Below are 43,096 nucleotides of genomic sequence, written 5' to 3'. Positions count from 1 at the left end.
TATTCCAGTATGAAAAAAAGCCATGCATGACAACTGTCATACATGGCACAAAGAATTTTGTTTATTTGCCTGTCTACTTGACAGGGGGCAGTTCATTTTTTTGCCAAGTCTTTTTTGTTTTCATACTTCAACACATCGTCCCTCCTTTTTAGCACTTGTAAAATAGGTAAGTCAAAGCGAATTATCTTCATTGTAACATCTATTCCAATTTTCGTGTGAAAATAAAAATGTTCAAGCACAATTTTTTTAACCATCAAATATAGAAATAGCATACTAAGAAAGAAAAAATAACGGATTGAATATTAGAAGGAGTAATGATCTTTTTCAAGTAATTGAAAATAGGAACATTAATTATGATTATTAGGAAGTTAGGGGGGCTAATGTATTGCATTTATCTTTATCTGCGGTAATATAAAAGTGTATTCCATTGTATAGATTTTACAGTCTGGCAAACAATTTGAATCGACAAACGTTCCAAAACTAGTGAATAAATCATGGGATTCGAAATTTATCCGGAATTTAATCAATCAATTTTTGAATACCGTTGTAGTTTGACCAAGTTTCTTGTAAAATAAGAAGTGTAGTTAACAGAAATTGAGGTGTAAAAGATGGGCACAAAAGATGAAACAGTCCGCTTCAATGTTCCGGAGAACAATGAAAAGGATGTCAAAGAAACCTTGTCTATTGTATATAAAGCGCTTAAGGAAAAAGGGTACAGTCCGATCAACCAGATTGTTGGGTATCTTTTATCTGGAGATCCAGCATATATTCCACGTCACAACGATGCTAGAAATCTTATCAAACGACATGAACGCGATGAAATTGTCGAAGAATTGGTAAAGAATTATATGGATAAGAGCTTAAGCGAAAATTGATGAGAATAATGGGATTAGACGTAGGCTCTAAAACTGTAGGGGTCGCTGTAAGCGATCCTTTTGGTTGGACAGCACAAGGCGTTGAGATCATCAAGATCAATGAAGCCGTTGAAGAATTTGGCATAGAACGTGTAGGAGAGCTGATCAAACAATACGAAGTATCGAAGATTGTGATTGGTTTGCCTAAAAATATGAATAATTCTATTGGTCCTAGAGCAGAGGCTTCTTTGGCTTATGGAGAACTCATAAAAAAGGCGTTCAATCTTCCGGTTGAATATCAAGATGAACGTTTGACGACTGTTCAAGCGGAACGCATGCTGATCGAAGAGGGCAATACTTCTCGTAAAAAGAGAAAAAAAGTTATTGATAAAGTAGCTGCAGTAATGATTTTGCAAAATTATTTAGATGGACATCAAACCTAGCAATTTTGTCCGTCATAGGTTAAACTAGTAAAGTCAATTTGTTAAATAGAGAGGAGCCTGTTATTATGGCACACGACCACAACCACGATCACGATCATGAACATCATGACCATGAACACATTACTATTATTGATGAACAAGGTAACGAAGAATTATACGAAATTTTATTCACTTTCGATTCAGACGATTTTGAAAAATCATACGTATTAGTTTACCCAGCTGGTGCTTCTGAGGGAGAAGATGTTGAATTATCTGCATTTTCATTTATTCAACAAGAAGACGGCAAACAAGGGCAATTAAGCTCTATTGAAACAGAAGAAGAATGGGATATGATTGAAGAAGTTTTGAACACTTTCATGGAAGATGAAGAAGAAGCTTAATTAATCTATTAGAATTCACTTTAAAAGCTAACAATTTTGTTAGCTTTTTTTGTTCTCTTTAATAGGGATATCATGTATAATAGTAAAAGTTAGGCTAGCAGAGTACATATTTAATTGTTTTGCATCTAAAAAACTGAATCAAGCATTAAAAATGCAAAGGTTCATATAGAATGGTTAAAAAATGATTTATAAAGCTTAATGAAAGTTTAGGAGGGAATTTGTTGAGTGAAAAGAACAAGAAAGAGATCAATCAGCAAAGTTATCCAAATGGAAAACTAGACACTGATCAAAAAGAAAAGAGTGTAGTGGCCAAGATAGTCTGGAGCATTATTGCTATTTTACTAGTCTTAATAGTTGTTTTCGGAGTATCGGCTTATAACTTCTACACATCTTCTATTGAACCTCTTGATCCAAAGAGCACAGAAGAAATCCAAGTGGAGATTCCAAGTGGTTCTTCCTCAGCAGATATTGCTCGCATACTAGAAGAAAACAACGTTATCAAGAGCGCGTCTGTCTTCAATTTGTATACTCGTTTCAATAACGAAAGCAACTTTAGAGCAGGGTACTATGTTTTCACTCCAGCAATGGATGTGGATGAAGTTATCGACTCGCTGCAAGCTGGCGGGACTGATCTGCCCGTAGACGCTCTCGAGAGAGTCACGATACCGGAAGGTTCTACTATGACACAAATCGCTGCTATCGTAGAGGCAAAAACGGCCTATACATCAGATGAGTTTATGTCGTTGATTGAAGACGAAGCATTCCAGAAACAACTAGTGGAGAAATACCCGCAATTGTTAACCGATGTTTCTCAAATGGAAGATGTCCGTTTTATGCTTGAAGGCTATCTGTTTCCAGCTACTTATGAAGTTCACGAAGAGATGTCTTTAGAAGAAATCGTTGACGCAATGGTTGGTAAAATGGATACAGTGCTGCAAAAATATTATGCTCAAATAGAGGAAAGTTCTCAATCTGTGCATGAAATTTTGACAATCGCTTCCTTAGTAGAAAAAGAAGGCTCTGATTATGAAGACAGAAGAAAAATAGCGGACGTCTTTTATAACCGTATTGAATTAGGAATGCCGCTGCAAACAGATATTTCTGTCTTGTATTCATTGGACACTCATAAAGAAAGAGTCTCTCATGATGACTTAGAAGTTGTCTCACCATATAACTTGTATCAAAATACTGGAATTGGACCTGGTCCTTTCAACAGTCCCAGCGAAGAAAGTATCTCAGCAACTATTGATCCTGCAGAAACGGATTATTTATACTTCCTTGCCGATATTGATACACAAATCGTCTATTTTGCGGAAACTTATCAGCAACACCTAGAATACAAACGTGAATATGTAGACACTAAATAAAAAAGAATCTCATAGATTTAAGAACTAAATTGATAAAAAGATAAGAGCTGGGAGCTTTTCCAGCTTTTTTAAATGAAAAGGGGCAAATGCAATGAGTAAATTAGTAAAACCGATCGTTATAGGGGTTACAGGAGGTTCCGGAAGCGGAAAGACAAGCGTTAGTCGCGCAATTTTTGATCATTTCTCTGGTCATTCTATCTTGCTGTTAGAACAAGATTTTTATTATAAAGATCAAAGTCATTTGTCTTTCGAAGAACGTCTTAAAACGAACTATGACCATCCATTTGCATTTGACACAGATTTGCTGATCAAACATGTAGAAGATTTGATTGATTTCAAAGCAATTGATAAACCTGTATACGATTATGCAAAACACACTCGAAGCGATCAAATCATTCACCAAGAACCAAAAGAAGTTATCATTATTGAAGGGATCTTGATTTTAGATGACCCTAGATTGCGTGAATTGATGGACATAAAAGTCTATGTAGATACAGATGATGACATTCGCATTATTCGTCGAATTAAGCGTGATATTGAAGAACGCGGACGTACATTGGATTCAGTTATCGAACAATACTTAAATGTCGTAAAACCGATGCACAATCAATTTGTAGAGCCGACTAAACGTTATGCAGATATTGTTATCCCTGAAGGCGGCCGCAACCAAGTTGCGATCGATTTGATGACGACTAAGATTCATAGTATTATTGACGTGCGTGAATAGTCGACTGATTACTAAAAATTAAAAAGCGAACGATACTTTGAAACTCTATTAGGAGTTCTTGAGGTGTCGTTCATTTTTCATATTTACCCTATAATAGGTCTTTTGGTAAAATAAATATGGTAAATAAATGAGAAGTAAGAATGAATAAAGTAAATCACTATACATTATTTAAGGATAGTGATAGTATGTGTAAGTGATTTAAGAAGATAGACTATTCAGTAAATAGAATATGCAATATACCAACGAAGACCCGCAATATTTGCGAGCTTTTTTCTTTGTCTGTCTGAAAACAATAGTGTATTTATTTTCAGATAAGAAGAAATACACTCGAAGCAAATAAAGTAATTGAGACAGAAATGCTAAATAAATGAGTAAAAAAACGAATTATATTTTATTTCTTGTTTACAATTGCGGAATGTCGTGGTATCTTGTCTGTATTATATTTATACAAGCAATGAGGACGCTACCATTTGTAGTGGTCTAATTAAGAGGAGAGAAATTGAAAATGATTGAACGCGTATACCCAATGACTTTAGAAGGAAAAGAAAAATTAGAAGAAGAATTAGATTTATTAAAAACAGAAAAACGTAAAGAAATCGTAGAAAGAATCAAAATTGCTCGCAGTTTTGGAGATCTATCTGAAAACTCAGAATACGAATCAGCTAAAGATGAGCAAGCTTTTGTGGAAGGAAGAATCACAAAATTAGAAAATATGCTTCGTTTTGCAGAAATTATCGACAGCTCAGAAACAGCTGCTGATGAAGTGTCTTTAGGTAAAACAGTAACGTTTATCGAGTTGCCTGATGGCGATGAAGAAGAATACATCATTGTCGGAAGTGCAGAAGCTGACCCATTTGAAGGGAAAATTTCAAATGATTCTCCGATCGCTAAATCGTTGATCGGGAAAAAAGTTGGAGAAGAAGTCGTGATTGAAACTCCAGGCGGAGATATGAAAATCAAAATCACTAACGTTCAAGTGTCATAAAATCTGATTATACAAAATAAACGTAGAACTGCTCTCTAAAAAAGAGCAGTTTTTTCATGCAAAAATAAGACTTTAGTCGTAGAGCAGTTCCTGCTTAAGAACGCTACCGGTTCTACGTGAAAAAAGGTATACTAGAGAAAGGAAAATTGCTGCTTTAATATGGCGCAATAAAAAGGAGTTAGAGTCTAATGAGCAATCACTGGAAATTTTTCTTTGCTGTGGAAGCTGTATTGGTGGTATGGTTTCTTTATCAATTATCCACTAACGTATTTGTAGCTTTACTGACGATCGCTGGTATATGGATCCTCATCAGAAGCCACCAGTCAAAGAAAGAAAATAAAACCCCTTCATACTTGTTGGGTGTATTTTTACTATTGTTTTCCGCGGTATCTACAAGTGCTTTTTGGTTTATCCTGCTGGTTGCTGTATTCTTCATCAGTATAAAAGGCCAAGGCGTATTGAAAGGCATGAATACCAATGTTTTTAAACGAGCGCCGTGGAACGAAAAAGAAATCAAGATTGTTGAAACTACAGAATCTACACCAAAAAGTGGCAAACGAATCAAGCAACGGTGGGTTGGAACAGAAAAAATAGGCAATACTATTTTTGAATGGGATGACATCAATTTTACATTGTTGATGGGAGATACGATCATTGACTTAGGCAACACGGTCTTACCTAAATCAGAAAGTTACATTGTGATCCGAAAAGGGATCGGCAAAACGCGTATATTAGTTCCTAAAGGTGTAGGAGTAATGATCGAACACAATGCTTTAATGGGCGATGTATTGTTCGAAGGCGAAGATTATTCTTTGACCAATGAATCGCTCAAAATATACAGCAAAGATTATGACGTCTCCAATCGCAAGTTAAAAGTCATTACGTCTGTATTAGTAGGAGATTTAGAGGTGATCACAATATGAGCAAAAAAACAATGGGGAAGCTGTTTGTAGCCACTTTTGTGATCATGTTCTTCATCTTGTTTTTTGTGACAGCTTCTTTTAGTTATCTTGTTTATCCTGATACGTGGTATTTAGAACTGCTGACAAAACAATTTTATTACTTGCCGATTTTGTTTTATTTGTTCATCATTGCCGGGATAGTAGCTGCAATGGTTGCGGTATACGGGTATTTGTTCATTCAAAAGCGTTCAAAAAGATTATTGAAAGTGCTGGAAGAAATCTCCAGCGGCAATTATTCGGTAGATATCTATCACGCTCTGCTGGAAAATGAATCGTATTCTACGGCGACGATTCAAGCAGTGGAAAAAAATCTAGAGCATATTCAACAAAAATTGCAAGATTTGTCCAGAGAAGTTCAAAAAAGCAGTAACTTGCCCAAATATGTAGATGGGCAAACAAAAGAAGAGATTCTTGAGCAAGAACGTCACCGATTAGCTCGTGAGCTGCACGATTCAGTTAGTCAGCAGTTATTTGCTGCAATGATGATGTTGTCAGCGTTGAATCAGCAATTAACGAATGCAGATGAAGTGACTCGCAAACAAATGGATATGATTGAAAAAATCATTAATGAAGCCCAATCTGAAATGAGGGCATTGCTGCTCCATTTAAGACCGGTGAATTTAGAAGGAAAAACTTTGAAACAAGGAATTGAACAGTTGTTAAAAGAATTGAGCACTAAGATCCAAATCGAATTAACTTGGTCAATTGCGGATATCAAGTTGGCTAAAGGCATTGAAGATCATTTGTTTCGAATTGTTCAAGAGCTGCTGTCTAACACGTTGAGGCATGCAAAAGCCAATGAATTGGAAGTGTATTTAAATGAAGTAGACCAAACACTATCTCTAAGAGTGGTCGATGATGGTGTAGGGTTTGATCCGGATAAAAAGACTGCTGGAAGCTATGGATTACAGAATATTCGCGAGCGTGTCATAGGAATGGGCGGAACATGCAAAATCATTAGTTTTGCTGGCAAAGGAGCCAGTATAGATATTAAGATTCCAGTCATTAAGGAGAGTGAAATCAATGATGATTAAAGTACTTTTAGTAGATGATCACGAAATGGTTCGGCTAGGTTTGTCTTCGTATCTTACGATCCAGCCAGACATCGAAGTTATTGGAGAAGCGGAAAATGGGAAAATAGGGTATGAAAAAGCCTTGTCTTTAAGACCGGATATTATTTTGATGGATTTAGTTATGGATGAAATGAACGGGATTGAATCTACTCAAAAAATTCTCAAAGACTGGCCAGAAGCTAAAATCATTATTTTGACCAGCTTTATTGATGATGAGAAAGTCTACCCTGCATTAAAAGCAGGAGCATCGAGTTATTTGTTAAAGACTTCGACTGCACATGACATTGCTGCTGCCATTCGTAGTACATATAAAGGCGAATCGGTATTGGAACCTGAAGTGACTGGGAAGATGATGGAACGTTTTTCCAAAAAGGAAGAGCATAAATTACACGATGATTTAACAAGCCGCGAGAGTGAGATCTTGTTGCTGATCGCCCAAGGGAAATCCAATCAAGATATAGCTGATGAATTATTTATCACGTTGAAAACCGTTAAAACTCATGTATCAAATATTTTATCTAAATTGCAAGTGGAAGATCGTACCCAAGCGACTATATATGCTTTCAAAAATCAATTGATCAAATGAAAGCGTCATTTCGTGTGAGAGGCAGTAATTATTTCTTCAGAGTGTAAAATCGTATTTTCTGTGATACACTTGTGATAAGTATTTAGTTGAGAGGGGGATCACAGGCTTGCCTGTGCGAACAAATGATGAAAATTGACATTACAAAAGAAGCCCAAGAATGGTTTAATACAGAATTAGGATTAACTGAAGGGTCAGGGATTCGTTTTTCTGGAAAAGTGTATGGAAAGACTGAAGTACATGAAGGTTTCTCAGTAGGGATGGCAGTGGCTCAACCTGGCGATAATGTGATGGCTTCAACGAGCATCGATGGTGTAACTTATTATGTCAATGAGTCAGACGATTGGTTTTTTAATGGATATGACTTGGAAGTAGATTACGATGCAAAAAGAGATGAACCAGTTTATCATTTTATAGAACAATAAAAATGACGCAAAAAAAAGGAATCGATTTCTCGATTCCTTTTTTTATTTGGTTTTAAACCGGCATGATGATCGGTAAGATCATCGGATTTCTTTCTGTACGTTCGTACAAGAAAGGTTTCAAACTCTGAATGATTTCATTTTTTACAGAGTGTTCTGTAACAGAATCTTTCTTCAATTCTTTAACGATGCTGCGAGATACAACACTTTGCGCATCATGAATCAATTTACCTGATTCACGCATGTAGATGAACCCACGTGAAAGGATATCTGGACCGGCTAATACTTGTTGAGATTTAAAGTCGATCGTTACGACTACAACTAGTAAACCTTCTTCAGACAATAATTTACGGTCTCGTAAGACGACGTTTCCGATATCTCCGATACCTTTACCATCCACATAGACATCACCAGCTTCAAAATGACCCGCTAATCGTGCAGAATCTGGAGTCAAAGCAATAACATCTCCGTTTTCTACGATAAAACAGTTTTCTTTAGGAATACCTGTTTCTTCAGCTAGACCGGCATGGATTTTTTGCATACGATATTCCCCGTGAATAGGGATGAAGTATTTTGGTTTCATCAAGCGAAGCATCAGTTTTTGCTCTTGTTGACCACCGTGACCAGAAGTGTGAATGTTATTTAGTTTACCATGGATAACATTTGCTCCAGCTTCTGACAATAAGTTGATCAAGCGATTGATGCTTGTAGTATTTCCTGGAATAGGAGAACTTGAAAAAATAACAGTGTCTCCTGGCTGGATCTGAATCTGGCGGTGAGTACCATTGGCAATTCTGCTCAAAGCAGCCATCGGTTCACCTTGAGAACCAGTACAAAGAATAATCGTTTCATTAGCCGGGTAACGGTTGATTTCTCGTTGATCCACGAATATTTCTTCAGGAGCGGTAATGTAGCCCAACTCACGACCGGTTACAACAGAAGATTCCATACTACGACCAAAAACAGCTATTTTACGTCCTGTTTTGATTGCAGCATTGGCTACTTGTTGCAAACGAGAAATATTTGAAGCGAAAGTCGCAAATATGATTCGACCTTCAACTTTTTGCATAATGCTGGTAATCGAATCACCGACCACGTTTTCAGATTTCGTAAAGTTTGGTATTTCTGCATTAGTACTATCAGAAAGGAGAGCCAGTACTCCTTCGTCACCGATTTTTGCCATACGGTGTAAATCAGCAGGTTCGCCAACAGGAGTAAAGTCAAACTTATAATCTCCCGTATGAACGATATTGCCTGATGGAGTCTTGACAATAATTCCATACGCTTCTGGAATACTGTGAGTAGTGCGGTAGAAACTCACGCTTGTCTTACGAAACTTGATTACATCATGCTCGTCGATTTTGTGCAACTCAGCATCACGCAGTAAACCGCGTTCGTTCAATTTATTTTGGATCAATGCATAAGCTAAAGGTCCAGCATAAATCGGTATATTTACTTGTTGTAATAAGAAAGGAATTCCACCGATATGATCTTCGTGACCATGAGTGATAAACAACCCTTTTATTTTATTGATATTTTGAACGATATAACTATAGTCCGGAATAACATAATCGATTCCTAACAAATCATCTTCAGGAAATTTAACTCCGGCATCAATCAAAATAATCTCATCTTGGAATTGAACACCATAAGTGTTTTTTCCGATTTCACCTAATCCCCCAATGGCAAATACAGCCGTTTCATTATTTTTAATGTTTGGTTTCATTAGTTGAACTCCGTCAGTGCAAAATCTGGATTTTTTTGTTCGTAAGCTAAATGTGCTGAATCTAATGGTTGAACAAATTCAATATTGTAGGGGGTATTTTTTTCAACCAAAGCTCGAGCATCTACATCAGATTCTGCCTCAATATATAAAGATCTTGTATCTTCTCTTTTTGGGTTTGTTGCTTTACTTTGTTGGTAAGTGACTTTAAAAATCATGTTTTTTTCTCTCCTTTAAACTTTCTTCTTTTTAATATAAATTAATAAAGCGATCTAAAAAATCTGAAAATGAAACGTATAAAATTTGGGTACAAAAAATAAACGATTTTTGATAAAAAAGGTTGATTTATCTGTTAAATGCACATTTTTTCTCCCGAACTGGTTGTTGTGGTATACCACAACGGCTATGAATAGTTTAACACAGTTTATGAATTAAGTATAGAATGGAAGGTTTGATACGATGACATTTAACCGATTGCATGAGCAGGTTAAATATACAAAAGGTTTCTGTGGAAAAAGAGTCAATGACTAAACAATAATTACCAAGAGTTATAGAAGAATATCTCTGTTGTATTCAAAAAGTAAAAGGTTTTCAAAAACAACTTTTCTTTTTAGTGATTATTCGATAGAATGGTATAGAAAAGTGTTCAAGAAAGCAGGTAACAGATAATTATGGAGAAAAAAATTCTTTTTTTTGATATCGATGGTACTTTACTGACAGATGAGAAAAAAGTGCTGCCCAGTACTAAAGCAGCATTGAAACAGTTGCAAGCTAATGGACATGAAGTTGCGATCGCGACAGGCAGAAATTATACGATGGCGAAAACAGTGATCGATGAATTAGAATTGCAAAATTACATCGTCTGTAATGGAGCCGCTGGATTTTTCCATAATGAATTAGTTTATGAGAATGTCTTAGATCCGACGGAATTTGAGCGAATGCTGCAATTGGCTGATAAAGAAGGTCATCAAGTGGTTTACGAAACACCTTTTAAATTAAGAAGACGCAGCGAGGCGATCAGTATTCGCATCAAAACGGCTATGGAGGCAGTCGGATTCGGCGTACCGAAATGGGACGATGAGTTCTATAAAGAACATAAAATGTCGCAGGCGTTGATTTTTTATCGCGAAGAAGAAAAAGATATTTATGAAAATGGGCAATTTTCTAAATTGAAGTTTGTTCGTTGGCATGACACGGGAGTAGACGTATTACCTCGTGACGGTTCAAAAGCTGCTACTATTTTAGCGTTTTCTGAAGATCAAGGATTCAAACGTGAAGATATCATAGCTTTTGGAGACGGTTTGAACGATTTAGAGATGATCTCGCAAGTAGGTGTAGGAGTCGCAATGGGGAATGCCCTGGAATCCATCAAGTTAAGAGCAGATAAAGTCACTGCCGATAACAATGAAGATGGGATTGCAATAGCTTTGAAAGAAATGGGATTGATTTAACTTACTTTTCCGATTGGTAAGGAAGGTTGGGTAAAATGAAGTATATCGCATTGTTTAGAGGAATAAACGTTGGCGGGAAAAATCGAGTACCGATGAAAGAGTTGCAGAAGTGTTTTCTTGATGCTGGATTTACTGGTGTTCAAACGTACATCAATAGTGGTAATGTGTTGTTCGAGGCTAAAAAAGAGTCAGACGAGAAAGTTCTCCAAGAAGATTGTCAAAATATCATTCAAACTTCTTTTGGATTTTCTGTATCGGTGGCCATTATTTCTATCCAAATTTTATCACAAGCTTTACGTCAGGTTCCGAAATGGTGGGGAAAAGATCCTCAAGAAAAACACAATGCTTTATTTACTATACTCCCTGTAACGGCAGATGAAATCATGTCTGAAATAGGTGAAGTCAATTCTGAAGTAGAAAAAGTTTATTGTTTTGAAAACATCATTTTCTGGAGTTCTTCTATTAGGCATTATAGTAAAACTAAGTTCTCAAAAATAGTTGGAACCAAATCATATCAAAAAGTAACGATTCGAAATGCGAATACGACTAAGAAATTATGTCTCTTAGGGACACAATAAAGTTATCAGCTGTTGATTGAATAGTATTATTATTGAATCAACAGATTTTCCGGGGGTATAGCTCAGTTGGGAGAGCGCTACGCTGGCAGCGTAGAGGTCAGGGGTTCGAGCCCCCTTATCTCCATATGTATATTTAAAAAATCTTTAAACCGTCTTTTACGATGGTTTAAAGATTTTTTTGTTGCGATTTCTTGCTCCTTTTTTATTTGCTACAAAACTTCGAGTAATTCACACTCTATTATGATACAATAGAACGTGCGTTCGCCGCCGCGGGATGAAGTGTCTCGTGGTGGGAAGGCGTATTTTGTGTTGGAAGGTTTTTTTTGATTCAGATTCCTAAAATGCAAAGATTATTTTGAACACCTTTATTTGGTATCAGCGGCGAGAGTCGTGTGAAAAAGAGTGGGGTGTTTATCATTTGAAAGGAGAAAAAATGCGTTACAAAACACATTTAGCTGTCACTTACGCTGTTACATTACCTATGCTGGCTTCTTCGGATGCTTTGACGTTAGGTAACTTAGCAGCGTTGGGAGTGGGTTCGTTATTTCCGGATATCGACCATCCAGGGTCGTTTATTGGAACGCGTATGCCGATCATCAGTGATGGGATGAGAAAATTATTTGGGCATAGAGGGATCGTGCATTCTTTGGCAGGCGCTGTTTTTTTCACAGTACTAGTTAGAATGCTGCTCACTGGTTTAAATTTGCCGATGGATTGGGCGACGTGGTTTTTGATGGGGTTTCTGGCTCATTTAGTAGAAGATTCTTTTTCAAAATACGGCATAGCTTGGCTTCAGCCTATTTACAATAAGAATATTCAGTTTGGTTTTAAACGCATTTATTATACGACTGGTGGAGTAAGCGAACTGATTATATTTGCTGTTGCATCTGCAATTATTCTGTATCAAATTGTTCAACTCGATCTGTTTGCGCAACTCGCTTTTCCTTTTTTGGAATTTCAAAATGTTGTAGAGCAAATCAAAAATACTTATTTTACCTAAAGAAAAAAGGAGCCGGGTTTTACCCGACTCCTTTTTTCTTATGAAATAATATTGACACCTTCATCTAATTGATAAGGGTTTTCTTCGTTGATGCGGTCGTAGAACATTACACCGTTCAAATGATCGATCTCGTGTTGAACGACCATTGCTGCATAATTTTTCAACCGAACTTTTTGTTTTTCACCATTTAAATCATGGTAAGTTACGGTGATTCTGCTGTGACGAGGCACATAACCTGGAACATCACGATCCACTGACAAACATCCTTCTCCTTCAGCTAAACAAGAAGATTGAACAGAGTGGCTGACGATTTTAGGGTTCACCATCACGTCGCTTAAAATATAGTCTTCACTGTCTTCTTCGATCCCAGGGATATGAACGGCTACCATACGAATAGATTGATCGATTTGCGGAGCGGCTAATCCAACACCGGCTCTTAGTTCATATTTTTCTGCTAATTCGGGATCTTGGCTATTCACTAAGAATTCCATCATTTCGTGTCCTAAATCAATTACTTCTTTAGATAATGGTAATTCTACTTCTTTAGCGACTAAACGAAGAGTAGGATGGCCTTCTCGAATAATGTCTTTCATTGTAATCATTGATCATTCACTCCTACTTAATATTAATAGTACTATTTTAATAGTTGTCAAACTAACTTTCAACCTATCTATTCTAACAGCATTATGTAAAGAATGCACGAGGATTTCTTCTTTTTATCTGTATAAAAATGTGCGATAATAAAAAAGTTATTATTGTATCATCATTTTTTAATGAAACAAGGAGGACTATTATGTCAGAGGCTAAACAATATATTGAGCAGATTTACCAAGAAGTAAAGGAAAGAGATTCTCATCAACCGGAGTTTTTACAGGCTGTTTATGAATTTTTCTATTCTATTGAGCCTGTGTTGTCAGCACATCCCGAATTCATTAAAGAGAATATTCTTGGGCGTATAGTAGAACCTGAAAGAATTATCCAATTCAGAGTACCGTGGGTGACAGATCAAGGAGAAGTAAAAATCAACAGAGCTTTTCGTGTGCAATTCAATTCTGCCATCGGACCTTATAAAGGCGGATTGAGATTCCACCCAACCGTTGATCAAAGTATCGTAAAATTCTTAGGATTTGAGCAAATCTTTAAAAATAGTTTGACTGGACTTCCAATTGGTGGAGGAAAAGGCGGAAGCGATTTTGATCCTAAAGGAAAATCGGATGCTGAAGTAATGCGTTTTTGTCAAAGTTTGATGACAGAGTTGCAAAAATACATTGGTCCAGATATGGATGTCCCAGCTGGAGACATTGGTGTAGGGGCTAGAGAAATCGGATACTTATATGGACAGTACAAAAAACTGAACGGTTCATTGAACGGTGTGTTGACTGGAAAACCTCTATTATATGGAGGAAGCATCGGGAGAACAGAAGCAACTGGTTATGGACTGGTTTATTTTACAAAAGCTATGTTAGAAGACGCGAAAAAAAGTTTCAAACAGCAGAGAGTGATCGTTTCAGGAAGTGGAAATGTAGCAACTTACGCCATGGAAAAAGTTCACGAGTATGAGGGAATAGTAATTGCTTGTTCTGATTCTGACGGGTACATCATTGATGAAGAAGGAATCGATATTGAATTAGTAAAAGATATCAAAGAAAATAGACGTGGCCGTATTTCTGAATACGTAAGCGACCATCCAAACGCTGCTTACTATGAAGGAAATGTGTGGAATCATAAAATCAGCTATGACATAGCATTGCCGTGTGCTACACAAAATGAAATCACTAAGGACGCTGCAAGTACCATCCTTGAAAATGGCGTGTACGCTGTTGCTGAAGGCGCGAATATGCCGACAGACTTAGAAAGTACAACATTATTCCAAGAAGCTGGTGTGCTGTTTGGACCGGCTAAAGCCGCAAATGCCGGAGGAGTAGCAGTTTCGGCACTAGAAATGTCTCAAAACAGTCAGCGTCTAAGTTGGACTTTAGAAGATGTAGACCATCGATTAAAAAGTATTATGGAAAATATCTACAAGCAAGTCAGTGAAACGGCTAAGGAATATGGAGTAGAAGGCGATTTTGCAGCCGGCGCGAATATAGCTGGTTTTTATAAAGTAGCTAATGCAATGGTAAGTCAAGGGATTGTTTAATCAAAAAAGAAGCGCGAATTGTTGCGCTTCTTTTTTGATTTTTTAAAACAAGTACAGTCGTGTGAAAAATAGTACAGAGTTAATCTGTTTGTGTAACAGATTTTAATTTAAAAAAACAGCGAAAAGATGGTGGAGTTATCAGTATCTGCTTAAAAAAGCAAACGCTTCATTATGGTTAAATTGTGAATACGTTCATTTGGTCGAAATAGAAGAGGGCTTTATAAAGGAATAGAAAGCGTTCTTACTCCATTTTAAATGAATAATTTCAAACCATAGATTAAGTGCTTGCAAAATAACAAAAAGAATGATAGATTTGTATAGTAAACGAAATTAATTGATACAGTTTCAAAAAGCTGTATTAATTTCTAAAAAATCATACTGCTTAAAAGAGAGGAATGGGTAATAAATGGCTAACAATAAACAACCTGTAGATTATGAAGCGTTGTTAAGTGCAATTGATGCTGCTTATCCAATGGTACAAATCTTAGACAAGGATGGAAATGTCGTAAACGAAGACATTATGCCTGAGTTAACTGATGATCAGTTAGTAGAATTAATGGAGAAAATGGTGTGGTCACGTACATTGCATAATCGTTCAATGGCTCTAGCTCGTCAAGGACGTTTAGGTTTCTACGCACCGACTGCAGGTCAAGAAGCTTCTCAACTTGCAAGTCATTATGCATTTACTAAAGAAGACTGGTTATTCCCTGGTTACCGTGATATTCCACAATTGATCCAACACGGATTACCTGTAAGCCAAGCTTTCTTATGGTCTAGAGGACACGTTGAAGGAAACAACTATCCTGAAACTTTGAAAGCGATGCCTCCTCAAATTATTATCGGAGCTCAAATTATCCAAGCAATGGGTAGCGCAGTAGGACAAAAATTAAATGGCGATAATGCTGTTTCATTCACTTATACTGGTGATGGCGGTTCTTCACAAGGAGACTTCTATGAAGGTTTGAACTATGCAAGTCGTTACAAAGCTCCAATCGTGTTTTATATCCAAAACAACGGTTACGCTATTTCGACTCCACGTGAAAAACAAACTGGCGCTACAACTTTAGCTCAAAAAGCAGCTGCAGTTGGAATCCCAGGTATCCAAGTAGACGGTATGGACCCGCTAGCAGTATACGCTGTATCTAAACAGGCTAGAGAATGGGCATTAGCAGGAAATGGTCCTGTTTTAATCGAAACAGTTACTTCCCGTTTCGGCCCTCACTCAACTTCTGGAGATGACCCATCAATCTACCGTGACCAAGAAGGTATTGATTACTGGGCACAACGCGATCCATTGATCCGTTTCCGTAATTTCTTAACTGAAAAAGGTCTATGGACAGAAGAAAAAGAAACTGCTTTTATTGAAAAAACACAAGAAGAAATCAAAGAAGCTGCTAAAGAAGCAGATAAAGCACCTAAACAAAAAATCTCTAGTTTCTTGAAAAACATGTATGAAGTACCTGGTCAAGTAACTCAAGAGCAAATTGCGAAGTATGAAGCAAAGGAGAGTAAATAATCATGGCACAAAAAACAATGATTCAAGCGATCACTGAAGCGCTAGATCAAGAAATGGCACAAGACAATAAAGTGATGATTTTTGGTGAAGACGTTGGTAAAAACGGTGGAGTTTTCCGTGCTACTACAGGTCTTAGCGAAAAATATGGTGAAGATCGCGTAAGTGATACTCCACTATCTGAATCTGCGATTGGTGGAATGGCTATTGGTTTAGCTCTTCAAGGATTCCGTCCAGTACCAGAAATCCAATTTATTGGTTTCATTTTTGAAGTAATGGATTCTATTGTAGCTCAAGCAGCTCGTACTCGTTACCGTATGGGTGGTACCCGTACTATGCCGATCACTTTCCGTATGCCATTTGGTGGGGGAGTTCATACACCGGAATTACATGCTGATAACTTAGAAGGTTTGTTCACGCAATCTCCAGGTTTGAAAGTGGTTGTTCCATCAAACCCTTATGATGCAAAAGGATTGTTGACAGCATCTATTCGTGACAACGACCCAGTTGTCTTCTTAGAGCATATGAGACTTTACCGTTCATTCCGTGATGAAGTTCCTGAAGAGCAATACACTGTTCCTCTAGGTAAAGCAGCAGTTACTCGTGAAGGAAAAGATGTTTCCATCATCACTTACGGAGCTATGGTTCGTGAATCACTAAAAGCTGCAGATGAATTAGAAAAAGAAGGCATCTCAGCAGAAATTATCGATTTGAGAACAATTTCTCCATTAGATATCGAAACCATCATTGCATCAGTTGAAAAAACTGGACGTGTAGTAGTTGTTCAAGAAGCTCAACGCCAAGCTGGTGTAGGTCCAACAGTTATTTCTGAAATCTCGCAACGTGCTGTGTTATCTCTTGAAGCTCCAGTTGGATTTGTAGCAGCTCCTGATACGATCTTCCCATTCGGTTTAGCTGAAGATGACTGGAACGTTAACTCAAAAGATATTTTTGAACAAGTTAAAGAAACTGTAAACTTCTAATTTTAAAAGTGTCATTGCTTTTCTAAACGGAAGATTTTTAATAGAATATGAATGAATGACTTTAACATTGAAGTGGAAGGAGGCATTCATTCATATTATTCATCTTACAAAAAGTTTAAAACTACAGTGATAGAGAGAAAGGAAGAAATAAACATGGCTTTCAAATTTAAAATGCCAGACGTTGGCGAAGGAATGGCAGAAGGCGAAATCGTAAAATGGTTAGTCGCTGAAGGAGATACAGTACAAGAAGAAGATTCAGTTGCTGAAATCCAAAACGACAAATCAGTTGAAGAGATTGCTACTCCAGTTTCTGGAACAATCAAAAAAATCTTAGTACCTGAGGGAACAGTAGCAACTGTTGGAGATGTATTGATCGAAATCGATGCACCAGGACATGAAGACGAAGAAGATGCAGCAGCATCTACTCCATCTTCACCTGCAAACGAAGAAAAAGCTGTTGATCCAGCAACTTCTGGTTCAACAGGATCTTCAATCTATAAATTCAAAATGCCAGACGTTGGTGAAGGAATGGCAGAAGGCGAAATCGTAAAATGGTTGATCGCTGAAGGAGATACAATTGAAGAAGAAGATTCAATTGCTGAAATCCAAAACGACAAATCTGTTGAAGAAATTGCTTCTCCAGTTTCTGGAACAGTTAAAAGCATCCTAGTTTCTGAAGGAACAGTAGCTACAGTTGGCGACGTTCTTGTAGAAATCGATGTTCCAGGATACGTTGACGAGTCAGCTCCTGCAGCTGAAACTTCTTCTGCAGCTGCAACTGAAAGCAAACCTGCTGCATCAACACCTCAAACTGGTGAACGTAACGAACGCGTACTAGCTATGCCTTCAGTTCGTCAATTTGCTCGTGAAAATGACGTAGATATCGCTTTAGTTACTCCATCTGGTAAAGGCGGACGTACAACTAAAGAAGACGTACAAAGCTTTATGTCAGGCGAAACTGCTGCTCCAGCTCCAGCTAAAGAAGAAAAAGCTGAAACTACTGCAACTCCAGCAGCAAAAGAAAGCAAAAAAGAAGAAGCACCAGCTGCACAACCATTTACTTCTTCTATGGGCGAAGCAGAAACTCGCGAAAAAATGACACCAACAAGAAAAGCTATTGCTAAAGCAATGGTAAACAGCAAACATACTGCTCCTCATGTTACATTGCATGACGAAGTAGAAGTTTCTAAATTATGGGATCACCGTAAGAAATTCAAATCAATTGCTGCTGAAAAAGGCACAAAACTTACTTTCTTACCATATGTAGTTAAAGCATTGGCAGCTACAGTAAAAGCATTCCCTGTAATGAATGCTTCTATTGATGATGCATCTCAAGAAATTGTATACAAAAACTACATCAACATTGGTATCGCAACAGATACTGACAATGGTTTATATGTACCAAACGTTAAAAATGCTGATGCAAAAGGGATGTTTACAATTGCAGACGAAATCAATGACAAAGCAGCTCAAGCTCATGAAGGTAAATTAGCTGCAGCAGACATGAGAAACGGTTCAATCTCAATCAGTAACATTGGTTCAGTTGGCGGCGGCTGGTTTACTCCGGTTATCAACTACCCTGAAGTAGCGATCTTAGGTGTAGGTACAATCACGCAACAACCAATCATTAATGCTGAAGGTGAAATTGCTGTTGGACGTGTCATGAAACTTTCATTAAGTTTTGACCACCGTATTGTCGATGGAGCAACTGCTCAAAAAGCAATGAACAACATTAAGAGATTGTTAGCAGATCCAGAATTGTTATTAATGGAAGGTTAAGGTGAAAACTAAATGGTAGTAGGAGATTTCGCATTAGAATTAGACACAGTTGTTGTAGGTTCAGGACCAGGCGGATATGTTGCGGCTATCCGTGCTGCACAATTAGGACAAAAAGTAGCGATCGTTGAAAGAGAATACATCGGCGGAGTTTGTTTAAACGTTGGTTGTATTCCTTCTAAAGCATTGATCAGTGCTGGACATCGTTACCAAGAAGCTTTAGATTCATCAGTATTTGGTGTTACTACGGAGAATGTCACTCTTGATTTTACTAAAACTCAAGAATGGAAAGACAACAAAGTAGTGAACACATTGACTAGCGGTATCGAAATGTTGCTTAAAAAGAACAAAGTAGAAATTTTACGTGGAGAAGCTTATTTCAACAATGATCATACCATGCGTGTGATGACTGAAATGAGTGCACAAACATACACGTTCAAAAACGCTATTATTGCAACAGGTAGTCGCCCGATCGAAATCAAAGGATTTAAATTCGGCGGACGAGTAATCGATTCAACTGGTGGGTTGAACCTTAAAGAAGTTCCTAAGAAATTAGTTGTTGTAGGTGGAGGTTATATCGGTAGTGAATTAGCCGGTGCTTACGCTAACTTAGGTGCTGAAGTAACGATTCTTGAAGGTATGAACACTATTTTAGGTGGATTCGAAAAAGATGTTGTTAAATTAGTTGAAAAGAACTTCAAAGCTAAAGGTGTTAAAGTCGTAACAAGTGCTATGGCTAAAGAAGCTGTAGAAACAGACAACGGAGTTACAGTTAAATATGAAGCAAACGGTAAAGAAGAGTCAATCGATGCAGATTATGTAATGGTAACTGTAGGACGTCGTCCAAATACAGATGAATTAGGATTAGAAGCTGCTGGTGTCAACATGACTGATCGCGGATTAGTTGAAGTTGACGAACAAGGACGTACAAGTGTAGACCACATCTTCGCTATTGGAGATATCGTACCTGGTCCAGCTCTTGCTCACAAAGCTAGTTATGAAGCAAAAGTAGCTGCAGAAGCTATTTCTGGTAAAAAAGTTGCTGTTGACTATCGTGCTATGCCGGCTGTTGCATTTACAGATCCTGAAATTGCCATCGTTGGATTAAACGAAAAAGAAGCTAAAGAAAAAGGATTAGATGTTAAAGCATTTAAATTCCCATTAGCTGGTAACGGACGTGCACTTTCTTTAAATGCAACTGAAGGATTTGTTCGTTTAGTTGTTACTAAAGAAGACAACGTTATCGTTGGTGCACAAGTTGCCGGAGTAAGTGCAAGTGACTTGATTGCTGAATTAGGGTTAGCAATTGAAAGTGGAATGAATGCAGAAGACATTTCATTGACAATCCATGCTCACCCAACTTTAGGTGAATCTGTTATGGATGCAGCTGAAGCAGCATTAGGAATGCCAATTCACATGTAAAAGTAGATTAATCGTCTAGTACGGTGAACACTTTAAGAGAAGCTGGAATCATGATTCCAGTTTCTCTTTTTTTATTTACATAGGATAAAAGTTCAGAACAGCAATATACCTTGTTTTTTGGTATAATAGAAAAAGAAGAAAAAAATGGACTATAAATAATCGAACGAGGTTGGTAAGATGAAAAACAGTTATGAGTATCCACTAGACTATGAGTGGAAGCGAGATGAAATGGTAAATGTTGTAAATCTATGGCGTTTAGTAGAGTTGGCTTACGAAACTGGAGTAGACAGAGAAGAATTCTTAGCTCAATATGCTTTATTTAAAAAAGTTATTCCTTCTAAAGGAGAAGAAAAACGATGGGGTAACAAATTCGAAGATATTTCTGGTTACTCCTTGTACCGAGTAGTAAAAGCTGCTAAAGAAGGTACAAGCAAAACCATAAAAATGTAAATGTATACTTATATTGAGCTATAAAATAGAAAGAAAGGGTGATGGGTTTGGAACAAATCAATAAAAGGAATGAACTGATTACACAGTGGGTGCTTGAAGCCGGAAAAACGATTAAGGATTCATTTGAAAAAAGCATCCAAGTAGAAGAGAAGTCGAATCGAAATGATTTAGTTACAGAAATGGACAAGAAAACAGAGGAAATGTTGATCAAAAATATTCGCCAGCATTTTCCTGATGAACGAATCTTTGCAGAAGAAAGTGACAATGAAGAGATAAAAGATTTGAATGGGGTAGTTTGGATCATTGACCCTATAGATGGAACGTTGAATTTTGTAAAACAACAGAATGATTTTGCTGTCATGGTAGCTGTGTACGAAGACGGAATTGGACAGATGGCATATATTTATAATGTGATGAAAGATGAATTGTACAGTGCAATCAAAGGTCAAGGAGCTAGTTGTAATGGACAACGAATAGATACTGTTCAAGATCTCCCGTTGAAAGACGGGTTGGTAGCCATTAGCAGTCTGTTGCTATCTGGTAAAAATGAGGCGGTTCGTCAAGTCGCACGTAAGAGTAATGGAGTCCGAATGATCGGGTCAGCTGGTCTGGAAACATTGTATGTCAGTACAGGCAGGTTAGTAGCTTATATAGCCGCTTCATTAGCTCCATGGGACATTGCTGCTGGCAAGTTGATTGCCGAAGAAGTTGGTTTAGTTTACACACAAGCCAATGGTGAAAAAATCGATTTATTGAAAAAAAATCCAGTCGTTGTCGCTACGCCTGCAGCCCATCAAGAAATTATTCAGCATTTGACTGAAAAAGAAAGCTGAAAAAAGTAAAATAAAACACTGTTTGTCTATTATAAGAAGTTGCAGCTTAGAGGATGAAAAAAATGAAAGTTTTTCTTTTCAAATACTCTGCAAAGTGTTACACTAGGAAAGTTGAAAGTTGAACCTAGTACGTTTTCATAGCGTTTTCATTATTGGAAATAGTGAGAAATAAGCAATGTACGGAGACATCCGTTATTAAGAACAGTTTAGCTTTTTATGTATTTTGCTCAGATAAAGCAGAGCAGAATGGATTAAATGATTTCAGAAGAAGTCTTGGAGGAATATATACTAATGAAAAGAAGAGAAAACCTAAGAAATGTCGCAATTATTGCCCACGTTGACCACGGTAAAACAACTTTGGTAGATGAATTGCTGAAACAATCAGATACATTGGATGCTCATAATCAATTAGCAGAACGCGCAATGGACTCAAATGCTATTGAGCAAGAGCGTGGAATCACGATCTTAGCAAAAAATACAGCCGTTAAATACAAAGATACACACATCAACATCATGGATACACCAGGACATGCGGACTTCGGTGGAGAAGTAGAACGTATCATGAAAATGGTAGACGGAGTTGTGTTGGTTGTTGACTCATATGAAGGAACAATGCCACAAACACGTTTCGTATTGAAAAAAGCCTTGGAGCAAAAATTAACTCCAATCGTTGTTATCAATAAAATCGACAAGCCTTCTGCACGTCCTGCTGAAGTTGTGGATGAAGTTTTAGAATTATTTATCGAATTGGGAGCAGACGATGATCAATTAGAATTCCCAGTTGTTTATGCTTCTGCATTAAACGGAACAAGTAGTTTATCAGAAGATCCAAGTGAACAAGAAGCTTCTATGGATCCTGTATTTGAAACAATCTTGAAAGAAATTCCAGCACCAGTCGACAACAGTGAAGAGCCTTTACAATTCCAAGTTTCATTATTAGATTATAGTGACTACGTTGGTAGAATCGGTATCGGACGTGTATTCCGTGGAACGATCAGAGTTGGAGATCAAGTTGCTTTAAGTAAATTAGATGGTACAACTAAAAACTTCCGTGTAACTAAATTATTAGGATTCTTCGGTTTAAACCGTGTTGAAATCGAAGAAGCTAGAGCTGGAGATTTGATTGCTTTATCTGGTATGGAAGATATCTTTGTTGGGGAAACAGTTACACCTGTTGACCATATCGATCCATTACCAATCTTGCATATTGATGAACCAACATTGCAAATGACGTTCTTAACAAACAACTCACCTTTTGCAGGTCGTGAAGGTAAATGGGTAACTTCTCGTAAATTAGAAGACCGTTTATTATCTGAATTGCATACTGACGTTTCTTTACGTGTAGAAAACACAGAATCTCCTGATGCTTGGATCGTTTCAGGTCGTGGAGAATTACATTTGTCTATCTTAGTAGAAAACATGCGTCGTGAAGGATACGAGTTACAAGTTTCTCGTCCTGAAGTTATCGTTAAAGATTTTGATGGTGTGAAATGTGAACCTTTCGAGCGCGTTCAAATTGACAGCCCTGAAGAATATATGGGTTCAATCATTGAATCATTAAGCTTACGTAAAGGTGAGATGATCGACATGGTGAACAACGGGAACGGACAAGTAAAACTTGTGTTCTTAGCTCCTGCTCGTGGATTGATCGGATACTCAACTGAGTTCTTATCAATGACTCGCGGTTACGGAATCATGAACCATACATTTGACCAATACTTGCCAGTTATCAAAGGGACTATCGGCGGACGTCGTAATGGTACTTTAGTTTCTACTGAAACTGGAAAAGCTACAACTTATGGTATTATGGGTGTTGAAGACCGTGGAACGATTTTTGTAGAGCCAGGTACTGAAATCTACGAAGGTATGATCGTAGGACAAAACAGCCGTGAAAATGATATTACGGTTAACATCACAAAAGAAAAACAAAAAACAAATATTCGTTCAGCGAATAAAGACCAAACAAACGTGATCAAAACTCCACGTAAATTAACTCTTGAAGAATCATTAGAGTTTATCGGAGAAGATGAGTACTGTGAAATCACTCCAGTTAACGTACGTTTACGTAAACAAATCCTGAACAAAGGTGAACGTGAAAAAGCTGCTAAAAAGAACAAAATGAAATAAGACGTTAACTCTTATAAAAAAGTGCGGAGCCTATAGGTTCCGCACTTTTTTGCATGTATGAAACCGAGATGATTCTCAGAAAAAAGGCTATCTGCTTAAGTGTCTTATTGTTGTCAAGCCTTTTTGTTGTTATAATGTTTTTATTGGTGATTTAGACGGGAAAGAATAGACTGTCTAATACCGATCAGAGTTTATGATCAAAAAAATGAAATTGTAGAAACCAGAAGAGGAGGCTAAGGCTAATTTAGCCGCTCAAATGAAAAAAGTAAATTATCTGGATTATTATATCCTCATTCCGTATATATTATTGACTAGTATAGGGGTGTTGATGGTCTATAGTGCAAGCAGTTTTGTAGCGCTTCAAACGATGGACAACCCACAACACTATTTTCTTCGCCAAGCCTTATTTGCTATAGTAGGACTGTTTGGAGGATTCGTTATTTTTATGCTTCGTTTAGACGTGTTGAAGTATAAAAAGTTGGTCAGTAGTGCAATTGGGATTATTGTCCTGTTACTGATTTATCTACTCTTCTTTGGAAAAGAGATAAATGGAGCTAAGGGATGGATCAGTTTGGGACCTCTGGGAGGGCTTCAGCCCGCAGAGTTTGCAAAGATTGTAGTGATTTGGTATTTTGCCTTTATCTTTTCTAAGAGGCAAGATCGTTTTGTTCAAGATTTAAGAGAAACCGTCAACGCTTTTTTAGCACCTTTGTTGTTATTTGTCGCACTGATTGTGCTGCCTGTTATTTTACAGCCTGATATTGGTGGAGCTGTCATTATTTTAGCCATTGGGGTCATGATGGTATTGACGAGCGGGATTTCATATAAATTTGGAATAGGCTTAGCGGTTATCGGCAGTGCAGTAATTTTTGGTGTTATGGAATTGATTCGAGCTTTTGGAACAAACCTTCCTTTTGTCGAAGGGTATCAATATGATCGCTTTTTAGCGTTTTGGGATCCATTTGCTGTATCGGAATCTACTGGTCTGCAACTGGTGAATTCTTATTATGCTTTAAATAGGGGCGGATTATTTGGAGTAGGGATAGGTGAAAGTGTACAAAAAACAGGCTACTTGCCTGAGCCGTATACAGATTTCATCATGTCTATTCTCGGAGAAGAGTTAGGTTTAATAGGTGTTTTAGTTGTCTTGCTTCTTTCAGCGTTTTTAATTTTAAGAATTTATTACGTTGGGATAAAAACAAAAGATCCTTTTGGTTCTTTGTTGTGTATTGGAATAGCCACTATGTTATTGATCCAATCCGCTATCAACTTAGGCGGGATTTTAGGCTTAATGCCGATTACTGGAGTGACGTATCCTTTTATCAGTTATGGGGGATCTAGTATTTTGGTATTATCTGCTTCTATGGGGATTGTCTTGAATGTCAGTGCTGCTATGAAAAGAAGAGAAGAAAAGAAACAACCTGCAAAAAGAAATGCAAGAAAACAAGAATACATCTAGTATAATTCAGTAAATATCTAAGGAGAGATGACATGAAAAAAGTCCTAGTCGCTAACAGAGGAGAAATTGCAATTCGTATTTTCAGAGCATTGACTGAGTTGAACATGAAAACAGTCGGAATTTATGCTCAAGAAGACGAAGGATCTGTGCACCGTTTTAAGGCAGATGAAGCTTATTTGGTAGGAAAAGGAAAGAAACCTATTGAAGCTTACTTAGATATTGAAGATATCATTCGCATTGCAAAAGATACAGGATCGCAAGCTATTCATCCTGGATATGGTTTTTTATCGGAAAATATTGAATTCGCTCGTCGCTGTGAGGAAGAAAATATTGTTTTTATTGGTCCGAAATTACACCATTTAGATATATTCGGCGATAAAATCAAAGCAAAACAAGCTGCACTAGAAGCTGGTCTGCAAACAATCCCTGGAACAGACGGTCCTGTTGAAGAGTTAGAAGAAGTCATAGCTTTTGGAGACAAATACGGCTATCCTATCATCATAAAAGCAGCTCTTGGTGGTGGTGGACGCGGAATGCGCGTTGTACATGAACCTAGCGAAGTAGAAGAAAGTTTCAACCGAGCGCAAAGTGAAGCTAAAGCAGCCTTTGGTAGTGGAGAAGTTTATGTAGAACGCTACATACAAGATCCAAAACACATCGAAGTCCAAATTTTAGGGGATAAAAACGGCAATATCGTCCATTTGTATGAACGTGATTGCTCTGTTCAAAGAAGACATCAAAAAGTTGTCGAAGTGGCGCCTTGTGTGTCGATCTCAGAAGAATTGAGAAATGAATTGTGCCAGTCAGCTGTTGATTTGATGGCTCATGTTCAATATGAAAACGCTGGAACTGTAGAGTTCTTGTTGGAAAACGACCGCTTTTATTTTATTGAGGTCAATCCTCGCGTACAAGTAGAGCATACGATCTCAGAAATGATCACAGGAATCGATATTGTTCAGTCTCAAATTATGATCGCGCAAGGAATGGATCTGCACAAAGACATTCACATTCCACAACAATTGGATATCCCATTGATCGGAGCAGCTATTCAATGTCGAATCACGACAGAAGACCCGTTGAATAACTTCTTTCCAGATACTGGGAAAATCAACACGTATCGTTCTCCAGGTGGTTTTGGGATCCGTTTGGACTCAGGAAATGGGTTCCAAGGAACAGTCGTTACACCTTTCTTTGACTCGTTGCTGGTAAAAGCCTGTGTTCAAGCCAGTACATTTGAACAAGCGGCTCAAAAGATGATTCGTGCCTTAAAAGAGTTCCGTATCCGTGGGGTAAAAACCAATATTCCATTTATGCAAAATGTTGTGGCCCATGAAGAGTTTCTTTCTGGAAATGCTAAAACGACCTTTATTGATTCCACTCCTGAGTTGTATCAGTTTTCTAAGCTGCGCGACCGTGGAAATAAAACAATGGCGTATATCGGGAATATTACTGTCAATGGGTTCCCGGGAATTGGCCATGGACAAAAAGCTTTCTATGATGAGCCGCGTAAACCGCAACAACTGATTACGCCAAGCGAACCGTTCATCAGCGCTAAACAAATCTTAGATGCAAAAGGACCCGAAGCCGTTAGTTCGTGGTTGAAACAGCAGACAGCTGTACAGTTGACAGATACAACTTTCAGAGATGCGCATCAAAGTTTATTAGCGACTCGAGTGCGTACACAAGATTTTATGGGCATAGCTGCAGATACTCAAAAAGCGTTGCCGCAACTGTTCTCAACAGAAATGTGGGGAGGAGCAACTTTTGATGTAGCTTATCGATTCTTGAATGAAGATCCGTGGGAACGGTTGAAAAAATTGCGCGAGGAAATGCCGAATGTATTGTTACAAATGCTGTTTAGAGGATCTAATGGAGTAGGGTATCAAAATTATCCGGACAATGCTATTGAAGCCTTTATTCGACGAGCTGCTGCAGATGGAATCGACGTGTTCCGTATCTTTGACAGTTTAAATTGGATTCCTCAGATGGAAAAAAGCATCCAAGCAGTAAGAGATAATGGGAAAATAGCTGAAGGAACTATTTGTTATACGGGGGATTTCCTAGATCCTGCTCAAACAAAATACACGCTTAACTACTACAAAGAGATGGCGACTGAACTGCAACAGTTGGGTTCTCATATTATTGGAATAAAAGATATGTCAGGTATTCTTAAACCTCAAGCAGCGTATAAATTAATCAGCGAATTGAAAGAAACGATCGATCTGCCGATTCATTTGCACACCCACGATACAAGCGGAAACGGAATCTTCACTTATGCCGAAGCAATCCGTGCCGGTGTGGATGTAGTAGATGTAGCAACGAGTGCGATGAGCAGTCGGACAAGCCAACCGAGCTTGAGCAGTTTATACTACGCAACTCAATCGAGTGAAAGAAAACCAGAAATCAATATTGATAATGCAGAACAAATTGATCACTACTGGCAAGATGTGCGCAGATATTATAAAGAATTTGAAATGAGTGTTACTGGACCGCAAACAGAAGTCTACCAACACGAAATGCCTGGTGGACAATATACGAACTTGCAACAGCAAGCGATGGCTGTTGGACTTGGGAACCAGTGGGATGACGTTAAAAAGATGTATGCCGCTGTCAATCAATTATTCGGAGATATTGTTAAAGTAACTCCTTCTTCTAAGGTAGTTGGGGATATGGCTTTATTCATGATCCAAAACAACTTATCCAGCGAAGACATATATGAAAAAGGCATGCAGATTGATTTTCCAGAATCAGTCATCAATTTCTTTATGGGGAATTTAGGACAGCCTACTGGCGGTTTCCCAGAAAAACTGCAACAAATTATTCTCAAAGGCAGAAAACCGTTTACGCAAAGACCTGGAACATTGGCAGAAGATATCGATTTTGACAGTACGAAAAAAGAATTGCAAGAAAAAATCGATAGAGAGCCCACCGAACAAGAAGTACTGAGTTATATTATGTATCCTCAAGTCTTTTTGGATTATGACCAATCGTATAACCGCTACGGAGACGTGACGTTACTTGATACGATGACGTTCTTCCATGGTATGCGTACTGGAGAGACGATCGAAGTTCAGATCGAAAAAGGAAAAACGTTGATCATCAAACTGAACCAAATCGGTGAACCGAATTCAGAAGGAATCAGAGTAGTCTATTTTGAATTGAACGGACAAGGAAGAGAAATAGAAGTAAAAGATTTGAGCATCACCAGTACAAAAGCTTTGCGCAGAAAAGCAGAGCCTACAAACAAACACCATATCGGTGCAACGATGTCTGGATCTGTTTTAGATATTTCCGTCAAAAAAGGCGACCGCGTAGTTAAAGGTCAATCCTTGATCACGACAGAAGCGATGAAAATGGAAACGACGATCAAAGCGACCGCAAATGGTGTAATCGATCAAATTTATGTTCAAGTCGGTGATGTCATCGACTCAGGTGACTTATTGATCGAAACGATTGCAAAATAAAATAAAGGGAGGGAAAGAATAATGAAAACATTCAGAAAAACACTGGTATTATTTGTAGTTTTTCTAATGGGAACTTATTTTTTCCCTCTATTTTTTGAATGGGATACCAAAGAACCGATTTTATTACCAGAAGAAATCAGCGACAGTGAAGAGAGTGAATCCTCTACCTTGCCGCAGTCTCCAACAGATCAATCTTTGATTCCATCAGTTGGATTTGCGAACTACGTTGGGTTAGCTGTCGATGACTTTTTAGTAGAGTACGGAGACCCAGTGAAAGTAGAAATGCTATCAGATACGAGTGAAATATGGATCTACGGAACCGACAGTACAGACTATTTGCAAGTTATGGTAGAAAATTATGTCGTTACAGAAATATTGGTGCTTGGAAGGTCTGTAGAAATTCCTCCGTTTGAAATGGGGATGGAACAAGAAGAAATGTATCCGCTCGCTTCATTTCACCCGAAATTTGTTGTTCCATTTGAAAACCAGACAATACAAATCAACTTAGATGAAAACGAACTGAACAATCGGCCTTTAATTGCATTTGACAATCAAACGTATGCTGTAATAACCATGGACAGTCAGACGCATGAAATCGTCAGTATTCAATACATGACAAACGAAAAGCTGCTTTCTACAGGATTATATGACCTTACACCGTTCTCTTCTGTCGTCCAAGAACCGGTAAAACAATTCAATCCTGCTGCTTTGGAAAAAGTGAGAACTCAGCAAACGATTCGTTATATCAATGTAATGAGAGAAAAAATGGGATTGATTCCGCTAGAAGAGAGCTTAGTCTTGGAAGCTGTAGGGAATGAATTATTTGAATTTCATGCTTCGCTGCAAGAACAAAACACTCAACCAGAACCTGCGTCACAAGAAGAGGCCAGTGAAGATGCTGTGATCATTAGTGATGATGCTGTAGAAATAGTGGGTGGAGATGACGACAGCAACCAAGAATCTGAAACAGAAGAAGAGGCATCTGAGCCGCTAAACGAAACGACCATTCAGACTTTTTTAGAAGAAGAGGCGATTGACTTGGACAAAGTTAGACTATTGTATCAGGTTGCACCGGCAGATCCTTCTGTTTATGCGCTGCAATGGTTTACGTTTGTCGAATATCGAGATATTTTGATGGACGAATCTATGAGTCGAATTGGAATCACTTATCAAGGAGACGAATTATTGTTGATTTTGGATGACGGTTTTGAAATTAGTTTGTAGATGTGTCGATGGACAGGTATAATGTAATGAAGAAAAAGATAGCAGGTAATGTGTACAGTTAGGGGGAACATTATGGAGTTAGTGATAAACGAAAGACAAGGGATCATTGTCTGGGTATATAGTTTGAAACATATGAAAACACTAAAAAAACAAGGGTTGATCCACTATGTTTCTAAGCGGATGAAATATGTAGTCTTATATGTAAATCGTTCAGAAGTAGAGGCTATGGAGAAAAAATTGAATAGTTTCCATTTCGTTCGTAAAGTTGAACGTTCTTATCGAACAGACATCAATATGAATTTTGACCATGTGTTAGAAGAAATTACTCAAAAACCTGAAGAGAAATGCTATGAAAATGAAGTAAGTGAAATTGGATAAAACGAACCACTGCAATAAAGGAATGGGCTGTATCATAGCTATTCCTTTATTTTGCAGATAAAACATTGACGGAAGGACAGATAGCTTATGCGAGTCATCACAGGAGAGTACGGAGGCAGAAGGCTAAAAGCTGTACCAGGAGAAAGTACGAGGCCCACTACAGATAAAATCAAAGAATCCTTATTTAATATGATCGGACCTTATTTTTATGGAGGAAACTGCTTGGATCTGTTTGCCGGATCGGGCGGGTTAGCCATTGAAGCTGTTTCTAGAGGTATGGATAAAGCTGTTTTGATTGATAAAGCTCCTGCAGCTATAAAAGTCATTCAAGAGAACATAGCTGTTACTAAAGAGGAAGAAAAATTCAAGGTTATACGCGGAGATGCTGCAAGAGTGATCAAGAATTTGAAAAGCGAGCAACAAGTGTTTGACTTGGTTTTTCTTGATCCTCCATATGCTAAACAACAAATTGTTTCTCAAATAGAAGCGTTATTGGACAACAACATGCTTTCACCAGAAGCATTGATCGTATGCGAAGTCGACAAAAAAGTCGATTTGCCTGAGACGATAAAACAAGCTCAAGTGTACAAATCCGCGGAATACGGGATTACAAAGATCATGATTTATGAGCTGGTTTCTCAAGAGGAGGGCGAGAATGAGTAAAATTGCTTTATATGCTGGAAGTTTTGATCCAGTATCAAATGGACACCTTAATCTGATTCAGCGAGGAGCTGCGTTATTTGATCAGCTGATAGTAGCAGTTGCTACAAATACCTCTAAGAAAAGCTTATTTACTACAGATGAAAAAGTACAATTGATGCAAGAAAATTTGACTCATTTGCCAAATGTCACAGTCGTTCAACATACCGGTGGACTCACGATTGATTTGGCCAAAGAATGGAACGCGACCGTTCTTTTGAGAGGAATAAGAAACGTAAAGGATTTTGAATACGAAGCTGATGTAGCGGCTATGAACAAAACTCAAAATAAAGAAATAGAGACGGTTTTTTTGACCGCTGATGAAAAATACCGTTTCGTGAGTTCAAGTTTGATAAAAGAAGTGGCTATGTTTGGTGGAGACATTACTGGTTTAGTTCCAGAAAATGTCAACCGAGCAATGAAGGGAAAATATGAAATAGAGTAGATTGGTAAATAACTAGTACAGGGCGTGTTGCGATGAGGAAGAAAATAATCAAAAATAGTGTTTGGATCATCTTATTAATAGCTTTTCTAGGATTAGTTTTTATGCCATTACCGTATTATATCGAATCTCCTGGATCAGCAGTTCATTTGGATGAGTTGGTCCAAGTAGATAATGAAGCGGATCAGGAGCCGGGCAGTTATATGCTGACGACAGTAGCGGTTCGCAGAGCAACACCATTGACTTATTTAATGACCTTTTTACCTTTTCATGATGGCTATACGGAAGAAGAATTGTTTGGAACAACCAATTCTTCCGAAGAATACAACAACCTTCAGCAATTTTATATGACAAGTTCAATCAATAGTGCGATCCAAGCGGCATTTGAAGCTGCAGACGAACCTTATGACTTTTCGTACAAGGGGGTTTATATCATGTCGATTTTGGATAATTCCAATTTTGAAGGATTGCTTCGAGTCGGTGATACGATTGTAGCTTTGGATGGGCAAGCGTTCAACAGCTCAGAAGAATTTATTGCCTATGTCCAACAGCAAAAAACAGGTCAGCCTGTCGAGGTCACTTTTCAACGGGATGGTGTAGAAGATACGGTTACAGCTGATTTGATGGAAATGGAAGAAACCAAACACCCAGGACTTGGAATCAGTTTAGTAGACAACACAGAAATCACTACGAATATTCCTGTAGAGATTGATGCGAGCGGAATCGGAGGACCTTCAGCCGGATTTATGTTTGCCTTGCAGATCTATACCCAACTTGAAGGAAGCGACTTGAGAAACGGAAATGAAATTGCCGGAACTGGAACGATCAGTGCTGACGGAACCATTGGCAGAATCGGCGGTATTGAAAAGAAAGTCGTTGCAGCTGACGATGAAGGTGCGACTATATTCTTTGCTCCAGATGACGAGATCGATCCTGTGATTTTAGAAAATTATCCAGATTTAAAGAGCAATTATGAAGAAGCAGTTGCCGCTGCAGAAGAAATCGATACCGATATGGTTATTGTACCTGTTAAGAATATTCAAGATGCGATTGGTTATTTAAATGAATTGAATTAAGTGAAAAAGAGTAGCTGGAATTCTTTCCAGCTACTCTTTTTTTGATTTTCCGTATTTAGTTCAGTGTGTAAAAAGCTTCTTTATTTAAAAGAGAAGCTTTTTAATTTACGTATAGTGTAGAAAGAGGTGAAAGCTGGTGGTAAAGGTGTGGTACAGACTCAAAGAAAAAGCAGCAACTCATTCATTACAGATTGGGCTTATCAGTACGTCGTTAGGCGTTGTGCTGATCGTAGTTTCGTTCTTTCTTTTAACAACCACGAGAAAAAGCGAAATAAATCCAGAAGAATTGTTAGATGATTCTACTGAGGAGTACTTATTGGATCCGACCGCTATAGAGGAGGGGGCCGAAACCGAGAACACAGAAGAAAGTGCTTCGCCAACAGAAGAAGTGTATGTAGATGTAAAAGGCGCAGTGAAAAAACCGGGAGTGTATGCAGTATCTTCTGATATGCGTATGATGGATGTCATTGAAATGGCAGGAGGTTTTTTGGTATCTGCGGATCAGTCACAGATTAATCTGGCGTTGAAACTTGTGGACCAAATGGTGGTTTATGTCCCTCAAATTGGAGAAGAACCACCGACGTCAACTGAAGAGAGTTTGTCATCTTTAAATCCAGAAAGTGAGGAAAAAGAAAGCCAAATCAATATCAATACTGCAGATGCTCAGCAACTCCAAGAATTGAACGGTATCGGAGAAAAGAAAGCAGAAAAAATCATTCAATATCGTGAAGAAAGTGGTTCTTTCCAAACTATTGAAGACTTAAAAAATGTTTCAGGTATTGGAGACAAGACTTTTGAATCTTTAAAAGACTTAATAACAGTAGGGGCAGAGTAGGATACTGTAAAGTCTTATTGCAACTCATTTTTAGCTTTTGTATACTGGAGTTAATTATCCGGTTAGATACCGTGAAAAAATAGAATAACGGAGGATCATTATGGTGGAAAGAATTCCTTGGAATCAGTATTTTATGTCTCAAAGTTTATTGTTGGCGCAACGAAGTACATGTACTCGTTTGATGGTTGGTGCCACGATCGTTAGAGAAAAGAGAATCATCGCAGGCGGATACAACGGCTCAGTGAGCGGAGACAGTCACTGTATTGATGAAGGATGTTACGTAGTGGATGGTCATTGTGTACGAACAATCCATGCTGAAATGAACGCTATTCTTCAATGTGCCAAATTTGGTGTAGATACAGAAGACGCGGAAGTTTATGTGACTCATTTTCCTTGTCTGCAATGCACTAAAATGATCATTCAAGCCGGTATCAAGAAAATCTATTATTTAGAAGATTACCACAATAATGAGTATGCATTAAAGTTGATTGAACAAGCCCATGTTCAATGCGAAAAAGTCCGTTTGCCAATTGATTTTTTTGGAAAGTTGGACAACCTAGTCAAAGAACAATCCAAAATAAATCAAGCTGAACCTGAACTTCATCAATAGTTGAGAGGATACTTTGTTTATCCTGCTTTGTTTTCTTTCCTTCTTGTATGTACCCTGTTGAGTGGAGGACATTGGTTAGCCATTGGCATGACCAGTTACTTCTTCCTGCGGTTGTATAGGCTAAAAAAGAAATCAATTTTTTTCACTTCACTGATTATTGGAGGGTGTGTAGCCTGTTTTACTAGTGTCCATCAATCTGACAATGATACCGCGCTTGTTGAGAGTTCAGGAAAATTCTTAATTGAGCTGCAAATGGACGAAGTGAAATATGATGGAAACCAATTGCAGTTTTACGGAGTCGTCAAAGAAACTGCTGAGCAAAAAAAACTGTCAGAAAAAGTGGTTGTATTCTATTATATAGATTCTTTAGCAGAAAAAGACTGGTGGCAGTCTCAACATCATAAGCAAAAATTGATCGTTGAAGGAGAGTTGTCTAGCCCTGAAAAGAATCGGAATCAATATTTGTTTGATTACAAACAATTTTTATTTAACAAACGTGTACATTGGATTTTATCAGCTGATCAATTAGCAGTTCTGCCAAACCATAATAGCCATACGTTTTGGGAAAATTATTCCTTATCGGCTATAAAGGAACGGTTGATGGAACATATCGATCAGACGATGACGCCTAAAATAGGTGATTATATGAAGACGCTCTTGTTAGGCGACGTTGGTGCTTTCGAGACAGAGCTGTTGCAACAATTCAAAGATATGGGATTGCTTCATCTGTTGAGTATCTCTGGACTACATATACAATTCTTATTTTCCATTTTTTCGTATCTATTATTGAGAGCAGGTATGACCAAAGAGTCTAGTTATTTCATTTTAGTGCCTATTCTTTTCTTTTACGGCAGTTTGATTGGCTGGGGCACGAGTCCCTTTAGAGCTGTCGTAGCCAGTTTTATTGCGTTGAGTGCTGCGCGATTCAGTATTCGAATTTCTACTCTTGATGTGTGGTCCATGACGTTGATTGCAGCATTGATGATAGACCCTTATCAAATCAGCAGTGTAGGGTTTCAATTGAGTTATGGATTGAGTTTGCTGCTGGTGCTGTTTTCTAAGACTTTTTTGGTGTCGCGGTACAATTATTGGACGCAAAATCTGCTGATTTCATTTGTGATGACTGTCGCTTCAACTCCGGTTTTAATGTTTCACTTTTTTGAGTTTCCTTGGATTGGAACGATAGCGAATCTTTTATTCATCCCGTTCTTTTCATGGGTATTGATTCCGTTAATGATCTACCTAGCTCTTTCTTTTCTGATATCAGGCACGATACTTTTTGAACTGCTGCTTAACATCTTCGAGACTGTGCTGTCTTTTCCTGAATGGATTGCTTCACGGCTCTCAAAAATCCCGTTTAACCTTATCGTAACCGGAAGGATCCCGTTGTTTTTAATGGGGATTTTTTGTATGGCTTTGATTCTATGGTTTATGTCTTTAGAAACAAGGAAACACCGGAAGAAAGCTTTGTTTGGAGCTGCTGCTGTTTTTTTAATGGCTGTCCAATATCAAACCTATTCTCCATTTGGCGAGGTAGTGATGATAGATGTTGGACAAGGAGATGCTTTTTTGATCAAGGAACCTTTTGGTCAAGGCAATCATTTGATTGATACAGGAGGAATGATTTCGTTCGGGACAGAAGAGACGTGGATGCAGAAAGAATCTCCTTCAACAGTCGCTAATCGACATGTTTTACCGCTGTTAAAAGCTAAAGGAGTCAGGAAGTTGACCACTGTTTTTGCAACTCATGGTGATGCTGACCACATTCAAGCATTGAAAGAAATTGCTGAGGGAGTAAAGATTGAAGAAGTGGTTTTCCCGACAGGTACAGAAAAAAAAGATCTTTTTAGGGAAACAGCGAAAATTTTGCAAAAACAATCCGTCACTTTGACAAGCGTAGTGGCTGACAAGAAAGCTCCTGTTAAAGTGAATTCTTTTTTGTATGTGCTATGGCCATTTGAAGCTGGAGAAGGGGAAAATAAAGATTCGCTAGTATTGTATGGTCAAATTGGAGCATACAAATGGTTATTTACTGGTGATTTAGGCGTAGAAGAAGAGCAGAAACTGTTGGATGAGTACCCTAATTTAAAGGTTGATGTGTTGAAGGTGGGGCATCATGGAAGCCATACTTCTTCTAGTGAAAGCTTTATTCGCCAAATTGATCCAGAAATCGCATTGATCTCTGTTAAAAAAGCGAATCAATTTGGACATCCTCACGATGAGGTAATTGACTTGCTTGAGAGTGAAAATCTTAAGGTTTTTCGTACAGATTTAAATGGAGCTGTTCATTACCAATACTTTCCGTTTGAACCCAAAAGGCACTCCATGGATTTTCGAACGATTTTGTTAGAAGATGAAAAGTTTTGAACAACAGTAAAAATATACTTGCTTTCTAAGGATTCAATTTGTACGATTAAGAGGATATGGAAAGTGGGGAAGAAGTTGAACTATACAACTGAACTAGCGAAAATCAATAAAAAAGAATTTTCTTCTGTATATGTGGTTTTAGGGACAGAAGCTTATTTGGCAGATAATTTAAGGAAAGCTTTTATAGCCAATGTGCTTTCCCCTGATGAAATGGATTTGAACTTTAGTTCATTTGATATGGAAGAAACACCTTTGAGCACAGTACTGAATGATGCAGAAAGCATTCCTTTTTTTGGCGACAGACGTTTGGTGTTTGTGAATCGACCAGCTTTCTTAACGGGAGAAAAAACAAAACAAAAAGTAGAACATGACATTGATGGCTTGATGGATTACTTGGACCATCCATCTCCCTCAACCGTATTAGTCTTTTTCGCACCGTACGAGAAGTTGGATCAGCGGAAAAAAGTCGTTAAAAAATTGAAAAAATCCGCTGCATTCATCGATATAGCAGCAATGTCTGAACAAGATACAAGAAAATATTTGAAAGACACCATCGCCAACGAAGGGTATACGATCACTCCGGAGGCTTTTGACCTGATGATTCAATTGACTGATGCTAATCTGACAACGGCTATTGGAGAATTGCCTAAACTCTTTTTATATGCATTAGAGACTAAGAAAATTCTTAAGCCTGCAGTGGAAGAATTGATATCCAGATCTTTAGAACAAAATATCTTTGCTTTAAACGAAATGGTCTTGAAAAAACAAGTTGGACCGGCATTGGATTTGTACCAAGATTTATTGCTGCAAAAAGAAGACCCGATCAAAATAAACGCCATTATGACCAGTCAATTCCGTTTATTGATCCAAGTCATGATTTTATCCAAACAAGGCTTCCAACAAAATGAAATAGGGCAAACACTAAAAGTACATCCTTATCGGGTAAAGTTGGCCAGTCAGCAAATCAAGAAGTATAATGAACAAACGTTGACTCAAGCCTTTGAAGGACTAATAGAAGCAGAATATCGCTTGAAAACAGGTCAAGGAGATCGGAAAATGCAATTCGAATTGTTTGTTTTGCAGTTTGCACAAGGAATGGCGAACCGATAGGACGGTTTTTGAAAGAAACTTCTCTCCTATCAAGTAAAAAAACTTTACAGTTTAATATTGCATTCAGCAGTTTCATCCGGTATAATAAACGATGTTGAAATAATTTTACAATTATTTTAGTTGTTATACATGGAAAGAGGGGTGTACTAAATGCCAAACATCGAATCAGCAATTAAACGTGTTCGTACTGCCGAAAAATCAGCAGTTCAAAACAATACTAAAAAAAGCTCAATGCGTACTGCTGTGAAAAAATTTGAACAAGCAGCTGCAGCTGGAGACAGCAATGCAAACGCTTTGTACAACAACGCAGTTAAAGCAATTGATATGGCTGCATCTAAAGGATTAATTCACAAAAACAAAGCAGCTCGCGATAAATCTCGTTTATCAGCTAAATTAGCTAAATAATCCACTAAATCGGGTCTGGTCGTCCAGGCTCTTTTTTGTTGCTTAAGAAGCGAGAATGCCAGTTGTTTACCATCAAAAAAACTCTTTTGATCAGATTGTTCTGATCAAAAGAGTTTTTTTTGACTGTTAAGAGTCTTAAACAATCACCTGCCATTAAAGTTTCATTTTTGTGAATACTTCATCAGTTCCTTTTAGGATCCACGCTCTCTTGCTTGTAAGAACATATGTTCAATGATAGAATAAATAGAGAACTTTGGTTTGCGAGTTATGCAGAAGTGAGGAGATCATATGGCAGAAAAACAGTTTGAATTAGTTTCTCAATATCAGCCTGGCGGGGATCAGCCTGAAGCGATTAGACAATTGGTCGAAGGACTCAACGCAGGTGTCAAAGAACAGACGTTACTTGGTGCGACCGGTACAGGAAAAACATTTACTGTATCCAACGTTATTCAAGAAGTAAACCGACCAACTTTGGTTATTGCCCATAACAAGACGTTGGCGGGTCAATTATATAGTGAGTTCAAAGAATTTTTCCCAAATAATGCAGTAGAGTATTTCGTTAGTTATTATGATTATTATCAACCTGAAGCGTATGTGCCTCAAACGGATACATTTATTGAAAAAGAAGCCAGTGTAAACGATGAAATCGATAAGTTGCGTCACTCTGCGACAAGTTCATTGATTGAACGACGAGATGTTATTGTAGTCGCTTCAGTATCGTGTATTTATGGATTGGTCAACCCGTTAGATTATAAAGAATTTGTTTTATCTCTAAGGGTCGGAATGGAAATCAGCCGAGACGATATGTTGCGGAAACTGATCGATATGCAATTTGAGCGGAATGACATTGATTTTCAACGTGGCCGTTTTCGTGTACGTGGAGACATTGTCGAAATTTTCTTGGCTTCCAGAGATAGTGAAGCTGTTCGAATCGAGTTTTTCGGAGACGAGATCGAGCGCATTCGAGAAGTAGATGTACTGACGGGTGAGGTTAAAGCAGATGTAGGATTCGTAGCCGTCTTCCCTGCAACTCACTTCGTGGCGAATGACGAACAAACTCGTCATGCAGTAAATACCATCCAAGCAGAATTAGATGCCAGACTAAAAGAATTGAGAGCGGAAAATAAACTATTGGAAGCTCAGCGCTTGGAACAACGAACCAATTACGATATTGAAATGTTATTGGAAATGGGGTATTGCCCAGGTATTGAGAACTATTCCAGACATATGGATGGAAGAAAACCTGGAGAAGCACCTTATACATTGTTAGATTTCTTTCCAGATGACTCTTTATTTGTCGTGGATGAGTCTCACATTACCATGTCGCAAATACGCGGGATGTACAATGGTGACCAAGCGAGAAAGCAACAACTGATCGATCATGGATTCCGGTTGCCCAGTGCATTAGACAACCGACCTTTGCGATTAGAAGAATTCGAGAAACATGTCAATCAAATCATGTATATCTCTGCTACTCCAGGACCTTACGAGTTGGAGCGGACAAACGGTGTTGTAGAACAAATCATTCGTCCGACTGGGTTGTTGGATCCTGTGATTGAGATCCATCCAATCGAAGGACAAATCGATGATTTGATTGGGGAAATAAATGAACGCATTGAGAAAAATGAGCGAGTCTTCATCACGACATTGACAAAGAAAATGTCCGAAGATTTATCAGACTATCTGAAAGAAATCGGCTTAAAAGTAGAGTACTTGCACAGTGATGTAAAAACGTTGGAAAGAACAGAAATCATTCGTAACTTGCGTTTAGGCGTATTTGACGTCCTAATTGGTATCAACTTGCTGAGAGAAGGGCTGGATGTGCCGGAAGTATCATTGGTAGCAATCCTTGATGCTGACAAAGAAGGTTTCTTAAGAAGTGAACGTTCATTGGTTCAAACGATCGGGAGAGCAGCTCGTAATGAAAATGGGAAAGTTATTTTGTATGCAGATAAGATAACAGACTCTATGCGGTATGCGATCGATGAAACAGAAAGACGTCGTTCAGTGCAAATGAAATATAATGAAGAACATGGAATCGTACCAAAAACAATCATAAAAGAAGTGCGCGATTTGATTTCGATCACCACCGCAGTTGAAGAAGAGAAAGAGATTTCTGTAGCTCAAATCTCTAAATTAAACCGAGAAGACAGAATCACTCTGATTGAAACGATGGAGTTGGAAATGAGAGCCGCAGCCAAAGAATTAGACTTTGAAAAAGCCGCCAATTTAAGAGATACGATTTTAGAAATCAGAGCAGAATACAACATTTGACAGTCCGTTGTTATTTCAAATGAAATAACAGGATTAACAACATTAGTACTTGCATTTTAGAATAAAGTTCTGTAATATTTAGATGTGCGATAAGCACGTACCTTTTACTTGGTTGTACGAGTCACCAACGACTACTCAGTAAAAGGAAAAAAACAGAAAGAGGTGTTTAGAAATGGCTATTTCTAAAGAACGCAAAAACGAAATCATTACTCAATACGCAAGACACGAAGGAGATACTGGTTCTCCAGAAGTACAAATTGCTGTATTGACTGAAGAAATCAACCACTTAAATGAGCATGCACGTACTCACAAAAAAGACCACCATTCTTACCGTGGATTGATGAAAAAAATCGGTCACCGTCGTAACTTGTTAGCATACTTACGTAACAAAGATGTTGCTCGTTACCGTGAATTAATCCAAAGCTTAGGCTTACGTCGTTAAGATCCGTTTGTCTATTTTCTAAAGCGGGGTTCTTAGGAATCTCGCTTGTTTTATTGAGAAAATGCAGCCCGTTTTAAGAGTGAATCGGCGATGAGCTTATTCATGTTTTAAAAGCAAATTGATTTTGCTTACTACACACAGAGAACATTGAAGTATCCGTTATCCTACTATGCAAATGTGAGCGTTTAAACTTTAAATACTGACATTTGTTTAGTAGATTGCTGGGATATCAATGGTTCTCGATAAAAAAGGAGAACAAATAATGACAGAAAAACAAGTTTTTACAACTGAACTTGGCGGACGCCCTTTAACAGTTGAAATAGGACAGTTAGCCAAACAAGCAAATGGGGCCGTTTTGGTTCGTTATGGAGACACAGTTGTTTTAACAGCTGCTGTAGCCAGCAAAGATGCTATGGATGTAGATTTCTTTCCATTAACAGTAAACTACGAAGAAAAAATGTATGCAGTAGGTAAAATCCCAGGAGGATTCATCAAACGTGAAGGCCGTCCTAGTGAAAATGCTACATTGACTGCTCGTTTGATTGACCGCCCAATTCGTCCTATGTTTGCAGATGGATTCCGTAATGAGGTACAAATCACTAATACAGTTATGTCAGTGGAACAAGACTGCTCTCCAGAAATGGCAGCTATGCTTGGATCATCTTTGGCTTTAGTGGTTTCTGACATTCCATTTAACGGACCTATTGCAGGAGTAAACGTTGGACGTGTAAACGGTGAATTGATCATCAACCCAACGGTTCAACAAGACGAAGAGTCGGATATTCAATTAACGGTAGCTGGAACAAAAACAGCGATCAACATGGTTGAAAGTGGTGCTGCAGAAGTATCTGAAGAAGGTATGTTGGAAGCATTGATGTTCGGTCATGAAGAAATCAAAAAATTAGTGGCTTTCCAAGAAGAAATCCAAGCAGCTGTTGGAAAAGAAAAAATGGAAGTCCTATTATTAGAAGTAGATGCAGATGTACAAGAAGAAGTACAAGCAGCTTACAAAGAAAAAATGGTAAATGCGATTCAAATCTTTGATAAACAAGAACGCGCTGAACAAACTGAAGCAGTGAAAAAAGAAGCTATTGCTTTCTTTGAAGCTAAATACGCTGATCATGATGAAGCAGCTCGTATCAACAAAGAAGTGAAAAAAATCGTTGAAGATCTTGAAAAAGATGAAGTACGCCGTTTGATTACGGAAGAAAAAATCCGTCCGGATGGTCGTAAAATCGATGAGATTCGTCCATTAGCTTCAGAAACAGGTGTTTTACCAAGAGCTCACGGTTCTGGTTTGTTTACACGTGGACAAACACAAGCATTGTCTATTGCGACTCTAGCGCCTCTTGGAGAACACCAAATTATCGATGGCTTAGGTATTGAAGAAAGCAAACGATTTATCCACCATTACAATTTCCCGCAATTCTCAGTTGGTAGCACAGGCCGTGGCCGCGCACCAGGAAGACGTGAAATTGGACATGGGGCTTTAGGTGAACGCGCTATGGCTCAAGTTATCCCTAATGAAAAAGATTTCCCTTACATGATTCGTGTGGTTTCAGAAGTTTTAGAATCAAATGGTTCTTCTTCTCAAGCAAGTATCTGTGCAGGAATCTTAGCGTTGATGGATGCTGGTGTACCTATTAAAGCTCCAGTTGCTGGTATTGCAATGGGATTGGTCAGCGACGGAAGCAACCATACTGTCTTAACGGATATCCAAGGGTTGGAAGATCACCTAGGCGATATGGACTTTAAAGTTGCTGGAACAGCCGAAGGAATCACAGCATTACAAATGGATATCAAAATCCAAGGAATCACTCAAGAAATTTTAACGGAAGCATTGACTCAAGCTAAAAAGGCTCGTTTAGAAATCTTAGATGAATTAGTATCTACTATCTCTGAACCGCGCAAAGAATTGAGCAAATACGCTCCGAAAATTGAAATGATGCAAATCAAACCAGAAAAAATCAAAGTCGTTATTGGACGCGGTGGAGACCAAATCAATGCTATTATCGAAGAAACTGGCGTTAAGATCGACATTGATCAAGACGGTAAAGTCAGCATTGCTTCAGATAATGCAGAAATGATCCAACGTGCAAAAGAAATCATCGAAGAATTGACGAAAGAAATTGAAGTTGGTCAAGTTTACGATGGTACTGTAAAACGCGTTGAAAAATTTGGTGCTTTTGTTGAGATCGCTAAAGGAAAAGACGGTTTGGTGCACATCTCTCAATTAGATACTAAACGTGTGGCTAAAGTAGAAGATGTCGTAAACGTTGGCGACTCTCTGAAAGTCAAAGTCATTGAAATCGATCGTCAAGGTCGTATCAATCTTTCTCACAGAGTATTGATGGAAGAAGAACAACAAGAATCTAACGAAACAGAAACAACAACTAACTAAAACAATGAAGCCTTACTGGATGATTGAACTGCCCCCTGTCAAGTAGACAGGCAAATAAACAAAATTCTTTGTGCCATGTATGACAGTTGTCATGCATGGCTTTTTTTCATACTGGAAT

39 protein-coding genes and 1 tRNA gene are annotated in these 43,096 nt (G+C 38.1%); 37 read left to right on the top strand and 3 right to left on the bottom strand.

Annotation, left to right across the window (positions count from 1 at the left end):
- Positions 1 to 608 precede the first annotated feature (608 nt).
- From BM137_RS10735 to BM137_RS10690, 10 genes are all read left to right on the top strand, one after another.
- Positions 609 to 875, top strand: a complete 267-nt coding sequence (locus tag BM137_RS10735) for an IreB family regulatory phosphoprotein (protein WP_092481168.1) — start codon at positions 609 to 611, stop codon at positions 873 to 875.
- Positions 875 to 1,297 carry a Holliday junction resolvase RuvX gene (gene ruvX, locus BM137_RS10730; protein ID WP_092481167.1) on the top strand — a complete coding sequence of 141 codons (423 nt, stop codon included), beginning with the start codon at positions 875 to 877 and terminating at the stop codon, positions 1,295 to 1,297. Before BM137_RS10735 ends, ruvX begins: the two co-directional genes overlap by 1 nt.
- Positions 1,298 to 1,362: 65 nt before the next feature.
- On the top strand, positions 1,363 to 1,677 hold the full coding sequence (locus BM137_RS10725) for a DUF1292 domain-containing protein (RefSeq protein ID WP_092481166.1): 315 nt from the start codon (positions 1,363 to 1,365) through the stop codon (positions 1,675 to 1,677).
- Between the two features lie 221 nt (positions 1,678 to 1,898).
- Positions 1,899 to 3,044, top strand: a complete 1,146-nt coding sequence (gene mltG, locus BM137_RS10720; protein ID WP_177192566.1) for an endolytic transglycosylase MltG — start codon at positions 1,899 to 1,901, stop codon at positions 3,042 to 3,044.
- Positions 3,045 to 3,135: 91 nt separating this feature from the next.
- Entirely contained in the window at positions 3,136 to 3,771 is a 636-nt protein-coding gene (gene udk / locus BM137_RS10715) for a uridine kinase (protein WP_092481164.1), read from the top strand.
- Positions 3,772 to 4,276: 505 nt separating this feature from the next.
- Complete coding sequence (gene greA / locus BM137_RS10710; RefSeq protein WP_092481163.1) at positions 4,277 to 4,756, top strand: transcription elongation factor GreA; 480 nt, start codon at positions 4,277 to 4,279, stop codon at positions 4,754 to 4,756.
- A gap of 188 nt (positions 4,757 to 4,944) precedes the next feature.
- Positions 4,945 to 5,679: a cell wall-active antibiotics response protein LiaF gene (liaF, locus tag BM137_RS10705; RefSeq protein ID WP_092481162.1), complete on the top strand. Its 735-nt coding sequence runs from the start codon at positions 4,945 to 4,947 to the stop codon at positions 5,677 to 5,679.
- The gene (locus BM137_RS10700; protein WP_092481161.1) at positions 5,676 to 6,752 is read left to right on the top strand and encodes a sensor histidine kinase; all 1,077 of its coding nucleotides are present in this window, start codon (positions 5,676 to 5,678) and stop codon (positions 6,750 to 6,752) included. Before liaF ends, BM137_RS10700 begins: the two co-directional genes overlap by 4 nt.
- Positions 6,745 to 7,377: a response regulator transcription factor gene (locus BM137_RS10695; RefSeq protein WP_092481173.1), complete on the top strand. Its 633-nt coding sequence runs from the start codon at positions 6,745 to 6,747 to the stop codon at positions 7,375 to 7,377. Before BM137_RS10700 ends, BM137_RS10695 begins: the two co-directional genes overlap by 8 nt.
- 125 nt (positions 7,378 to 7,502) lie before the next feature.
- Positions 7,503 to 7,799 (top strand): HesB/YadR/YfhF family protein, encoded by a 297-nt coding sequence (locus BM137_RS10690; protein WP_092481172.1) that lies wholly within the window; start codon positions 7,503 to 7,505, stop codon positions 7,797 to 7,799.
- 52 nt (positions 7,800 to 7,851) lie between these two features.
- Here BM137_RS10690 and rnjA read toward each other — a convergent pair whose 3' ends face one another.
- Both rnjA and BM137_RS10680 read right to left on the bottom strand, forming a co-directional pair.
- Positions 7,852 to 9,522: a ribonuclease J1 gene (gene rnjA, locus BM137_RS10685; RefSeq protein ID WP_092481160.1), complete on the bottom strand. Its 1,671-nt coding sequence runs from the start codon at positions 9,520 to 9,522 to the stop codon at positions 7,852 to 7,854.
- Positions 9,522 to 9,737, bottom strand: a complete 216-nt coding sequence (locus BM137_RS10680; protein ID WP_092481159.1) for a DNA-directed RNA polymerase subunit epsilon — start codon at positions 9,735 to 9,737, stop codon at positions 9,522 to 9,524. The genes rnjA and BM137_RS10680 overlap by 1 nt, the downstream gene beginning before the upstream one ends.
- A 453-nt stretch (positions 9,738 to 10,190) precedes the next feature.
- Here BM137_RS10680 and BM137_RS10675 point away from each other — a divergent pair, with 453 nt between their 5' ends.
- From BM137_RS10675 to BM137_RS10660, 4 genes are all read left to right on the top strand, one after another.
- Positions 10,191 to 10,970 (top strand): Cof-type HAD-IIB family hydrolase, encoded by a 780-nt coding sequence (locus tag BM137_RS10675; protein WP_092481158.1) that lies wholly within the window; start codon positions 10,191 to 10,193, stop codon positions 10,968 to 10,970.
- Between the two features lie 35 nt (positions 10,971 to 11,005).
- Positions 11,006 to 11,548 carry a DUF1697 domain-containing protein gene (locus BM137_RS10670; RefSeq protein ID WP_092481157.1) on the top strand — a complete coding sequence of 181 codons (543 nt, stop codon included), beginning with the start codon at positions 11,006 to 11,008 and terminating at the stop codon, positions 11,546 to 11,548.
- A gap of 51 nt (positions 11,549 to 11,599) precedes the next feature.
- A tRNA-Ala gene (locus BM137_RS10665) sits at positions 11,600 to 11,672 on the top strand.
- Between the two features lie 309 nt (positions 11,673 to 11,981).
- Positions 11,982 to 12,548: a metal-dependent hydrolase gene (locus tag BM137_RS10660; RefSeq protein ID WP_143084260.1), complete on the top strand. Its 567-nt coding sequence runs from the start codon at positions 11,982 to 11,984 to the stop codon at positions 12,546 to 12,548.
- A gap of 38 nt (positions 12,549 to 12,586) precedes the next feature.
- Here the strand turns inward: BM137_RS10660 and def are convergent, their stop codons facing one another.
- Entirely contained in the window at positions 12,587 to 13,150 is a 564-nt protein-coding gene (gene def, locus BM137_RS10655; RefSeq protein ID WP_092481155.1) for a peptide deformylase, read from the bottom strand.
- 191 nt (positions 13,151 to 13,341) lie between these two features.
- Here def and gdhA point away from each other — a divergent pair, with 191 nt between their 5' ends.
- The 23 genes from gdhA to pnp all read left to right on the top strand — a co-directional run bounded on the left by gdhA (position 13,342) and on the right by pnp (position 42,978).
- A complete protein-coding gene (gene gdhA / locus BM137_RS10650; RefSeq protein ID WP_092481154.1) occupies positions 13,342 to 14,688 on the top strand; it encodes an NADP-specific glutamate dehydrogenase in 1,347 nt (448 codons plus the stop codon).
- Between the two features lie 406 nt (positions 14,689 to 15,094).
- Positions 15,095 to 16,204 carry a pyruvate dehydrogenase (acetyl-transferring) E1 component subunit alpha gene (gene pdhA / locus BM137_RS10645; protein WP_092481153.1) on the top strand — a complete coding sequence of 370 codons (1,110 nt, stop codon included), beginning with the start codon at positions 15,095 to 15,097 and terminating at the stop codon, positions 16,202 to 16,204.
- Between the two features lie 2 nt (positions 16,205 to 16,206).
- A complete protein-coding gene (locus BM137_RS10640; RefSeq protein ID WP_092481152.1) occupies positions 16,207 to 17,184 on the top strand; it encodes an alpha-ketoacid dehydrogenase subunit beta in 978 nt (325 codons plus the stop codon).
- A gap of 153 nt (positions 17,185 to 17,337) precedes the next feature.
- Entirely contained in the window at positions 17,338 to 18,963 is a 1,626-nt protein-coding gene (locus BM137_RS10635) for a dihydrolipoyllysine-residue acetyltransferase (RefSeq protein ID WP_092481151.1), read from the top strand.
- A 12-nt stretch (positions 18,964 to 18,975) separates the two neighbouring features.
- The gene (lpdA, locus tag BM137_RS10630; protein ID WP_092481150.1) at positions 18,976 to 20,382 is read left to right on the top strand and encodes a dihydrolipoyl dehydrogenase; all 1,407 of its coding nucleotides are present in this window, start codon (positions 18,976 to 18,978) and stop codon (positions 20,380 to 20,382) included.
- A gap of 177 nt (positions 20,383 to 20,559) precedes the next feature.
- On the top strand, positions 20,560 to 20,832 hold the full coding sequence (locus BM137_RS10625) for a UPF0223 family protein (protein ID WP_092481149.1): 273 nt from the start codon (positions 20,560 to 20,562) through the stop codon (positions 20,830 to 20,832).
- Between the two features lie 41 nt (positions 20,833 to 20,873).
- Positions 20,874 to 21,665, top strand: a complete 792-nt coding sequence (locus BM137_RS10620; protein ID WP_092481148.1) for an inositol monophosphatase family protein — start codon at positions 20,874 to 20,876, stop codon at positions 21,663 to 21,665.
- 291 nt (positions 21,666 to 21,956) lie between these two features.
- The gene (gene typA / locus BM137_RS10615; RefSeq protein WP_092481147.1) at positions 21,957 to 23,792 is read left to right on the top strand and encodes a translational GTPase TypA; all 1,836 of its coding nucleotides are present in this window, start codon (positions 21,957 to 21,959) and stop codon (positions 23,790 to 23,792) included.
- Positions 23,793 to 24,048: 256 nt separating this feature from the next.
- A complete protein-coding gene (locus BM137_RS10610; RefSeq protein ID WP_092481146.1) occupies positions 24,049 to 25,251 on the top strand; it encodes an FtsW/RodA/SpoVE family cell cycle protein in 1,203 nt (400 codons plus the stop codon).
- A 32-nt stretch (positions 25,252 to 25,283) separates the two neighbouring features.
- Entirely contained in the window at positions 25,284 to 28,715 is a 3,432-nt protein-coding gene (locus BM137_RS10605) for a pyruvate carboxylase (RefSeq protein ID WP_092481145.1), read from the top strand.
- A gap of 21 nt (positions 28,716 to 28,736) precedes the next feature.
- Positions 28,737 to 29,939 carry a CAP-associated domain-containing protein gene (locus BM137_RS10600; RefSeq protein ID WP_092481144.1) on the top strand — a complete coding sequence of 401 codons (1,203 nt, stop codon included), beginning with the start codon at positions 28,737 to 28,739 and terminating at the stop codon, positions 29,937 to 29,939.
- A 72-nt stretch (positions 29,940 to 30,011) separates the two neighbouring features.
- Positions 30,012 to 30,317 carry a YlbG family protein gene (locus BM137_RS10595; RefSeq protein WP_092481143.1) on the top strand — a complete coding sequence of 102 codons (306 nt, stop codon included), beginning with the start codon at positions 30,012 to 30,014 and terminating at the stop codon, positions 30,315 to 30,317.
- Positions 30,318 to 30,404: 87 nt separating this feature from the next.
- Positions 30,405 to 30,980, top strand: a complete 576-nt coding sequence (rsmD, locus tag BM137_RS10590) for a 16S rRNA (guanine(966)-N(2))-methyltransferase RsmD (protein WP_092481142.1) — start codon at positions 30,405 to 30,407, stop codon at positions 30,978 to 30,980.
- Entirely contained in the window at positions 30,973 to 31,461 is a 489-nt protein-coding gene (gene coaD / locus BM137_RS10585; protein ID WP_092481141.1) for a pantetheine-phosphate adenylyltransferase, read from the top strand. Before rsmD ends, coaD begins: the two co-directional genes overlap by 8 nt.
- A 32-nt stretch (positions 31,462 to 31,493) precedes the next feature.
- Positions 31,494 to 32,534, top strand: a complete 1,041-nt coding sequence (locus BM137_RS10580) for a SepM family pheromone-processing serine protease (RefSeq protein ID WP_092481140.1) — start codon at positions 31,494 to 31,496, stop codon at positions 32,532 to 32,534.
- A 136-nt stretch (positions 32,535 to 32,670) separates the two neighbouring features.
- Positions 32,671 to 33,369 (top strand): helix-hairpin-helix domain-containing protein, encoded by a 699-nt coding sequence (locus BM137_RS10575; RefSeq protein ID WP_244887693.1) that lies wholly within the window; start codon positions 32,671 to 32,673, stop codon positions 33,367 to 33,369.
- A gap of 103 nt (positions 33,370 to 33,472) precedes the next feature.
- Complete coding sequence (locus BM137_RS10570) at positions 33,473 to 33,979, top strand: ComE operon protein 2 (RefSeq protein ID WP_092481170.1); 507 nt, start codon at positions 33,473 to 33,475, stop codon at positions 33,977 to 33,979.
- A gap of 57 nt (positions 33,980 to 34,036) precedes the next feature.
- Entirely contained in the window at positions 34,037 to 36,346 is a 2,310-nt protein-coding gene (locus BM137_RS10565; RefSeq protein WP_143084259.1) for a DNA internalization-related competence protein ComEC/Rec2, read from the top strand.
- A 63-nt stretch (positions 36,347 to 36,409) separates the two neighbouring features.
- Complete coding sequence (gene holA, locus BM137_RS10560; protein ID WP_244887692.1) at positions 36,410 to 37,456, top strand: DNA polymerase III subunit delta; 1,047 nt, start codon at positions 36,410 to 36,412, stop codon at positions 37,454 to 37,456.
- 150 nt (positions 37,457 to 37,606) lie between these two features.
- Complete coding sequence (gene rpsT, locus BM137_RS10555; protein WP_092481138.1) at positions 37,607 to 37,861, top strand: 30S ribosomal protein S20; 255 nt, start codon at positions 37,607 to 37,609, stop codon at positions 37,859 to 37,861.
- A gap of 288 nt (positions 37,862 to 38,149) precedes the next feature.
- Positions 38,150 to 40,135 carry an excinuclease ABC subunit UvrB gene (gene uvrB, locus BM137_RS10550; protein WP_092481137.1) on the top strand — a complete coding sequence of 662 codons (1,986 nt, stop codon included), beginning with the start codon at positions 38,150 to 38,152 and terminating at the stop codon, positions 40,133 to 40,135.
- 172 nt (positions 40,136 to 40,307) lie between these two features.
- Positions 40,308 to 40,577, top strand: coding sequence for a 30S ribosomal protein S15 (gene rpsO, locus BM137_RS10545; protein ID WP_092481136.1), 270 nt, complete (start codon positions 40,308 to 40,310; stop codon positions 40,575 to 40,577).
- 232 nt (positions 40,578 to 40,809) lie between these two features.
- On the top strand, positions 40,810 to 42,978 hold the full coding sequence (gene pnp / locus BM137_RS10540) for a polyribonucleotide nucleotidyltransferase (RefSeq protein ID WP_425248186.1): 2,169 nt from the start codon (positions 40,810 to 40,812) through the stop codon (positions 42,976 to 42,978).
- The last annotated feature ends 118 nt before the right edge of the window (positions 42,979 to 43,096 follow it).

The sequence above is a fragment of the Desemzia incerta genome (assembly GCF_900115825.1).
GTDB lineage: Bacteria > Bacillota > Bacilli > Lactobacillales > Carnobacteriaceae > Desemzia > Desemzia incerta.
This window is presented reverse-complemented; position numbering and strand designations above follow the sequence as displayed.

Coding starts and splice junctions, on each gene's coding strand:
- BM137_RS10735 (WP_092481168.1), top strand. CDS start 609: ATGGGCACAAAAGATGAAACAGTCCGCTTCAATGTTCCGGAGAACAAT.
- ruvX (WP_092481167.1), top strand. CDS start 875: ATGAGAATAATGGGATTAGACGTAGGCTCTAAAACTGTAGGGGTCGCT.
- BM137_RS10725 (WP_092481166.1), top strand. CDS start 1,363: ATGGCACACGACCACAACCACGATCACGATCATGAACATCATGACCAT.
- udk (WP_092481164.1), top strand. CDS start 3,136: ATGAGTAAATTAGTAAAACCGATCGTTATAGGGGTTACAGGAGGTTCC.
- greA (WP_092481163.1), top strand. CDS start 4,277: ATGATTGAACGCGTATACCCAATGACTTTAGAAGGAAAAGAAAAATTA.
- liaF (WP_092481162.1), top strand. CDS start 4,945: ATGAGCAATCACTGGAAATTTTTCTTTGCTGTGGAAGCTGTATTGGTG.
- BM137_RS10700 (WP_092481161.1), top strand. CDS start 5,676: ATGAGCAAAAAAACAATGGGGAAGCTGTTTGTAGCCACTTTTGTGATC.
- BM137_RS10695 (WP_092481173.1), top strand. CDS start 6,745: ATGATTAAAGTACTTTTAGTAGATGATCACGAAATGGTTCGGCTAGGT.
- BM137_RS10690 (WP_092481172.1), top strand. CDS start 7,503: ATGAAAATTGACATTACAAAAGAAGCCCAAGAATGGTTTAATACAGAA.
- rnjA (WP_092481160.1), bottom strand. CDS start 9,522: ATGAAACCAAACATTAAAAATAATGAAACGGCTGTATTTGCCATTGGG.
- BM137_RS10680 (WP_092481159.1), bottom strand. CDS start 9,737: ATGATTTTTAAAGTCACTTACCAACAAAGTAAAGCAACAAACCCAAAA.
- BM137_RS10675 (WP_092481158.1), top strand. CDS start 10,191: ATGGAGAAAAAAATTCTTTTTTTTGATATCGATGGTACTTTACTGACA.
- BM137_RS10670 (WP_092481157.1), top strand. CDS start 11,006: ATGAAGTATATCGCATTGTTTAGAGGAATAAACGTTGGCGGGAAAAAT.
- BM137_RS10660 (WP_143084260.1), top strand. CDS start 11,982: ATGCGTTACAAAACACATTTAGCTGTCACTTACGCTGTTACATTACCT.
- def (WP_092481155.1), bottom strand. CDS start 13,150: ATGATTACAATGAAAGACATTATTCGAGAAGGCCATCCTACTCTTCGT.
- gdhA (WP_092481154.1), top strand. CDS start 13,342: ATGTCAGAGGCTAAACAATATATTGAGCAGATTTACCAAGAAGTAAAG.
- pdhA (WP_092481153.1), top strand. CDS start 15,095: ATGGCTAACAATAAACAACCTGTAGATTATGAAGCGTTGTTAAGTGCA.
- BM137_RS10640 (WP_092481152.1), top strand. CDS start 16,207: ATGGCACAAAAAACAATGATTCAAGCGATCACTGAAGCGCTAGATCAA.
- BM137_RS10635 (WP_092481151.1), top strand. CDS start 17,338: ATGGCTTTCAAATTTAAAATGCCAGACGTTGGCGAAGGAATGGCAGAA.
- lpdA (WP_092481150.1), top strand. CDS start 18,976: ATGGTAGTAGGAGATTTCGCATTAGAATTAGACACAGTTGTTGTAGGT.
- BM137_RS10625 (WP_092481149.1), top strand. CDS start 20,560: ATGAAAAACAGTTATGAGTATCCACTAGACTATGAGTGGAAGCGAGAT.
- BM137_RS10620 (WP_092481148.1), top strand. CDS start 20,874: ATGGGTTTGGAACAAATCAATAAAAGGAATGAACTGATTACACAGTGG.
- typA (WP_092481147.1), top strand. CDS start 21,957: ATGAAAAGAAGAGAAAACCTAAGAAATGTCGCAATTATTGCCCACGTT.
- BM137_RS10610 (WP_092481146.1), top strand. CDS start 24,049: ATGAAAAAAGTAAATTATCTGGATTATTATATCCTCATTCCGTATATA.
- BM137_RS10605 (WP_092481145.1), top strand. CDS start 25,284: ATGAAAAAAGTCCTAGTCGCTAACAGAGGAGAAATTGCAATTCGTATT.
- BM137_RS10600 (WP_092481144.1), top strand. CDS start 28,737: ATGAAAACATTCAGAAAAACACTGGTATTATTTGTAGTTTTTCTAATG.
- BM137_RS10595 (WP_092481143.1), top strand. CDS start 30,012: ATGGAGTTAGTGATAAACGAAAGACAAGGGATCATTGTCTGGGTATAT.
- rsmD (WP_092481142.1), top strand. CDS start 30,405: ATGCGAGTCATCACAGGAGAGTACGGAGGCAGAAGGCTAAAAGCTGTA.
- coaD (WP_092481141.1), top strand. CDS start 30,973: ATGAGTAAAATTGCTTTATATGCTGGAAGTTTTGATCCAGTATCAAAT.
- BM137_RS10580 (WP_092481140.1), top strand. CDS start 31,494: ATGAGGAAGAAAATAATCAAAAATAGTGTTTGGATCATCTTATTAATA.
- rpsT (WP_092481138.1), top strand. CDS start 37,607: ATGCCAAACATCGAATCAGCAATTAAACGTGTTCGTACTGCCGAAAAA.
- uvrB (WP_092481137.1), top strand. CDS start 38,150: ATGGCAGAAAAACAGTTTGAATTAGTTTCTCAATATCAGCCTGGCGGG.
- rpsO (WP_092481136.1), top strand. CDS start 40,308: ATGGCTATTTCTAAAGAACGCAAAAACGAAATCATTACTCAATACGCA.
- pnp (WP_425248186.1), top strand. CDS start 40,810: ATGGTTCTCGATAAAAAAGGAGAACAAATAATGACAGAAAAACAAGTT.